The sequence below is a fragment of the Streptomyces sp. NPDC048002 genome (assembly GCF_040653275.1).
Lineage (GTDB): Bacteria > Actinomycetota > Actinomycetes > Streptomycetales > Streptomycetaceae > Streptomyces.
Genome location: NZ_JBEZNL010000017.1, coordinates 68,779 through 125,033 on the forward strand (window position 1 = coordinate 68,779; position 56,255 = coordinate 125,033).

The following is a 56,255-nucleotide window of genomic DNA, read 5'->3' on the forward strand; positions in this document are numbered from 1 at the left end:
CACCCCGGCGACACCCCACCGAACAGCGCGAGCGGACTCCACCCGGACAACGGCTCGCCCTACGGCGGGAGCCGAACCCCGCACCCCGGCGACACCCCACCGAACAGCGCGAGCGGACTCCACCCGGACAACGGCTCGCCCTACGGCGGGAGCCGAACCCCGCACCCCGGCGACACCTCGCCGAACGGCGCGAGCGGCTTCCCGCACCCCGGCGACACCTCGCCGAACGGCCCGACCGGCTTCCCGCACGGCGGCGACGGCTCGCCGACCCGGGCAAGCGGACTCGCGCACCCGGACGAGGACACCCCGTACGGCGGGAGCGGGCTCCCGAACCCGGGTGGCGGCTCGCCGCAGTCGCGCCCCGGTTCCCCCGCCGCCCGTAACGGCGCCGCCGACGCCCGCTCCCCCTACGCCTCGGACACGCGGACCCGGAGCGGATCCGGAGGACCCCGTACGAGCGCGGACGCCCCCGCGCCGACGGCCACCCCGCCCGGCCTGCCCTGGGGCGTCGCCGTCCTGGCCGCGGGCCTCGCGGTGGAGGCGTACGCGAGCACCGCCGGTACCCGGGCCGCCGCCATGCCCAGCGGGCTGCCCACCGGGCCCGCCGCCGTCCTCGTCGGCTGGGCGCTCACCGCCTTCGGGCTGGCCCTCGCCGGCCCCGGCCTGACCCACCTGTGCGGCCGGCTCCTCCAGGCCGTCCGCCCGGGCGCGATGCGGCTGCTGGCCGGGCGGATCCTGATGCAGGAGGCGACCCGCATCGGCCGTCCCCTCGGCATCGTGTGCGCCGTGGCCTCGGCCGGGTACGCCATGGCCGTGCTCAACGACCCGTCCGCCGGAGGCCGCGACCTCGGCCCCCTGACCACCCTCGGCGCCACGGTCGTCACGGGCTGCGCCGTCGCCACCCTGCTGACCGCGGCCGTGGAGGCCCGGCAGGCCCGCGCCGACACCACGGCCGCCCTGCTCCGCCTGGGCGCCCCGCCCACGGTGCTGCGCGGCGCCGCCGCCCTGCGCGCGGCCGCCCTGCTGGCCGTGTTCGGCCCGCTGACGCTGATCGTCGCCGAGCTGGCGGCGCTGCCGCTGGCCCGGTGATCGGCCCGGTGATCGGCCCGGTGATCGGCCCGGGAGATCCGCGGAGAAAAAGTCACCGAGCGCCGATGAGTTCCGCCGGAGCCCCCGGTCTACCCCAGCGAACCGACCGACCCCGATGGGAGAGACCCTGATGTACCAGCAGATGATCTTCGTGAACCTGCCCGTCTCCGACCTCGACGCCTCGAAGAAGTTCTTCACGGAGCTGGGCTACTCGCTCAACCCCCAGTTCAGTGACGAGAACGCGGCGAGTGTCGTGATCAGCGACACGATCGTGGCGATGCTCCTCACCAAGCCCTTCTACGCGACCTTCACCGACAAGGAGATCGCGGACCCCACCAAGACCAGCGAGGTCCTGATCTGCCTGAGCGCGGAGAGCCGCGAGAAGGTCGACGAGCTGGTCGAGAAGGCCGTGGCCGCCGGTGGCACCGCCTCGGAACGGGTCCAGGACATGGGCTTCATGTACGGCCGCGGCTTCGACGACATCGACGGCCACGGCTGGGAGGTCGTGTGGATGGACCCGGCGGCCGTCGAGGGCTGACCAACCGCCGCACCGGGGACGGACCTAGCATGGGCGGGTGCAGACGATGCCCGCCCATGCGGCCCACCACGACGACCGTGAGATAGAGACCCTCCAGGAGTTCGACGCCACCGTCTCCTCGCGTGGCACGCTCGCCGGATTCCGCCTCCAGGCCGTCGATCTGACGGACCGTACGCGTGAACTGCTCGGTACCGACACGGCGGGCGCCGTCTTCCTCGGTTGCCCGATGCGCGAGAACGCGGCGGCGAAGGTCCGCGCGGACGGCGCGATGGTCTTCCCGCCGGTCCCCGGACTCCCCTTCGACCCGTACCGCGGCCTGCTCTACACCCCGGACGAACTCTTCGCCGACCTGGGCAAGGGCTACGAGCGGACACCCGACGCCCTCACCTACGCCTGGTTCCAGGAGACCAAGGCGGACGGCGACATCCTCGGCTCGATGCTCCGCTCCGTCCACGACGACGCCGTCTCGGACGCGCTCGACGAACTCCTGCGCGGCGCACGCGTGGTGGGCGTGATGGGCGGACACGCCATGGCCCGCGGCACCGACGCGTTCGCGGCCGCGGCACGCCTCGGCCGGGAACTGGCCCGTTCCGGGTACACCGTCGCCACCGGCGGCGGACCCGGCGCGATGGAGGCGGCGAACCTCGGCGCGTACGCGGCCCCCCTGGCGGATTCGACGCTCGGCGAGGCGCTGCGCATCCTCGCCAAGGGACCCGGCTTCACCCCGTCGATCACCTCCTGGGCGTCGGCCTCGTTCGAGGTGCGCGACCGCTGGCCGGGCGGCGGCGACTCGGTCGGCATCCCCACCTGGTTCTACGGACACGAGCCGCCGAACGCCTTCGCCTCGCACATCGCCAAGTACTTCGCCAACGCCACCCGCGAGGACGGCCTGCTGGCCCGCTCCAACGCCGGTGTGGTCTTCCTGCCGGGCGCCGCCGGCACCGTGCAGGAGATCTTCGACAACGCGACGCCGAACTACTACGAGTCCCGGGGCGAACCCACGCCGATGGTGCTGGTGGACCGGGAGCACTGGACGGAGCGGCTGCCGGCCTGGCCGCTGCTGAAGTCACTCGCGCGCGAACGGTCGATGGAGTCCCGAATCGCCCTGGTCGACCGGATCGAGGAGGCCCCGGAGGCATTGAAACGTCTCGGGGGTTAATAAGAGGGCAAAGCCAAGGCCCAGGTCCCGCATATGCGTTGACACTACTTACGCGGCACTTATAAACCTGTGAGCCTCTTGGGAGTGGAGATGCCCCCGCGTCGCCGCTCCCTCAACCCCCCGCATACACGCACCAAGTGAAGGACCAACGTGGCAGTCCTGTCAGCTTCCCTCATATCCCGCCGTACCGTCGCCCGCTCCGTGCGCGCGCTCGGTATCGCCTCCGCAACGGCCGCGCTCGTGCTCGGTGTCGGCGGCAACGCGTTCGCGTGCGACATCAAAGACTTCTCCGCCGAGGCCAAGTGCGACGGCGACAACGGTGTCATCACGGTGACCGACGTGGACCCCTCGGGTGTCCCGGCCACCGTCACCGTCTACCTGCAGAACAACGGCGCCGACCTGAAGAAGGTCGGCGAGCAGGTCGTGGAGGGCTCGCGCGAGGGCGTCACCATCACCTTCGCCGAGGACTGGAAGCCGGACGCCGAGTACCGCATCCACGTCAAGGCCGCCAACCTGGTCGACGAGGACATCGAGCCGAACCTCACGACCCCGTCCACCGCCTGCGAGAAGGACGACACGCCGGCCCCGTCGGACAGCCCCACCCCGACCCCGACCCCGTCGGACTCCGCCTCCACCCCGGCCGAGGAGACCCCGGCCCCGTCCCCCTCCGAGGGCGACAGCACCGCTCCCGCGGACACCTCCAGCAACGCCCCGTCCCCGGCCGGTGAGTCCAACCTCGCCGAGACCGGCGCCGACTCCAACACCCCGCTGATCGCGGGCATCGCCGTCGCGCTGGTCGCGATCGGCGGCGGCGCGGTCTTCTTCGGCCTGCGCCGGCGCGGCGCGAGCAGCGACCGCTGACGTCTCACGCCCCGGGGCGGGCCGCCTTCCCTCACCCGAAGGTGGCCCGCTCCAGCCAGTACTCCAGCAGTTCCCGCTCGCCGAGCACCTCCAACCCGCCTCCGTCGAGGGGCCGTCGACGGTAGAAGGCGAGCAACACCTCGGTGAGCGGGCCGCGCAGCGCGACCGTCGCCTTCTCGTGGCCGCGCCGCCACACGACGCCGTCCCCGCCCAACTCGATGAGCCACTCGGCCTCTTCGGACGCACCCGTGGCGTGCAGGTGGATACTGCCGGTCCGGCGGTTCAGTTCCACGGCCTCGGGGTCCCCGGTGCGCTGGGCCCAGGCGACGATCTCCAGCCACTCGTCGATCGCGTCGGCCGCCACCTCCGGCGCCACCTCGTAGGGCAGCCCCGCGGCGAGTGTGGCGTCCGCCCGGTGCACGGCCAGCTCATGGGTCATGCGGCGGGCCCAGAACCCGGCGTCGCAGACCCCGGCCCACCCCCATACGGCGGCGTCCGGTCCGGCCTCCCGCAGTGCCCCGGCGAGCAGTTCACCGCTCTCGGCCAGCCAGGCGTCCAGCGCGGCGGCGTCGCCCTCGCCGTCCGGTCCCGCGACCGACGGGACCCGCTCCTCCGGGATCTCCTCGGCCGCCCGGGTCCGCACCATCAGGGCGGCCCAGCGCAGGGCGCCACCGGTGTGCCGTACGAGCTGTTCCAGGGTCCAGTCCGGGCAGGTGGGCACCGTGGCCGCGAGGTCGGCGCCGGAGGTGACCACAGCCCTCAACTGCCGTACCTGGTCGAGGATCTCCGCGCAGTACCGGTCGTGTGCGAGTGACGTCATGGACCGCACCCTAGGCACGGACCTACGCGTCGAGCACCACGATTTCCGCCGGGTCGAACTCCACGCCGACCTCGTCGCCGACCTCCGGAGCGCTGCGCAGGGCGCACGCGGCCTCCAGCCGGGGCGCGTCCTCGGGCTGGAGGTGGACGGCGACATGGGTGCCCCTGAAGGTGCGGGCGGCCACCGTGCAGCGCAGGCCCTGGTCGACGTCCGTGAGCCGGACCCCGGCCGGCCGGACCAGGAGCGTGCCGCTTCCCCCGGGCGTGCCCTCGGGCACCGGGAGCTTGCCCCACGGGGTGGCCGCGGCCTGCCCGGCGACGGTCGCCTGCACCACGTTGTCGAAGCCGAGGAAGCGGGCCACGAACGCGTCGGCGGGCCGCTGCCACACCTCCAGGGGCGAGCCGGTCTGGGCGATCCGACCGTCCCGCATCACCACGACCCGGTCGGCGAGCGCGAACGCCTCGCCCTGGTCGTGCGTCACGGCCAGCACGGTCGTGCCCAACTCGCTGAACAGCTCACGCAGTTCGATGACCAGCCGCTCCCGCAGCGAACGGTCGAGCTGCCCGAGCGGCTCGTCGAGCATCAGCAGCCGCGGCCGGGGCGCCAGCGCACGGGCCAGCGCCACTCGCTGCTGCTCCCCGCCGGAGAGCGCGGCGACGGCCCGGCGGGCGGCGCCGGGCAGTCCGACCAGTTCCAGCAACTCCGTGACACGGTCGGCCTGCTGCCGCTTCGACGCACCGTGCATGCGCAGCCCGAAGGCGACGTTGCCGCCCACGTCCCGCTGCGGGAAGAGCTGGTGGTCCTGGAACATCAGCCCGACGCCCCGCCGGTGCGCGGGGACGCCGGCCTGGTCGCGTCCGTCCAGCGACACCCGTCCGGCGTCCAGGGGCTGGAGTCCGGCGACCGCGCGCAGCAGCGTGGACTTGCCGCTGCCGCTGGGTCCGAGGACGCAGACCACCTCGTGCTCGGCCACCGACAGGTCCACGGTGTCGAGGACCGTCCGTCCGCCGAACCGCACGGTCGCGTTCTCCAGGCTCAGCAGCATCAGAACTCCCCCGTCCGGTCGGTCCGCAGCCGCTCCAGCACCAGCAGCGACACGGCGCACACCACCATCAGAATCGTCGAAAGGGCCATCGCCTGGCCGTAGTTGAGCTGTCCGGCGCGGCCGAGCAGCTTGGCCACCGCGACCGGCAGGGTCGGGTTGTCCGGCCGGGCGATGAACACGGTCGCCCCGAACTCCCCGAGCGAGACCGCGAAGGCGAACCCGGCGGCGATCAGCAGCGCCCGCCGCACCATCGGCAGGTCCACCTCCCGCCACACCCGCCAGGGCGAGGCCCCGAGCACCGCCGCCCCCTCCCGCAGCCGGTGGTCCACGGCCCGCAGCACCGGCAGCATGGTCCGTACCACGAAGGGGACGCCGACCAGTGCCTGGGCCAGCGGCACCAGGATCCAGCTGGCCCGCAGATCCAGCGGCGGCTCGTCCAGGGCGATCAGGAACCCGAAGCCGACGGTGACGGCGGACACCCCGAGCGGCAGCATCAGCAGCGCGTCGAAGCCGCGTACGAACCGGCCCGCGTCGCGCCGGGTGAGCGCGGCGGCGGCGAGCGCGCCGATCAGCACCGCGATGACGGTGGCGACGGCGGCGTAGGACAGGGAGTTGCCGATCGCGTCGATCGGCGGGACCAGGAAGACCCCGCCGTCGGGCGAGGCGAGCGCCCGGTAGTAGGCGAAGTCCGGTGCGTCCAGGGAGCGCTGCACCAGCACGCCGAGCGGCAGCAGGATCAGGACGGCGACGGTGGCGAGGACACCGGCGAGCAGCGCCCACTGCGCGGCCCCGCGCGGGCGGCGCGCGGTCAGCGAGGCGTCCACCAGGCGCAGGGCGCTCTCCCGCCGCCGTACGGTCCAGGCGTGCAGGGCGAGGATCGCGCCGACGGCCGCGAACTGCACGGCGGTGAGGACGGCGGCCGTGGACAGATCGAAGATCTCGGATGTCTGGCGGTAGATCTCCACTTCGAGGGTGGAGAAGGTGGGTCCGCCGAGGATCTGCACGACGCCGAACGAGGTGAAGGTGAACAGGAAGACCATCAGGGTGGCGGCGGCCACCGCCGGTCCCAGGGCCGGCAGCGTGATCCGCCGCCATGCGGTGAGGCGGGACGCCCCGAGCACGCGGGCCGCCTCCTCCTGCCGCGGATCGAGCTGCGCCCAGAGCCCGCCGACGGTGCGCACGACGACCGCGTAGTTGAAGAAGACGTGCGCCAGCAGGATGGCCCACACGGTGGTGTCCAGCCGTACGCCCCACAGCCCGTCGAGCAGGCCGCCGCGCCCGACCAGGGCCAGGAAGGCGGTCCCGACGACGACGGTGGGCAGCACGAACGGCACGGTCACCACGGCCCGCAGGACCTGCTTGCCGGGGAAGTCCAGGCGTGCGAAGACGTACGCGCCGGGCAGCGCGACCAGCAGGGTCAGCGCGGTGGAGGCGAGCGCCTGCCAGGTGGTGAACCACAGCACGTGCCGGATGTCCGGCTGGGCCACGACCTCCCAGAGCCGGTCGAAGTGCCAGACCCCGTCGGCGTGCAGACCGCGCGCGACGATCGCGGCGACGGGGTAGGCGAAGAAGACGCCGAAGAACCCGACGGGCAGGACCAGCAGGCCCAGCCGCGCCGCGCGCCCGGTCCGGCCGGTTACTTCAGTACGAGCGAGGTCCACGACTTGACCCACTCGTCGCGGTGTTCGGCGATCTGCTCCGGCGCCATGGTCCGCGGGTCCTTGGCCGCGGGCCCGAACTCGGTGAACTCCGCGGGCACGGACGCCGCCTCGACCACCGGGTAGACGAACATGTTCAGCGGCATGTCCTCCTGGAACCTCTTGCTGATCAGGAAGTCGATCAGGGCCTTGCCGCCCTCGCTGTTCTTCGCGTTGCTCAGCAGGCCCGCGAACTCGATCTGCCGGAAGCAGGTGCCCTCGGCGACCCCGGTGGGGGCGGTCTCCGGCTTCGGGTCGCCGTAGATCACCTCGGCGGGCGGGGAGGAGGCGTAGGAGACGACGAGCGGCCGGTCGGCCTTGGCCGCCTTGCCTCCGGCCGAGCCGGAGAACTCCTCGTTGTAGGCCTGCTCCCAGCCGTCGACGACCTTCACACCGTTGGCCTTGAGCTTCTTCCAGTAGTCCTGCCAGCCGTCGTCGCCGTACTCGGCGGCGGTGCCGAGCAGGAAGCCGAGGCCGGGCGAGGAGGTGGAGGCGTTCTCGGTGACCAGGAGGTCCTTGTAGGCGGGCTCGACCAGGTCGTCCAGGGACGACGGCGGCTCAAGACCCTTCTCCTCGAAGTACGCCTTGTCGTAGTTGACGCAGATGTCGCCGTGGTCGACGGGCGTGACCCGGTGCTTCTCCGCGTCGAGCTGGAAGGTGGCGTCGATCTGCTCCAGCCCCTTCGCCTCGTAGGACTGGAACAGCCCGTTGTCGAGGGCACGGGAGAGCAGGGTGTTGTCGACACCGAAGAAGACGTCGCCCTGCGGGTTGTCCTTGGTCAGGATCGCCTTGTTGACGGCCTGCCCGGCGTCGCCGTCCTCCAGGACCTTGACCTGGTACCCGGAGCTCTTCTCGAACGCGGCGAGGACGTCCTTGGAGACGGCCCACGAGTTGTGGCTGACGAGGGTGACGGTCTTGCCGCCGGAACCGGAACCGGACGACGCGCCGTCGTCGGAGGACCCGCACGCGGAGAGCGTGACGAGCCCGAGACCGGCGGCCATGACGGTGGCCGTGGCCTTCTTGGTGATGCTCACTGATTCCTCCTGGAGTGGACCAGGAAGAGACGCGGCCCTGCCCGGACAAGCCCCGGGCAGGGCGCAACAGCTCGAGTGACGACCGATCTCCCTACCCAGAATGACCTGGGCCAGGTTCAGAGGGTCTGCGGCCCGTGCCGCACTCTCAGCGCTGTGGCGCTCCCCTGTCGGAATATGAAGATGTCCGTACGACGATCAGACTACCGCTCGGTGGCCGCGAGCTGACCACACGCCCCGTCGATCTCCTGACCTCGGGTGTCCCGGACGGTCACCGGCACCCCGTGGGCCGCGATGGCCTCCACGAACGCCTTCTCGTCCTCGGGCCGCGAGGCGGTCCACTTGGACCCGGGGGTCGGGTTCAGCGGAATGAGATTGACGTGCACGGGCTTGCCCTTGAGGAGCCGCCCGAGGCGGTCACCGCGCCACGCCTGGTCGTTGATGTCCCGGATGAGCGCGTACTCGATGGAGAGCCGGCGCCCGGACTTCGCGGAGTACTCGAAGCCCGCGTCGAGGACCTCGCGCACCTTCCACCGCGTGTTCACGGGGACGAGGGTGTCGCGCAGCTCGTCGTCGGGGGCGTGCAGCGAGATGGCCAGCCGGCACTTGAAGCCCTCGTCGGAGAACCGGTGGATGGCCGGCACCAGACCCACCGTGGAGACGGTGATCCCGCGCTGCGACAGCCCCAGCCCGTCGGGCTCGGGGTCGGTGAGCCGCCGGATGGAGCCCACGACCCGGTTGTAGTTGGCGAGCGGCTCGCCCATCCCCATGAAGACGATGTTGGACAGCCGCGCGGGCCCGCCGGGCACCTCGCCGTCCCGCAGCGCCCGCATCCCGTCCACGATCTGGTGCACGATCTCGGCGGTCGACAGGTTCCGGTCCAGCCCCGCCTGCCCGGTCGCGCAGAACGGGCAGTTCATCCCGCACCCGGCCTGCGAACTGATGCACATGGTCACCCGGTCCGGGTAGCGCATCAGCACGGACTCGACGAGCGTGCCGTCGAACAGCCGCCACAGGGTCTTGCGGGTGGTCCCCTGGTCGGTCGCCAGATGCCGCACGACCGTCATCAGCTCGGGGAACAGCTCCTCGCGCAGCTTGGCCCGGGATCCCGCGGGGATGTCCGTCCACTGCTCGGGGTCGTGCGTGTACCGCGCGAAGTAGTGCTGCGAGAGCTGCTTGGCACGGAACGGCTTCTCCCCGGCCGCCGCGACGACGTCCTTCCGCTCGGCGGGCGAGAGATCAGCGAGATGCCGCGGCGGCTTCTTGGCTCCGCGGGGGGCTACGAATGTGAGTTCTCCGGGCTTAGGCATGGCCATACCAGTGTCGCAGATCGATACCGGTGTCCGGCCCCTCAGCACCGGCACCACCCCAACCCCCTCCGACCTGCACAGACACACCACACAGTGGGCCATGGCACCACACGAACGCCCGCGCACGCCAAAAGCGACTCCACGCGGCGCCACACGTGCGCCATCATGGCACCACTACGGCGCACCCTGGTCCCCTCGGGACAGGCGGCGCCTCGGGGAGCGGGATGCGAAGGGGTGGGGCGGGTCATGGAGACAGCGACAGTGGAGAGCCGGACGCAGGGGGCACCCGGCGCCTTCGCCGCCTTCGCGCGCTTCGTGGTCTGCGGCGGCGGCACCGGGATCGCCGCGAGCTTCGCCGTGGCGGGGCTGGCCGCCTGGCTCCCCTGGGCCCTGGCCAACGCCCTGGTCACCGTGGTGTCCACGCTTCTCGCCACCGAGCTGCACGCACGCTTCACCTTCGGCGCGGGCGGCCGGGCGACCTGGCGGCAGCACACCCAGTCGGCGGGGTCCGCGGCGGCCGCGTACGCGGTGACGTGCCTGGCGATGCTGCTGCTCCAGCAGCTGGTGGCGGCACCCGGCGCGGTGCTGGAGCAGGCGGTCTACCTGTCCGCCTCCGCGCTCGCCGGTGTCGCGCGCTTCGTGATGCTGCGGATGGTCGTCTTCGCTCGCGGCCGTGCGAAGGTGCCGGACGGCGTGCGCGCGGCGGGTTGCCTGCCGCGGACCGCCGACCGGGCGGCCCTGTGCCGCGCGGCGTGAACGCCTCCGCCCGGTGAGCCGCCCGGCGCGCCCCGGGCGGCGAAAAAGGAGGAGCCCCCGCCGAAGCGGGGGCTCCTCACAGCGCGTGGCGCGTCGGTCAGCCGGAGCCGACGAACAGGACCAGCAGCAGCCAGACGACCGGCGCGGTCGGCAGCAGCGAGTCCAGCCGGTCCATGATGCCGCCGTGCCCCGGCAGCAGCGTGCCCATGTCCTTGATGCCGAGGTCCCGCTTGATCATCGACTCGCCGAGGTCGCCCAGCGTGGCGCTCGCGGCGACCGCGAGACCCAGCAGGAGACCCTGCCACCAGGTGCCGTCGTCGATCAGGAACTGCATGCACAGCGCGCCCGCCACCATCGCGAAGCTCACCGCGCCGAGCAGGCCCTCGCGGGTCTTCCCGGGGCTGATGCGGGGAGCCAGCTTGTGCTTGCCGAAGCGCCAGCCGACGGCGTACGCGCCGGTGTCGCTGACGACGGTCAGCAGCAGGAACGTCAGCACCCGCCAGGCACCGTCGTCGGCGGTCAGCATCATCGCGACGAAGGTCGCCAGGAACGGGACGTAGAACGCCGCGAAGACGCCCGCCGTCACGTCCTTGAGGTAACCCTCGGGCGGTTCGGTCATCCGCCAGACCAGGACGGCCAGCGCGGTCAGGGCCATCGCCACCCAGGCGCCCTCGGCGCCGCGGACGTACCCGGCGACGACCATGGCCGCGCCGCCGACCGCGAGCGGCACGAGCGGCGCCCGGATGCCCTTGCGCTCCTCCAGCCGCTTGGTCAGCTCCCACAGACCGACGACGACGGCGACGGCGACGACACCGACGAACACGGCCTTGACGACGAACAGCGAGGCGACGATGACCGCCCCGAGGCCGACGCCGACCCCTATGGCCGCACCCAGGTCGCGCCCCGCGCTCTTCTTCTGCGGCGGGGGCGCCGGCTGCGGGGCGTCGTGCATGGGCTCCGGATTCTGCGGCGCGGTCCCGTAGGTGTGCGCCTGCGGCGTCTGGTCGCGGAACAAGGGACCGCCCAGTCGGGCGGCCCCCCGGTCGTCATCCTGGTCGTCGCCGTAGAAAGGTGCGGCGGGTCCGTCGGGCACGATGGGCATGGGGCGAGTGTGCTGCGCCTCAGGCGCATCGTACGTGGGACCCGCCGGGGCAGCCCCCTGGACAGGCCCCTGGTCGGTCGGCCCCCAGTACCCGGCTTGCGGCGGCGCCCCCCAGGAAGAGTCGTTCATCAGACCTCGAGCAGCTCCGCTTCCTTGTGCTTCAGGAGCTCGTCCACCTGGGCGACGTACTTCGCGGTGGTGTCGTCGAGCTCCTTCTCCGCACGGCGGCCCTCGTCCTCACCGACCTCGCCGTCCTTGATCAGCTTGTCGATGGCGTCCTTGGCCTTGCGGCGCACGGAGCGGATGGACACCTTGGCGTCCTCGGCCTTGCCCTTGGCGACCTTGATGTAGTCGCGGCGGCGCTCCTCGGTCAGCTCGGGGAACACCACACGGATGATGTTGCCGTCGTTGCTCGGGTTGACGCCCAGGTCGGAGTCGCGGATGGCCTGCTCGATGTTGCGCAGCGCGCTCTTGTCGAACGGGGTCACGACCGCCATGCGCGGCTCCGGCACGGAGAACGAAGCCAGCTGGTTGATCGGCGTCGCCGCGCCGTAGTAGTCGGCCACGATCTTGTTGAACATCGCCGGGTGCGCACGGCCGGTGCGGATCGCGGCGAAGTCCTCCTTGGCGACCACGACGGCCTTCTCCATCTTCTCCTCGGCCTCGAGGAGGGTCTCTTCGATCACCACTTGCTCCTGCGTGTCTTGAGTAGGCCCGGCTGCGGTACCTGTGCGGTGGCGGCGGCCGGCTGCGTCGCGTCTTCTTCCTGCACGGTTCCCGACCGCCAGGACATTGTCCATCCCCCGGTCAGGGTCCGTAGGTGTTGCCTGTCAGTCCCGGCTGTCCTGGTCACCCACAAGCGTGCCGATCTTCTCACCCTTGACGGCGCGGGCGATATTGCCCTCCGCCAGAAGCTCGAACACCAGGATCGGAAGCTTGTTGTCGCGGCACAGCGTGATGGCGGTGGCGTCGGCGACCTTGAGGTCCCGGGTGATCACCTCGCCGTAGCCGAGGGAGTCGAACCTGACCGCGTCCGGGTTGGCCTTCGGGTCGGAGTCGTAGACCCCGTCCACGCCGTTCTTGCCCATCAGCAGCGCCTCGGCGTCGATCTCCAGGGCGCGCTGGGCGGCGGTGGTGTCGGTGGAGAAGTACGGCATGCCCATACCGGCGCCGAAGATGACCACGCGGCCCTTCTCCAGGTGGCGCACGGCGCGCAGCGGGATGTACGGCTCCGCGACCTGGCCCATGGTGATGGCGGTCTGGACGCGGCTGTCGATGCCCTCCTTCTCCAGGAAGTCCTGGAGGGCGAGGCAGTTCATCACCGTGCCGAGCATGCCCATGTAGTCCGAGCGGGCGCGGTCCATGCCGCGCTGCTGGAGTTCCGCGCCGCGGAAGAAGTTGCCGCCGCCGATGACGACGGCGATCTGGGCTCCGTCGCGCACGACCGCGGCGATCTCACGGGCGATCTTGTGCACCACATCGGGGTCCACACCCAGGCCCCCGCCGCCGGAGAAGGCCTCTCCGGACAGCTTCAGCATGTACCGGCCGCGTACTTTGCCGTCGTCGCTCTTCTGGGGCTTGGTGGTCATGGAGATCCCGCCTCTTTCACGTGGTGCACATACGAAGAAGGCCATTGCCGGTGGGGTGTTCGCATCCCATGCGCGGCAATGGCCTCCTCGTCAGATCTGCTGTCGTCCGTCACCCGGGTGACGGCGTACGCGGACGACTGCTGTCGACCCTATCGGGGTCGCGCGTCGGTCGCGGTACGGACTCAGATGCCGACCTTGATGCGCGTGAAGCGCTTCAGGGTGACACCGGCCTCTGCCAGGACCTTCTCGACGGACTTCTTGTTGTCGAGGGCGTAGGGCTGACCGAGCAGGGTGGCGTCCTTGAAGAAGCCGTTGAGGCGACCCTCGACGATCTTCGCCAGGGCGGCCTCGGGCTTGCCCTCGGCGCGGGTGGTCTCCTCGGCGACGCGGCGCTCGGTCTCGATGACCTCGGCCGGCACGTCCTCCTTGGCCAGGTACTTCGGCGCGAAGGCGGCGATGTGCTGGGCAACGCCCTTGGCCAGGTCGGCGTCGGCCTTGTCCAGCTCGACCAGGACACCGATCTGCGGGGGCAGGTCGGGCATGGTGCGGTGCATGTAGGCGAAGACGAAGCCGTCGGCGAACTGCGCGAAGCGGTCGAGGACGATCTTCTCGCCGAGGTTGGCGTTGGCCTCGTCGACGAAGGCCTGCACGGTCTTGCCGGCCTCGATCTCGGAGGAGAGCAGCGCCTCAAGGTCGGCCGGGGCGGTGGCGGCGACGTGCTGGGCGATCTGGTGGGCGACGGCCTGGAACTTCTCGCCCTTGGCGACGAAGTCCGTCTCGCACTTCAGCTCGACCAGGACACCGGAGGTGTTGTCGTCGGCGATGAGGGAGACCACGGCGCCGTTCTCGGCGGAGCGGCCCTCGCGCTTGGCGACGCCCTTCTGGCCCTTGATACGGAGCGCCTCGACGGCCTTGTCGACGTTGCCTTCGGCCTCGTCCAGCGCCTTCTTGCAGTCCATCATGCCGGCGCCCGTGAGCTCACGGAGCTTCTTGACGTCGGCGGCGGTGTAGTTCGCCATGATTCCTGGAATCTCTCTCGAAGTCTGAAGATCTACGGGCCAAACGGCGGGGGCTGGTCGGCCCCCGCCGTCAGAAGACCCGAAGGGGTGAGGGGTCAGGCCTGCTCGGCCTCGGCGGCGGGAGCCTCGGCAGCGGGGGCCTCGGCAGCGGCGTCGGCGGCGGGCGCCTCAGCCTCGGCGGCGGCGGGCGCCTCGGCGGCCGGGGCCTCCTCGGCCTTCTTCTCGCCCTCGAGCAGGTCGCGCTCCCACGCGGCGAGCGGCTCGCCCGCGCCCTTGTCACCCTTGTCGCCGGTGGCGACGCCGGAACGGGCGATGAGGCCCTCGGCGACGGCGTCGGCGATCACACGGGTGAGCAGGGTGACGGAGCGGATCGCGTCGTCGTTGCCCGGGATCTTGTAGTCGACCTCGTCGGGGTCGCAGTTGGTGTCGAGGATGGCGACGACCGGGATGTTGAGCTTCCGGGCCTCGCCGACCGCGATGTGCTCCTTCTTGGTGTCCACGATCCAGACGGCGCTGGGCACCTTGGACATCTCGCGGATACCACCGAGGGTCTTCTCCAGCTTGGCCTTCTCACGCGAGAGGACCAGGAGCTCCTTCTTGGTCAGACCCGAAGCGGCGACGTCCTCGAAGTCGATCTGCTCAAGCTCCTTGAGGCGCTGCAGACGCTTGTAGACGGTGGAGAAGTTGGTGAGCATGCCGCCCAGCCAGCGCTGGTTGACGTAGGGCATGCCGACGCGGGTGGCCTGCTCGGCGATGGCCTCCTGCGCCTGCTTCTTCGTGCCGACGAACATGACCGTGCCGCCGTGGGCGACGGTCTCCTTGACGAACTCGTAGGCGCGGTCGATGTACGACAGCGACTGGAGCAGGTCGATGATGTAGATGCCGTTGCGCTCGGTGAAGATGAAGCGCTTCATCTTCGGGTTCCAGCGACGGGTCTGGTGACCGAAGTGGACGCCGCTCTCCAGCAGCTCCCGCATCGTGACGACGGCCATGGCCGTATCTCCTTGATTTTCTCGGTTGTGCCGCGGGTGCCGGACGGCTCCCGCGCCTGACGCCCACATGCGCCGTGCCACGAAGGACCGAGGAGCGCTGACACAGGTCGTTGAACCGACCCGATGCCGGGGCGTGCGAAGTCGACCCGGTGACCCGGATCGCCAGAAGAAGTGTACGGGACCGGGAAGGCGCCGGGTGACGCCGCTCTCCACAAGCGGACGGCCGTCCACAGTTCGCGCCATGATCGGCGGGGCGCGGGGAGCCTTGGGGGATGCGAGCGAAACGATGTGCGCGTACGGCGACGGCGGTGGCGTCGGCCTTACTGGCGCTGCTCTGCCTCACGCGGCCCGGTACTTCCCTGCCCGGTACTTCCCTGCCCGGTACTTCCCTGCCCGGTACGGCGCTGCCCGGTACGGCGCTGCCCGGCACGGGCTCCGGTCACCCGCCGCCCCGCACCGCGACGGACCCCGTCCCGGCCGACGCCGACGTGGTTCCTCCGGTGGCCGCCGACGCGGTTCGTGCGGTGGCCGCCGACGCGGTTCGTCCCGCGGCCACCGACACGGTTCGTCCCGCGGCCACCGAAATGATTCGTCCCGTGGCCACCGAAATGATTCGTCCCGCGGCCGCCGACACGGTTCGTCCCGTGGCCACCGACACGGTTCGTCCCGTGGCCGCCGAGGTGGTTCCTCCGGTGGCCGAAACCTGGCCGGTCCCCGGCCCCAGGGTCCTGCGCTCCTGGGACCCGCCACCCACGCCGTACGCCCGGGGCCACCGGGGCGTGGACCTGGCGGCCGCGCCGGGTACGCCGGTGCGCGCCGTCGCGGCGGGGCGGGTGTCCTTCGCCGGCCGGGTGGCGGGCCGAGGGGTCGTCTCGGTCGAACTGTCGGGCACCGGCAGCCCGCCCCTGCGGACGACGTACGAGCCGGTCACCCCGAGGGTGCGCGAGGGCGAGGAGGTGGTGGCGGGCCAGGTGGTCGGCGCGGTGACGGGACCGGCGTCCCACTGCCCGGCGACCTGCCTCCACTGGGGCCTGCTGAGGGGCGAGGTCTACCTGGACCCCTTGGCCCTGCTCCCACCGCACCTGCTGAACCGGGGGCCGTCGAGACTCCTGCCGGTGCTGGGGGTACCACTGCCGTGACGCCAGGCGGACGGGCCCCCGGATACCGGCCGACGGGGCTTCAGCCCCGCACCCCCCGCAGCGCCATCGACACCGCCGCGTCCGTGATCGACGCGGGGTCCTCCGCCGCGCCCAGTTCGATCCGGCGGACCGCCGCGTCCACGACCCCCTGCAACAGCATCGCGGCGAGCCGCGGCTCCGCGTGCCCCATCTCCCGCAGCGCCTCGACGATCATCGCGACGAGCCCGCCGTGCGCGGCACGGATCTTCTCCCGGGCGCCCGCGTCCAGCTCGCTCGCGGAGATGGCGACCACGGCCCGGTGCCGGCGGTCCCCCACCAGCGCCAGCTGGGCCCGCACATACGCCTCGACCTTGTCCTCGGACGACGAGGCCCGCTCCATCGCCGCGGAGACCTCCGCCGCCCAGACCGGGAAGTCGACCTCGCACAGCTCCTCGACCACGGCGGCCCGCGACCGGAAGTACTCGTACACGGACGACCGCGCGAGCCCCGTCCGCTCGGCGAGGGCCGGGAACGTCAGCGCCTCCGTCCCGCCCTCGGACAGCAGGGAACGAGCCGCGTCCAGCAGGGCGGCTCGCTGCATCGACCGGTGCTCGGCCACGGAGGCCGCTCGAATCCTTGGCACGCCGTCCACTCTACGGACGCGCCGCCCGCGACGGGAGTGGCTCCGCGGGCCGGCCCGCTCACCGGCCGAAACTCGCCAGCTTCGCGCGCAGCTGGAGCACCGACTTGGTGTGGATCTGACTGACCCGGCTCTCGGTGACGCCCAGCACGTTCCCGATCTCGGCGAGGGTGAGCCCCTCGTAGTAGTACAGCGTCACCACGGTCTTCTCCCGGTCGGGCAGCGTGTTGATCGCCCGGGCCAGGAACCTCCGCAGCTCCCGGTCCTCGGCCACCTCGACGGGGTTGTCCGCCGCGGTGTCCTCCAAGGTGTCCATGACGCTGAGGCCGTCCCCGCCCTCACCCCCGACATGCAGCAGCTCCTCCAGCGCCACCACGTTGGCCAGCGACAACTGGCTGAAGACGGAGTGGAGTTCGTCCACCCCGATACCCATCTCGGCGGCCACCTCGATCTCCGACGGTGTCCGCCTCAGCCGCGCCTCCAGCGTCGCGTAGGCCCGCTCCACGTTGCGCGCCTTCTGCCGCACCGAGCGCGGGATCCAGTCGAGCGCCCGCAGTTCGTCGATCATCGCGCCGCGGATCCGGGTGATCGCGTACGTCTCGAACTTGATCTCGCGACCGATGTCGAACTTCTCGATGGCGTCGATCAGTCCGAACACCCCCGAGGACACGAAATCGGCCTGCTCCACGTTGGGCGGCAGTCCGACGCTGACCCGCCCGGCCACGTACTTCACCAGCGGCGAGTAGTGCAGGATCAGCTGCTCGCGCAGCCGCTCGTCCCCCGTCGCCTTGTACGACCGCCACAGCTCGTCGAGCGTCGAGGGAGCGGGCGGCCGCACGCTGCCACCGTCGCGGGCGGCTGGGGGGATCGCCGCCCGGTCGGACCCGGAGGTGTGCTGGGGCATTCGTCGCCTTGTGCCGTTCTGCCGTGAAGTGCGGGTGCCTGGGTGAGCTGTCGGTCTGGTACGGGTCTGCTGGAGAGTTGCCGGTCTGCACCGGAATCCACGTGAGCGTAGCGTGACTGGAGTGTCGCGGTGCGCGAAGACGGGGGTGGGGAGCGTGCGCAGATACGTTCCGCTGGGCGCCCCCTCGAGACTTGGCGGTTGCTCTGCGTGATCGGCCCGGAGCGTCAACTGCGGGAATTTGCAAGGGCTTCACGGTTCCCCCGGACGGCCGAACACGCTCGGTCAGTATCGATCTCGATCCCGCCGGATCGAGATCACCGCTTGGCGTGTCAACTTCCAGCCGTCGCCGTGTCGTTCGACGAATCCAAGTGCTCGGAGTTCGTACAGCCGGGCGACGGCGTCGTCGGGTGTGGTCGCGGCGGAGCGGGCGATCTCGTCGGGCGGGGCCGCGCGGCCGGCGGGCAGGGCGTTCAGCACGCTGCGGGCGCCGGGTTCCAGCAGGTCCCGCGGGAGGACGGGTCCGCGTCGGTCCGGTGCCAGCTCCCCCATCTCGCCGACCAGTTCGACGACTTCCGCGGCGTCGGTGACCAGGACGGCGTCCGCGCGCAGCAGTTCGTGCACCCCCGCCGAGAGGCCGCTGGTGACGGGCCCCGGTACCCCCATCGTGTGCCGTCCGAGGCGCTGCGCCGCCCGCGCGGTGGCCAGCGAGCCGCTGCGCAGGGCGGCCTCGACGACCACGGTGCCCCGGGTGAGCGCGGCGATCACCCGGTTGCGGACGATGAACCTGCTCGGTGTCGGATGCTCACCGGGCGGCAACTCCCCGATCACGAGCCCCTGTTCCGCGATCCTGTTGATCAACTGGGTGTGTCCGCGCGGATAGGGTCGGTCCACACCGCAGGCCAGCACGGCGACCGTGGCGCCGCCGGAGGCCAGGGCCCCGCGATGGGCGGCCCCGTCGATGCCGTACGCCCCGCCGGAGACCACCACCCACCCCCGCTCGGCCAGACCGGCGGCGAGGGTGGCCGCCGTATGGGCGCCGTACTCCGTGCAGGCCCGCGCGCCCACGACGGCGACCGAGCGCAGCGCCCACATCCGCAGTCCGGCCGGCCCGCGCACCCAGAGGCCCACGGGACGCGCGTCCCCCAGGTCGTCCAGTTGCCGCGGCCATTCCGCGGAGCCCGGGCGGACGAACCGCACCCCCGCCTCCCGGGCCACGGCGAGGGCCTGTCCGGGAACGATCCGCTCAGCGCGGGCCCGCAGCCCGTCCCAGCGCCGCTCGCTCACCCCGTCGAGCCGGGCGCCGCTCCCCCGCAGGCTGCGGGCGACCTCCCGGACGCCCAGCTCCCGCAGCCACCGGCCCCCGGTCTCGTCCCCGGGCTCCAGTACCTGGGTGAGGAAGACCCGGTCGTGGAGTTCGCCGTCCGTGTCCGGCTCTCCGCTCACGTCAACGCCCCGATCGCCAGGGGCACCCCACGGGGGACCCCGGTGCGCAGTTGCAGGGCGAGGGCCACGTCCGCCGCGTCGGGCCGTTCGTGGCCCATCAGGTCGGCGACGGTCCAGGCGACCCTGAGGACCCGGTCCAGTCCGCGGACCGTCAGCACTCCCCGCTCCAGACCCCGCTCGGCCTCGTCCATCGCGCCGGCGGCGGGCCGGAAGCGGCTGCGCAGTTCGCGGCCGGGGACCTCGCTGTTCGTCCGCCAGGGTGTGCCGGCCAGCCGGGCCGCGGCCCGGTCCCTGGCCGCCAGGACCCGGGCGGCCACCGTCGCCGTGGACTCCCCCGCGACCGGCCCGCCGGTGAGTTCGGCGCGGGTGACCCGGTCGACCTCGACCCGCAGGTCGACCCGGTCGAGCAGCGGCCCGGACAGCCGGGCCTGGTAGCGGCGGATCGCGGCGGGCGGGCACTCGCACAGGGCGTCGTGCCGCGAGAAGCGGCCGCACGGGCAGGGGTTGGCCGCGAGCACCATCAGGAATCTCGCCGGGAACCGCACGACACCGGCGCTGCGCGCGATCACGACGTGCCCGGACTCCAGCGGCTGCCGCAGCGCGTCGAGGGCGTGGCTGCTGAACTCGGGGGTCTCGTCCAGGAACAGCACGCCCCGGTGGGCGAGCGAGACGGCGCCCGGCCGGGCGATGCCGGGGCCGCCGCCGACCAGTGCCTGCATCGTCGCCGAGTGGTGCGGGGCGCAGTAGGGCGCCTCGTCGATCAGGGGTTTGCCGGCGGGCAGCAGTCCGGCCACCGAGTGGACCGCGGTCACCTCCAGGGACTCCTCCCTGACCAGCCGCGGCAGGATGGCGGGCAGCCGTTCGGCGAGCATCGTCTTGCCCGCCCCGGGCGGCCCTTCGAGGAAGAGATGGTGTCCGCCGGCCGCGGCGACCTCCACGGCCGTACGGGCCGCGTGCTGGCCCACGACGTCGGCGAGATCGTGGGCGGCCTCCTGCTGCGCCGCTCCGGGACTGTGCATCCCGGTGGCCGCGCCGGCCCCGGGCACCCGCAGTCCGGCGAGCAGCGGATCGGGTCGGCCGGGATCGTCCGGTTCCTCCTCGGGCACGGGTCCGTCGGTGAGCACGGCGATCAGCTGGCGCAGACTGCGCACGCCCAGTACGGACACGCCCGGCACCAGGGACGCCTCGGCGGCGGAGCACTCGGGCACGACGACCTGCGCGTAGCCCGCCTCGGCCGCGGCGAGTACCGCGGGGAGGATGCCGCGCACGGGCCGCACCCGGCCGTCCAGGCCCAGTTCCCCGATCATCACGATGTCGGCGAGGACCCGTGGATCGATCCGCTCGGCGGCCCCCAGCACCGCGCAGGCGACCGCCAGGTCGAAACCGCTGCCGCCCTTGGGCACGGACGCCGGGCTGAGCCCCACCGTCAGCTTCTTCTGCGGCCAGCCGGCGCCGGAGTTGACCACCGCCGCGCGGACCCGGTCCCGGCTCTCGGTCAGGCTCTTGTCCGGCAGGCCGACCAGGGTGAACGCGGCGACGCCCGGTTCGAGGTCGGCCTGGACCTCGACGACCACGCCCTCCACCCCGACGAGGGCCACCGCGCACGTACGTGCGAAGGCCATCACGCCACCCCCCGCACATGGTCGACCACGGGGGCGCCCCGCCGGGGCAGGAGCACGCCGACCAGGTCGATGCGGACGCCGCCGGGCGGGGCCCCGCCATGGGCCTGGGTCCAGCGTTCGGCCAGGTCCCTCAGGCGTTGTGCCTTCTCCGGGGTGACCGCGGCCATCGGGTGTTCGAAGCGGCCGCCCCGGCGGGTCTTCACCTCGCAGACGACCAGCGCGTCCCCGTCCCGCGCCACGATGTCGATCTCACCGGTCCGGCCGCAGCGCCAGTTGCGCTCCAGGACCGTCATCCCGGCCTCGGCCAGCCGTCGTGCGGCCAGCCCTTCCCCGTACCTGCCCAGTGCGTTGCGTGCGTTCATGTCGGCACCACCTCCGGCACCGACGATCAGTCATCCGCCACCAAGAAGTGGATCTTGGTGGACGGATCACCGCTTGTGGAAAACTCCGTCACCCGCCCGGGAGCTCCAGATCGCTCTTGTTCAGCTCCTCGATGTTCACGTCCTTGAACGTGAGCACGCGTACCTGCTTCACGAAGCGGGCCGGCCGGTACATGTCCCAGACCCAGGCGTCCGCCATGGACACCTCGAAGAAGACCTCACCCTGGACCGAGTGCACCTGCATCTCGTAGTCGTTGGTCAGGTAGAAGCGTCGCTCGGTCTCGATCACGTATTTGAACAGACCGACGACATCGCGGTACTCCCGGTAGAGCTTCAGCTCCATCTCGGTCTCGTACTTCTCGAGGTCCTCGGCGCTCATGGCATGTTCCCCTTCAGCCGTGCGATCCCACCATTGTGCGCCAGCCCCGCTCGCCTCTAGACGATTTCGGTGTCAAGGGTCACGGGCCGGGCCGGGGGACCTTCGTCGAGCAGCCGGCGCAGCAGCTCGGCGAGTCTGGTCGGATACACCGTCTCATGGGCCCGGGTCAGTTCCTGGCACGTCCACCAACGCGCTCCGGCGACGCTGCGCCGCTCCAGTTCGGTGAGGCCCGCCGCGTTCGGCACCACGTCCGGCGTACCGGACGTCCGGGCCAGGTAGTACCACTCGTCCTGGTCCCAGCGGCGCCCCGCGAACGGGAACGAGCACTGCCGGCGCCACAGCACCGGCCCGAGTGCGACCTCGGTGATGCCGGTCTCCTCCGCCAGTTCCCTGAGCGCGGCCTGCTCCCGGGTCTCGTCGCCCTCGACGCCCCCGCCCGGGGTGAACCACCAGTCGTCACCGGTGTCGTCCGGCTCGTGCCCGTGCAGCAGGAGGATGCGGTCCTCGGCGTCCAGCAGCACCACCCGGGCGACCTTGCGCATCCCGCCCGTGTAGGTGTCCTCAGCGTGCACCCGCGGGCTCCGCCCCGGCCCGGGAACGCCCGCCCAGCCGCTTCGCCACGGGCCCGTAGGCAGCTCCGCCGAGCACCAGCAGCGCGCCCGCCACGATCAGGGCGCCCATCGCGCGCAGCGGGCCCGGCGAGGAGAGCGCGCCCAGCTTCTCGAAGCCCGTGGCGGGCTCCAGCATGCCGTCCATCGGCCAGACCACGGCGTCGACCCGGGCCGTCACGGCGTCCCTCGACACCGTGCCGCTCGCAGCGTCCGCGAGGTGGGCCGTGGAGTCCAGCGAGCCGTGCCGCTCGTCGCCGAGCAGGAACAGGCGCCCCTCGGGCACCGTCACGGTCGGGAAGTCCGTGATCTCGGCGAGGCTGCCCTCGGGCAGATACGGTTCGTCGATCTTCTTGCCGTCGACCGTCAGCCGGCCGTCGGTGCAGCAGGCCACGGTGTCACCGCCCACGGCCACGACCCGCTTGAGCACCGGGGCGTTCGCCCAGGTCTCGTCCTTGAAGACCACGACGTCGCCGCGGCGTATCTCGTCGCCGTCGACCCGCTCGGCCAGGACCCGGTCACCGGCGCCGATCGTCGGCGTCATCGAGGTGGTGGGCACGGTGTAGGGCCGGTAGACCACGGCCGCCCAGCCGAAACCGCCCAGGAACAGCACCATGCCCAGCGCCACGGCAAGACCGGACAGTCGCTGTCCGGTCCTGCTGCCCGCCGGGCCGTTGCCTCCACCGCTCGGCGGGGCCGTACGCGTCGTGCTCTCACCACCCATGGGTCCGCACCCTACCCGGGGGTACGCCCCCGGGTCAGCCCATGGTCGGGATCACTCGGCGCCCTGGCGGGAGCGCCGCCGGCGCCACAGGGCGATCGGCAGGACCCCGGCGAGGGCGAGCCCCTCGGGTGCCACGGCGGCCGTCCGCGCGCTGAGGTTCTGGTCGAAGGTGTCCGGGACCGGGAGCGTGTCCCAGCGGTTCACGGGCCAGGCGATCACGATGGCGCGCCCGACGACCTCGTCGACCGGGACCATGCCCTTGTTGGCGTCCGCCTGGTTGTAGCGCGAGTCCCTGGAGTTCTGCCGGTGGTCGCCCATGACCCAGATGAAGCCCTCGGGGACCTTCACCTTGAACTGGCCGCCCGCGTCGTCGACGGTGCACGGGGTGTTGCCCGGGTAGACGTACGACGTCTCGTTCAGCGCCTTGCCGTTGACCTTCAGCGGGCCGGTGCCCTTGCACTCGACCGTGTCGCCGCCGACGCCCACGACCCGCTTGATGAGGTCCTTCTCCTCCGCGGACGGCATCAGGCCGATCCAGCTGAGGAAGGTCTGAAAGGCGTTGGGGTCGGGCGTGGGCTCGCCGGCCAGCCAGTTGTCGGGGTCGTGGAAGACGACCACCTCGCCACGGTCCGGCTCGGAGCCGAACCACGGGGTGAGCTTGTCGACCAGGACCCGGTCGCCCTGCTGGAGCGTGTTCTGCATCGAGTCCGACGGGATGGAGAACGCCTGCACCAGGAACGTCTTGATCAGCAGCGCCAGCACCAGCGCGATACCGATCAGGATCGGCAGCTCCTTCCAGAAGGAGCGGGGCTTCTTCGCCGCGGGGGCCGAGTCGCCCGGCCCTCCGCCGTCCGTGCCGGTGCGCTCCCCGGCCGTCGTGCCGTCCTCGGCCGGACCGGAGTCACTCCCGGAGGTCATGGCGCCGTCCGCGGCCGGGTCGGCCGCGCCCGCGGGGCGCCCGCGGTCCTCTCCGTCGTGCCCGGATCGTGCGCCAACCGCCACATCCCCCACGCCTGCTCCTTACTCTGTGCCGCTGCCTGCCCCAGAGACGGCGCAGGCCCACCACTCCCATAACGAGCGGGAGTTCCGCAGGGGTCGGGAGTCGCAAAGTTCCGTTCGGATCGTCGGGGGCAACCCTATGCGACGGCTGGGGAGACGCGGTCGACCCGGTACCCGAGTCGGCGAGGGCGGCGTAGGTTTTCGGCTCGTCCAGGGTGCCCCAGCGGCCGAGCGGCCAGGCGATGACCATGGCCCGCCCCACCACCTCGTCCTCGGAGACGGTGCCGCCGTTCTGGTCCTGGTGGGCACGGGAGTCGGCGGAGTCGGCGCGGTGGTCCCCCATCACCCACAGCCGGCCCTGCGGGACGGTGATGTCGAACTCGGACTGCGAGGGGGCGTTGCCGGGGAAGAGGTAGTCCTCCTCCAGGGGGACGCCGTTGACGGTGACCCGGCCCTGTGCGTCGCAGCACTTGACCCGGTCGCCGCCCACCCCGACGACCCGCTTGATGAGGTCCTTCTCGTTGTCCGAGGGCAGCAGGCCGATGAAGGTGAGTCCTTCCTTCACCTGCTTGATGACGACGGGGTCGTCCTTCTTGGCGGTGGGCTGCTCGTCCTGGAGCCAGCCGCCGGGGTCCTTGAAGACGACGACGTCCCCGCGCTCGGGCTTGGAACCGAACCAGGGGGTGAGCTTGTCGACCAGGACGCGGTCGCCGATCTGGATCGTCTGTTCCATCGAGCCGGACGGGATGACGAACGCCTGGACCAGGAACGTCTTCAGGACCAGGGCGATGAGCACCGCGACGCCGACGAGGAGCGGGATCTCCTTGATCGCACTGCGCCGGCGGCGGCGCTTGACCTTGCGCTGGAGCTTGCGCCGCTCCGCGCGGGAACGTCCGTCGCCCCCCGCGAAGGCGCGCCGGGAGCCGGTGGGCAGGAGGTTCTCGGCGGCGCTGCTGGGTGCTCCGCGCGGCTTGCCGCGGTTACCCATGGCCACCGTCCGGGCCGGGCACGCGCGCGTAGGCGTCCGGCCGCTCCAGGCGGGTCCAGTGCGAGCTGGGCCACAGGATCCAGTCGGCCCGGCCGATGACCGCGTCGACGGGGATCATGCCGCCGCCCGGGGAGCCGAGGTGGTCGCGGGTGTCGCTGGAGGCACTGCGGTGGTCGCCGAGGACGAGGAGGGTGCCCTCGGGCACCACGAGGTCGAAGTCCACGCCGGAGGCTTCGTCCCCGGGGTACAGGAACGCCGACTCGTCGACCGACCGGCCGTTCACCTGGATCCTCCCCTCCGTGTCGCAGCAGACCACATGGTCCCCGCCCACACCGACAACGCGCTTGATGTAGTCGGCGTCCCCGAAATACCCGCTTCCGTCGAAGACCACGACGTCGCCCCGCTGCGGCCGGCCACCAAAACGGTACGCCAACTTATTTACGAGAACGCGGTCCCCGATCCTCAATCCCCGCTCCATGGATCCGCTGGGGATCTGGAACGGCTGGAGCACGAAGGTGCTGAGCAGGACCAGGAAGAGCAGGCAGAGCAGCAGGGTCAGGGTGATCCGCCCGCCGGGCACCCAGTCGGCGACCCACTGCCCCAACGCGAAACGCGACCGTCCCTCCGGCCCTCCCGGATCCGAGGTCTCCTCGGGTGCGGCAGGGCGGGAGGAGCGGTCGCGCTCCGTCGGCTGTGCTTCGGTGTCCATCGGGGCCAGATGCTATCCGGCCCCGCTGTGACGTTCCGAAGGCGCTCAGTTGTCGCGCTTCTCCTTGATCTTCGCGGCCTTGCCGCGGAGCTCACGGAGGTAGTACAGCTTGGCGCGACGCACGTCACCGCGGGTGACGAGCTCGATCTTCTCCACGATCGGGGTGTGCACCGGGAAGGTGCGCTCGACGCCGACGGAGAAGGAGACCTTGCGGACCGTGAAGGTCTCGCGGACACCGGCGCCCTGGCGGCGGATCACAACGCCCTTGAACTGCTGCACACGGGAGCGGTTGCCCTCGATGACGCGGACGTGGACGTTGACGGTGTCACCCGGGCGGAAGGCCGGGACGTCGCTGCGCAGCGACGAGGCGTCGACGGAGTCGAGCAGGTGAGACATTTCGTCTGCTTTCTTCGCCCATGCCACAGGTCATGAGCGGGAGCTAGGTTCTTCTGAGGATGCCGTGCCCGTCGGGGCGGGCGTCGTGTCCCCCCATGGCAGGGGCGCACGCCGGACGACACAACAGCGACCTATTCTTCCACGGGGTCCGGCCTGCGCCAAAATCGGCCGTACGGCTCCCCCTGCGGATCGGGGGCCCAGCCCAGGATGGAGAGCATCTCGCGGTCCTTCTTGTCGAAGGAGGCGGGGGCGGTGCCCTCGATCAGGTCGGGCCGGTGGGCGGTGGTGCGCCGGAGGGCCTCGTCGCGCCGCCAGCGGGCGATCTTCCCGTGGTGACCGCTGAGCAGCACGTCGGGGATGCCCCGGCCGCGCCACTCCGGCGGCTTGGTGTAGACGGGACCTTCCAGCAGGCTCGCCATGGCGCCGGGCGCGAAGGAGTCGTCGCGGTGGGACTCGGCGTTGCCGAGGACGCCGGGCAGCAGCCGGGCCACGGCCTCCGTGATCACCAGTACGGCGGCCTCCCCGCCGGCGAGGACGTAGTCGCCGATGGAGACCTCGTACACCGGCATCCGGGTCGCGTACTCGTCGACGACCCGCCGGTCGATGCCCTCGTAGCGGGCCGGGGTGAAGATCAGCCAGGGGCGCTCGGAGAGTTCCACGGCGAGTTCCTGGGTGAAGGGGCGGCCGCTGGGGGTGGGCACGATGAGCGCGGGTCCGTGGGAACCGGTCTCGTAGCCCTCCGCGAGGACGGTGTCGAGCGCGTCGCCCCAGGGGTCGGTCTTCATGACCATGCCGGGGCCGCCGCCGTAGGGCGTGTCGTCGACCGTGTTGTGCCGGTCGTAGGTCCAGCCCCGCAGGTCGTGGACCCGCACGTCGAGCCGGCCGCGGGCGCGTGCCTTGCCGACGAGGGAGACGTTCAGGGGTTCCAGGTACTCGGGGAAGATCGTGACGACGTCGAGGCGCATCAGGACTCGTCCCGGGTGGAGTCGATCTCCGCGCGGTCGTCGATCAGGCCGGGCGGCGGGTCGATGACGGCCTTCTGCTCCGCCAGGTCGATCTCGACGACGATCTGCTCGACGAACGGGACCATCACCTCGCTGCCGTCGGGCCGCTCGACGATGAACAGGTCCTGCGAGGGCAGGTGCGAGATCTCGGTGATCCGGCCGACCTCGACGCCGTCCTTGGTCACCACGTCCAGGTCCATCAGCTGGTGGTCGTAGTACTCGTCCTCCTCCTCGGGCAGTTCGTCGGGGTCGACGTCGGCGATGAGGAGGATGTTGCGCAGGGCTTCGGCGGCGGTGCGGTCGCGCACGCCCTCGAAGCGCAGCAGCAGCCGGCCGCTGTGCACCCGGCCGGTCTCGATGGTGAGGGGTCCCGCCGCTGCGGGATCGGTGGCCAGCACGGCCCCGGGGCCGAGCCTCAGTTCCGGCTCGTCGGTACGTACCTCGACGGTGACCTCACCCTTGATGCCGTGGGCGCGGCCGATCCGGGCGACTACGAGCTGCACTTTTCGAAGATCTCCTGTCGTACGTACGACTGCGGGCCGGGGACGGCACAGTGGCCCTCCCCGGCCCGAGCCGGTGCTGCGTTCGGCGTCAGCGGACGTGGTCCACGTCGACGAGGTCGACGCGTACACCACGGCCGCCGATGGCGCCCACGACGGTGCGCAGAGCGCGTGCGGTGCGGCCGTTGCGGCCGATCACCTTGCCGAGGTCGTCGGGGTGGACCCGGACCTCCAGCACGCGTCCGCGGCGCAGGTTGCGGGAAGCGACCTGCACATCGTCAGGGTTGTCGACGATGCCCTTCACGAGGTGCTCGAGAGCCTCCTCGAGCATGCTCAGGCCTCGGCCGACGCGGACTCGGCGGCGGCCTCGTCCTTCTTCTCCGCCTTCTTCTTCTGGGTGATGGCCTCACCCTTGCCCTCGTCGTCGCCGCCCAGGGCGTCGAAGGAGGGGCGCGCCTTCTTGGGCTCGGCGACGAGCAGCGGAGCCGGGGCGGGCTCGCCCTTGAACTTCTGCCAGTCGCCGGTCTTCTTCAGGATGGCGAGGACGGGCTCGGTCGGCTGCGCGCCGACACCCAGCCAGTACGCGACGCGGTCGGCGTCCACCTCGATGACCGACGGGTTGTAGGTCGGGTGGTACTTGCCGATCTCCTCGATCGCACGGCCGTCACGGCGGGTGCGGGAGTCGGCGACGACGATGCGGTAGTGAGGCGAACGGATCTTGCCCAGACGCTTCAGCTTGATCTTGACTGCCACGGGAGTGGGTTCTCCTGGTTTTGACGTGGTTGGGCACGGCGAGACTGCCGCGTGGGGATGCGGTACCCGAGTGCCCGATGGACGCGTCAGCCGGAGGAGAGAGGGGTCCTGTGCGACTGTCGAGTACAGCTAGCCATTGTGCCACACCCCGCGGACCCCGGTGGACCGGGGCCGGGTGGGGGCGGGCATGACTGAGGCGCACCCGGCGTGGAGGTGAGACACGTCGGGTGCGCTGCCCCGAATCACCGGGGTGTCCGCCTCGGCGTCACCCCGGCACGGCCCGGCCCGCCGAACGCACCGACAGCCACGAGATGCCGGTACTCGGCCGGTGGGTCACGCCGCGCCCGCGACCTCGGGGATCCGGAAGGGCTTGCCGCAGCCGCCGCAGACGATCGGGGCCTGGGCCAGGACCGAGGGGACGACACGGACGTTGCGGCCGCAGTCGCAGACCGCCTTGACCCGTACGCCGCCACCGGAGGAGCCGTGCCGGGCCGCGGGTCCGCGGAAGCTGCGGGCCGTGTCGGCGGAGGTCGCCGCCGTGTGCGCCTTCAGGGCGCGCTGGAGGCGCTCGATCGTCGGACGGTAGCGGCGCTTGGCCTCCGGATTGAGCGTGACCAGCGAGAAACCGCTGCTCGGATGGGGTTCGTCGGGGTGGTCCAGGCCCAGTTCCTCGGCGATGGCCAGGAATCTGCGGTTGTGGTACCGGCCGGCGCGGGAGGTGTCGCGGACCCCACGGGCGGCGGCGATGCCGTGCACCGCCTCATGGAGAAGGCGCTCGAAGGAGAGCTCGTGCCCGCACGCGGACGACGACTCTCCGATCAGTGATTCCGGTGCGGCGAGATCGGGCAGCTCGGGGTGGTGCCGCTGAATGTCGGCCCACGCCTGCGCCAGTTCCGCGGCGAGAACAGGTGGTGTCTGTGTCGTGCTCACGTAATGACAACGAGCCGGAGTGCCCGTGTGTTCCGATTCCGGGCCATCCCAAATAATTTGCACGTACCCGTCAGTTGCCGCTGATGCGTCGCGACGAGGGCGGGTGCGCTGATCTGCGGAGAACCCTCGCAGCTCCTACCAAGCCGGTGCGTAGCCTGACGTACGCACCGGCGCGTAGGCCGCCTCCGCGCGCCGGGGTACCAGTGTGCCGCAGAGACGCAAGAGGTGTTTCGGCCGCTCTCGCGTCGGCCGCCTGGCCTCAGAAGGCGCTCAGTAGGCGCGCGCGACGATCGCGACGTTACCGGGGGCGTCCTCGTCGTCCGGCACCGACCCGTCCTCGGCGAGCAGACACCGTACGGTCACCGAGTGCTCGGCCAGCTTCGCCTCGCCCTCCGCGCCCAGCGCCGACCAGGGGATGCGCGCCCAGCCGTGCGCGGCGGCCTCGATCGCCTCGTCCGGGGTGGAGACCTCGACCGTGCGGGACTCCCGCCGCTGCCGGGACTGCTCCAGCAGCAGCGCCTGGTCCTCCTCCAGGATCCCCGGCAGCAGCTCCGCCAGGGCGTCGACGGCCACCGGCTCCTTGCCCCCGGGAATCCGGCGGGCCAGCATCGCGGTGCCGTTCTCCAGGTCGCGCGGCCCGATCTCGATCCGTACCGGCACGCCCTTGAGCTCCCAGTCCACCGCGCGCCGCCCGAAGGGGGTGTCGGTGCGGTCGTCGACGCGGACCCGGAGGCCCGCCGCCCGCAGCCGGTCGCCGATCTCGTGGACCTTGGCCAGAACCGCCTCGTCGCCCTTGATCGCGAGGACGACGACCTGGGTCTGCGCCAGCCGCGGCGGGACCCGCAGCCCGTCGTCGTCCCCGTGCGTCATCACGAGCGCGCCGATCATGCGGGTGGTCGAGCCCCAGGAGGTCTGCCAGACCAGCTCCTGCCTGCCCTCCTTCGACAGGTACGTCGTGTTGAACGCGCGGGCGAAGTTCTGGCCCAGCTCATGGCTGGTGACCATCTGCAAGGCCTTGCCGTCGCCCATCATGCTCTCCAGCGTGAGGGTGTTGACGGCTCCGGCGAACCGCTCCTTGACCGTCTTGCGACCGGAGACGAAGTCCATCGCGAGGACGTTGCGCAGGAAGTCGCCGTAGACCTCGCGCTGGATGTGCGCGGCGAAGTCGCGGGCCTCCTCGTAGGTGGCGTGCGCGGTGTGGCCCTCCTGCCACAGGAACTCCGTCGTCCGCAGGAACAGCCGGGGCCTCAGCTCCCAACGCACCACGTTCGCCCACTGGTTGATCAGCAGGGGCAGATCGCGGTAGCTCTGCACCCACTTGGAGAAGTAGTCGTTGACGATCATCTCGGAGGTGGGCCGGACGACCGCCGGCTCCTCCAGCTCCTTGCCGCCCCCGTGCGTGACCACGGCCAGTTCGGGCGCGAAGCCCTCGACGTGGTCGGCCTCCCTGGCGAAGTACGACTGCGGGATCAGCAGCGGGAAGTACGCGTTCTGGGTGCCCGTCTCCTTGATGCGGGCGTCCATCTCCGCCTGCATCCGCTCCCACAGCCCGTACCCGTACGGTCGGATCACCATGGTGCCGCGCACCGGCCCGTTGTCGGCCAGCTCGGCCTTGTTGATCAGATCCTGGTACCAGCGCGGGAAGTCATCGGCCCGCGGGGTCAGTACGGGTGCTTTCGCCATGGCGTGATGGTACGGGCCCACGTTGCCGGGATGTGAATTCTTGCCACAGGCACGGTCCAGCCCCAAGCAGGGCCCGACGACCCCTGGACGCGGGGTCGAGGGCGGAGTTACCTGGCATACGGGGGAAGAACGAGCGCACGTCACGGGGGCACTGGAAACGGCACAAAGGCAACTCTCGGCGGATTGGGGCGCTTTCGATGACACCTACGCTCGTGCGGCAGCACCTGTTCCACACGGGACCGCCGTCCCGCGTGGACCTGTGGGCACGCGCGCGTGACTGGTCCGAGATCCAGGAGCGGATGCTGGTCCCGCTCTACGAGGCGGTCTACGAACGGCTCGAAGTAGGGCCCGGCACACGGCTCCTGGGGCTCGGATGCGGCTCCGGGCTCGCCCTGCTGATGGCGGCGGGCCGGGGAGCGTCCGTCACCGGCGTCGAGTCCTCCTCCCCCGAGCGGCTCGCCCTGGCCCGGCAGCGGCTGCTGCCCGAGCCGTGGGGCGCGGGCGCGCGTACGGACGTCCGGCTGGTGGCCGGCTCACCGGCGGACGCGGCCGACGCGGAGACGCCCGCGTTCGGCCTGGTGACCGCGTTCGAGCCGATCGGCAGCCGGACGGGCGACCCGGACGGGCTCGGTGACCTGCTGGCCGCGGCACGGCCGCTCGCCGGGCGCGGGGCGCCGGTGGTGCTGGCGGGCTGGGGTCCGCCGGAACGCTGCACCACGCTCTCCGTGCTGCGGGCGACCACCGGACCGGACGATCCACCCCGCCGCACCGCCGGCCGGGACGGTCTGGAGGAGGTCGCCGAGCGGGCCGGACTGCGCCCGGACGGCTCCGGACGCGTCGCGTGCCCCTTCGGGTACGCCGACGCGGAGAGCGCGGTCCGCGGCCTGCTGTCGACCGGCCTGTTCGACGCGGCGCTCGCGACGGCCGATCCGGCGCAGGTCGACAAGGAGCTGACGGAAGCCCTGCACCCGTACCAGCGGCCGGACGGGACCGTCTGGATGCCGAACGTCTTCCGGTACCTGATCGCCCGCGTGCCCTGAGGCCGCGCGGCCGGGTGGAAGAGTTCCTGGAAACGCACGTGTGAATGGTGTGAAGAATGCGGGACCGGGGCCGTCTCGCTTCGTTGTACTGCACAGCTTCCCCTTAGCCTGACGAACCGCTCGGGGGATCTACACACGTGCATACAGGAGCTGTTGTGCTGTACCGCAAGACCGCGCTGCGTCTGGCCGCGCCCGTCGCCGTCCTCTCCCTGGCGCTCGCCGCCTGTTCGGGAGGGGACGACGAGGCCGACGCGAAGAGCCCGGCGACCCCGGCCGCCGAGGTCTCGGAGGCCCCCTCCCGGGCGGCCTCGCGGGGCGGGGAGATGGAGACCGGCCAGAGCGCGACGGGCCGGTACGAGGAGGACCGGGGGCAGGTCACCTACGAGATCCTCGCCGAGCGGGTGGACGTCGGCACCGAGGCCGAGGCGGCGCGGGCGGTCGCGGACCCCGCGGACGCGAAGGGCCTCGCCCTGGCGGTCGCCCATGTCACCTTCACCCATGAGGGCGGCCCGGAGCTGACCGGTTCCCCGCAGGTCGGCGACGAGACCACGGTCTGGGCCGACGGCCGGCGCGGCTCGGTCCTCATCGGTGCCGCCGAGGACGCGTCCGGCTGCGAGGACCCCTACGGCGTGGAGAGCTGGAAGCAGGGCGAGAGCCACACCTTCTGCGAGACCTATCTGGTGCCCGCCGACGCGGAGAGCGTCGAGGTGCACTGGCAGGAGGCCGAAGGGGAGCCGTACGTCTGGACCTTCCCCAACGGCTGACCGGGCGCGCGGGACGGACGGTCACTCCGAGGGCGGCCGCCCCTCGTCCTCCGCGAGCCTTTTTTCGGCGGACACTTCCTCCGCGAGGCCTCCCTCGGTGAGCCCCTCCTCGGTGAGCCCCTCCTTGGCGAGCCTCGGGATCCCCGCGATCCGGTACGCGTCGGCCTCCTCCAGGGTCTCGCCCTCCAGCAGCGCCTCGGCCAGCGCGTCGAGCCGGTGCCGCTGCTCCCGCAGCTTGCGGCAGGCCTCGTCGTAGCAGTCGTCCACGATCCGCCGCATCTCCCCGTCGATCACGTCCAGGGTGCGCGGGGCCGCGGCGAGGCCGTACGCCTGCTGGGCGTCGTTCGGCAGGGCGGACAGCCGGCCCACCCGCTCGCTCATCCCCCAGCGCGCGACCATGCCGCGGGCGAGCCGGGTGACCTGCTCCAGGTCGTTCTCCGCGCCGGTGGTGACCACGCCGTAGACCACCTGTTCGGCGGCCATGCCGCCGAGGGCACCGATGATCCGGCCGCGCAGGTACTCCTCGGTGTAGGCGTACCGGTCCGACTCCGGGGTGGACAGGGTCACCCCCAGGGCCCGGCCGCGCGGCACGATGGTGATCTTGCGGACCGGGTCGGCCCCGGGCTGGAGCATGCCGAGCAGGGCGTGCCCGCTCTCGTGGTACGCCGTCCTGCGCCGCTCCTCCGGGGGCATCACCAGCGGCCGTTCGGCGCCGAGCTGCACCTTCTCCAGGGCCAGTGACAGATCGCCCTGGGTGACCCGGTCCTGCCCCCGCTTCACCGCGAGGAGTGCCGCCTCGTTGGCGAGGTTGGCCAGTTCCGCGCCGGTCATGCCCGGTGTCGTACGGGCGACCCGGCCGAGGTCGACGTCCTCGGAGAGCGGGATCTCGCGGGTGTGGATGCGCAGGATCGCCTCCCGCCCGCCCCGGTCCGGGGGCGAGACATGGACCACCCGGTCGAAGCGGCCCGGCCGGGTCAGCGCCGGGTCGAGGACGTCGGCGCGGTTGGTGGCCGCGATCACGATCACGCCCTCCGCGCCGGAGAAGCCGTCCATCTCGGTCAGGATCTGGTTCAGCGTCTGCTCGCGCTCGTCGTGGCCGCCCATGCTCGCGCCGCCGCCGCGGGCGCGGCCGATCGTGTCGATCTCGTCGATGAAGATGATCGACGGCGCCACCTTGCGCGCCTCCGTGAACAGCTCGCGCACACGTGAGGCGCCCACGCCCACGATCATCTCGATGAACCCGGACGCCGAGGCGGAGAAGAACGGCACCCCCGCCTCCCCCGCGACGGCCCGCGCCAGCAGGGTCTTGCCGGTGCCCGGCGGGCCCGCCAGCAGCACACCCCGGGGCATCCTGGCGCCCATCCGCCGATAGGCGTCGGGGTTCTTCAGGAAGTCCACGACGTCGTTGAGTTCGCCCGCGACCTCGTCGATGCCGGCCACGTCCGCGAACGTGGTGCGTTTCCGCCCCTGCTCCAGCTCCACCGGCTTCGGCGGCGTCCTGCGGCCGAGCATGCCTCCGGCGCCGCCCAGGCCCGAACTCATCCGCCGCGCGATGAAGATCCACAGCACGACCAGCAGCAGCATCGGCGCCAGCGCGATCAGCAGGTTGAACAGGAGGCTGCGCTGCTGGACCACCGGTTCCGCGGTGACGGTGACCCCCTGTTCGGTGAGGTTCTGCCAGAGGTCGTCGTCCGCGAACGTCGGCCGTTCGGTCTTGAACTTGGTGTACTTCCCGTCGCCGCCGGGCTTGTCCTGCTCCTTCTTCAGCTGGCCCTGGATCGCGTCGCCCTTGGCGTAGATCTTGCTGACGTTGCCGTTCTCGACCTGCTTGCTGAACTCGGTGTACGAGATCGTCGGCTCGTCGCCGTCGTCGAGGAAGGACAGCACCAGGCTGGCGATGAGGTAGACGACCAGCGCGGCCACGATCAGGCTCCACCAGCCGCCCTTCGGCCTGCGTCCGCCCCGGGCCGGCTTGGGCTCCTCCGGGGGAGCGCCCTCGGTGCGCCAGGGCTGGTCCGTCGACTTGCGCGGCGGCACGGGGTTGCTCATAACGGGACGCTACGACACGCCCCGGGCACCGGCACCCCGGCATGCGCCGAGGGCGCCCCCGGTGACCGGGAGCGCCCTCGATGCGTAGGGGCCGGGGTGTCAGCCCATGAACTTCTTGAACTCGTCCGGCAGCTCGAAGTCCTGGGCGCCCTGCTGGCCGGGCACCCCGAAGGCGTTGCCCTGCGCCGCGGCCGCGCGCCGGGCGGCCTCCTCCTGCTCCTGCTGCTTGCGCTTCATCGGGTTGCCCGAGCGCTGCTTGCCCTTGGCCTGCTTCGGCTGCTTCTTCGTACGGCCCGGACCGCCACCCATGCCCGGCATCCCGGGCATACCCGGCATACCGCCGCCCTGGGCCATGCGGGACATCATCTTGCGTGCCTCGAAGAACCGCTCGACCAGGTTCTTCACGGCGCTGACCTCGACACCGGAACCCTTGGCGATACGGGCGCGGCGCGAGCCGTTGATGATCGTCGGTTCCTGGCGCTCGGCCGGGGTCATCGACTTGATGATCGCGGCCGTGCGGTCGACGTCCCGCTCGTCGAGGCTGTTGATCTGGTCCTTGATCTGGCCCATGCCGGGGAGCATGCCGAGCAGCTTGCTGATGCTGCCCATCTTCCTGACCTGTTCCATCTGGGACAGGAAGTCGTCGAGGGTGAAGTCCTGGCCCTTCTTGGAGGCCAGCTTCTCCGCCATCTTCTGGGCTTCGGCCTGGTCGAAGGTCTTCTCCGCCTGCTCGATCAGGGTGAGCAGGTCACCCATGTCGAGGATGCGGGAGGCCATCCGGTCCGGGTGGAAGGCGTCGAACTCGTCGAGCTTCTCGCCGTTCGACGCGAACATGATCGGCTTGCCGGTGACCTGGCGGATCGACAGCGCGGCACCACCGCGGGCGTCACCGTCGAGCTTGGAGAGGACCACGCCGTCGAAGCCGACGCCGTCGCGGAAGGCCTCGGCGGTGTTGACCGCGTCCTGACCGATCATCGCGTCGACGACGAAGAGGATCTCGTCGGGGCTGACCGCGTCCCGGATGTCCGCGGCCTGCTGCATCATCTCCTGGTCGATGCCCAGGCGGCCGGCGGTGTCGACGATCACGATGTCGTGGACCCGGGACTTCGCGAACTCGATGGAGTCCTCGGCGACCTTGACCGGGTCACCGACGCCGTTGCCCGGCTCCGGGGCGTACACGGCCACACCGGCGCGCTCGGCGACGACGCTGAGCTGGTTCACGGCGTTCGGCCGCTGGAGGTCACAGGCGACCAGCAGCGGGGAGTGGCCCTGCTCCTTCAGCCACAGGCCGAGCTTGCCCGCGAGGGTGGTCTTACCGGCACCCTGGAGACCCGCCAGCATGATCACGGTGGGCGGCTGCTTGGCGAAGCGCAGTCGCCGCGTCTCGCCGCCGAGGATCGTGACGAGTTCCTCGTTCACGATCTTCAGAACCTGCTGCGCCGGGTTCAGCGCCTTGGAGACCTCGGCGCCGAGCGACCGCTCCTTGACGCTCTTGATGAAGCTCCGGACGACCGGCAGGGCCACGTCGGCCTCAAGGAGGGCGATGCGGATCTCGCGCGCCGTGGCGTCGATGTCCGCTTCGCTCAAGCGCCCCTTGCCGCGCAAGTTCTTGAAGGTCGCTGAAAGGCGATCGGAGAGAGTATCGAACACGGCGGCGTCGGTCCTCGGGGTCGGTGGCTGCTGGGAATCGCCCTCCAGGGTATCCCGGCCACGCGTGTCGCCGGGATCCCCGTTCAGTCACGCAGTGTCTCCTCCAGCTTCCGCGCCACGGAAGCGGCCTCCTCGCGGGGCAGCGGAGCCCCCTCGGGACCGGTGACGTAGAAGGCGTCGACGGCGTTCGCGCCCAGGGTGCTGACGTGCGCGCTGCGCACCCGTACCCGTGCGTCCTCCAGCGCCCGGCCGATCCGGAAGAGCAGGCCCGGCGCGTCCTGGGCGCGGACCTCGATCACCGTGGCCAGCCGGGAGGCGGCCGGGTGGACCGTCACCCTGGGCGGCGGTGCCAGCACGCCCCGGCGGCGCGGATAGGCGGCGTCGCGCTCGGCGAGGCGGCCCGCGATGTCGAGGGTGCCGTCCAGCGCCCGGACCAGGTCGGCGCGGAGCCGGGCGGCCTGGGGCAGGGAGCCGTACTCGGCGGCGACCCGCCAGTTCAGCAGCAGAACCGAGCCCTCCACGCCGTCGGGGAGGTCCAGGGCGCGCAGCTCGGCGGTGCGGACGGTGAGGCGGTGCATGGCGAGCACACCGGAGACGGCGGGCAGGACGCCCGGCTGGTCCGGCACGGCGATGAGCAGCTCCACGCCCAGCGGTTCCGGGTCGCCGGACGGCTCCTCGTCCGTCGGCGGCTCGGTGTGCGCGCGCAGCGCCAGCACCGGGCTGCCCGTGGCGACGGACTCGATGGCGAGCCGCTCCTGCTCGGCCGTCGGCGCGGCGGCCTCGGGCTCCTCGGGCGCGTCGCCCGCCAGCACGGCCGAGACGCGTTTGACCAGGTCGGCGACGAGCGAACCGCGCCAGGAGGACCAGGCGGCGGGCCCGGTGGCCAGCGCGTCCGCCTCGGTGAGGGCGTGCAGCAGCTCCAGGGTGGACTGGGTGCCGACCGCGTCGGCGACCGAGCGGACCGTGGCCGGGTCCTCCAGGTCGCGCCGGGTCGCGGTGTCCACCAGCAGCAGGTGGTGGCGGACCAGGGTGGCCAGGACGCCGACCTCCTCGCGGTCGAAGCCGATCCGGGCGGCGACGTCCTTGGCGATGATCTCGCCGGCCACCGAGTGGTCCCCCGGCCAGCCCTTGCCGATGTCGTGCAGCAGGGCGGCGACCAGGAGCAGGTCGGGGCGGTTCACCCGGCGGGTGAACTCGGAGGCGCGGACCGCCGTCTCGATCAGGTGCCGGTCGACGGTCCAGATGTGCACGGCGTTGCGCTGGGGGCGGCAGCGCACGCGCTCCCAGTCGGGCAGCAGCCGGGTGATCAGCCCTTCGGCCTCCAGTGCCTCCCAGACCTCGATCGTGGGACGGCCCGAGCCGAGCAGGGTCACCAGCTGCTCGCGGGCCTCGGCGGGCCAGGGCGTGGGCAGCGGACGGGTGGTGGCAGCCAGCCGCCGCACGGCGTGCAGGGAGAGCGGCAGTCCGGCCTGGGCGGCGGCGGCCGCGGCGCGCAGCGGGAGTACGGGATCGCGTTCGGGGCGCGCGGCGCGGGCGAGCACCACCTCGCCCTCCTGCTCCACGACGCCCTCGGCCAGCGGGGAGCGTTCCGCGACGGGCTTGCCGCCGCCGAGCATGGCGCGCAGCCTCGGTCGCACGGCCCGTGACCTCAGCACGCGCTCCACTTCACGCCAGGTGACGTCGCTGGCGTAGGAGATGACCCGCGCGGCCTCGTAGACCTGCCGCAGCAGGGTGTCGGCGTCGAGCAGGCCGAGTTCGGCGGCGACCTGGTCCTGCTCCTGGAGGGCGAGCCGGTCGGTGGCCCGGCCCGTGGCCAGGTGGAGCGCGTCGCGCACGTCGAGGAGGCGGCGCCGGGCGTCGTCGAGGCCCTCGCGCGGGGCGTCGGCCAGCCAGGAGGCGGCGACGGCGCGCAGGATGGTTGCGTCCCGCAGTCCGCCGCGGGCTTCCTTGAGGTCGGGTTCCAGGAGGTACTGCAGTTCGCCCTGGCGCTCGGCGCGCTCGGCGGTCAGCTCCAGGAGTTCGGGCAGGCGCTTGGGCGCCTGGTTGCGCCAGTCGGCCAGGACGGCCGTGCGCAGTCCGGCGGTCAGGCCGAGGTCGCCGGCGATGTGGCGGGCGTCCAGCAGGCCGAGCTGGACCTTGAGGTCCTCGGAGGCCGTCTTGCGGGCCTCGGCGGGGGTGCGCACCGAGTGGTCGAGGGCGAGGCCCAGGTCCCAGACGGGGTACCAGATCCGGTCGGCGAGGGCGGCGACCGCGTCGGTGTCGGTGCCGTCGTGCAACAGCAGCAGGTCGAGATCGCTGCGGGGGGACAGCTCGCCCCGGCCGTAGCCGCCGACCGCCACCAGGGAGACCCCGCGCAGTCCCTCGGCGCCCGCGGCGAACAGGCCGGTGAGCCAGTCGTCGGTCAGTTCCGCGAGGGCGGTACGGCGCGGCGGCCCGGACCGCGCCCCCTCGGTGAGGAGGCGCAGCCGGGCCGCCGCGTAGCCGCTGGGTCCCGAGTCATCTGCTTCTTTCCGCACGTCCGTACTCGTCACCCAGCGACTCCTGTCTTCACTTCTGCCGATTAGAGCGCGTCCGGCCCGCGCTCGCCGGTGCGGACCCGTACGGCCGTCTCGACCGGCAGCGACCAGACCTTGCCGTCACCGATCTTGCCCGTGCGGGCCGCCTTGACGATGACGTCGATCAGCTGCTCGGCGTCGTCGTCCTCGGCCAGCACCTCGATGCGGATCTTCGGGACCAGGTCGACGGTGTACTCGGCACCGCGGTAGACCTCGGTGTGGCCCCGCTGACGACCGTAGCCGCTCGCCTCGGTGACCGTCAGGCCGTGGACCCCGAAGGCCTGGAGGGCTTCCTTGATCTCGTCGAGCCGGTGGGGCTTGACGACTGCGGTGATGAGCTTCATGCGTCCACCTTCTTGTTGTCACCGGCCGGGGCGCTCGGCGCGGGCGTGGCGGAGGAGATGTGCGAGCCGGAGGCGCTGCTGAAGTCGTATGCAGTCTCGGCGTGGGCGGCCTGGTCGATGCCACCGACCTCGTCGTCCTCGCTGGCCCGGAACCCGATGGTCTTCTTGATCAGGAACGCCAGGATCAGGGTGACCACGAAGGTGTAACCCATGACGGAGAAGGCGCCGATGGCCTGCGAGAGGAACTGGTCTCCGCCGCCGACACCGCCGGTGGCGAGGAAGCCGACCAGCAGGGTGCCGATGACACCGCCGACCAGGTGGACACCGACGACGTCCAGGGAGTCGTCGTAGCCCAGCTTGTACTTGAGGCTGACGGCCCAGGAGCAGACCGCACCGGCGACGACACCGATGAGCATGGCGCCGAAGGCGTTGACGCTGCCGCCGGAGGGCGTGATGGCGACCAGACCGGCGACCGCGCCGGAGCAGGCGCCCAGGGTGGTGAAGGCACCGTGGCGGATGCGCTCGTAGATGAGCCAGCCGAGCACCGCGGCGGCGGTGGCGATCTGCGTGTTCATCGCCATCAGGGCGGTGGTGCCGTCGACGCCGAGCTCGGAACCGGCGTTGAAGCCGAACCAGCCGAACCAGAGCAGAGCCGTGCCGAGCAGGACCAGCGGCAGGTTGTGCGGCCGCATCGGGTCCTTCCTGAAGCCGACCCGCTTGCCCACCACGAGGACGGCGGCGAGAGCGCCGATACCGGCGTTGATGTGGACCGCGGTACCGCCGGCGAAGTCGATCACGGCGGGGTCGAGCTGGGCGAGCCAGCCACCGCCCCACACCCAGTGAGCGACCGGGAAGTAGACCACGGTGACCCAGAGGCCGATGAAGATCATCCAGGAGCTGAACTTGACGCGGTCCGCGAGGGCACCGCTCATCAGGGCCGCGGTGATCACTGCGAAGAGCATCTGGAAGAGCGAGAAGGCGAAGACGGAGATGTCGTTGCCGGTGAAGCTCTCCATCGTGCTGTCGGCGTCGATGCCCTTCAGCCCGATCATGTCGAGGTTGCCGATGAAGCCGCCGACGTCACCGCTGAAGGCGAGGGAGTGTCCGTACAGCACCCACAGGATGCTGACGATGCCCAGCGAGATGAAGGACATCATCAACATGTTGAGGACGCTCTTCGAGCGCACCATGCCGCCGTAGAACAGGGCCAGCCCAGGCGTCATCAACATGACGAGCGCTGCACTGATCAATACGAATCCGGTATCTGTGCCGTTCAATGCCGGTATCTCCTCGTCTGAGTACGGCCCCGTGCGGGCGAAGCCTGAGCGGGATTGAGGGGTGGGCCGGTTATGCGCCACGAGATTCGCGCAGCGCCGTTTCGGTGGAAGCCCCTCGTTGTTTCGCCGCCGTGACGAAGACACATCGGGTGTTACGCGTCGATGAACTGCCGGATTCCCGCCACGTCGATCGTTATCGTGGCGCAACCTTCTTCGAAGGTATGGACCGGCCGCGGTCGGCCTTCCGATGACCTGGCATGGGGGAGCCGAGTCGGGCAGTTCGGGAGGGCCGGCCGCGGCCGGGGCTCATGCGGTGGTACGCGGTCTCAGACCGCCTCCGCGGTCTCGGGCAGCTCGATCGCCAGCCGGTCGGTGAGATCGACGACCTCGTGCAGATCACCGAAATCGCGTACGGCCGTGTCGACCGTCTTGCGGATACGGGTGTTGACCCGCTCGGAGCGCACCTTCTTGGCGACCCGCATCGCCTCGGTGGCGAACCCCGCGCTCCGCTCCGGCTCGCGCCGCAGCAGGTGCACGGTGGCCATGCCGATCAGGTTGAGCGCGTAGGACCGCTGGTGCTCGGAGTCCTTGGCGAAGAGGTCCACGGCCCGCTCCATCAGCGGCTCCGCCAGCGAGGCGTAGGCGGGACTGCGGCCCGCGACATAGGCGAGGTCACGGTAGGAGTGGGAGTTCTCGCCGTGCAGCTCGGCCTCGGAGAAGAAGCGGATCCAGTCGGGATCCGGCTCGTCCCACTCGTCGGCCTCGGCGAAGGTGTCCTCGGCCATCCGCACCGCCCGCTTGCACTTGCCGGGCTGGCCCATGTTGGCGTAGGCGCGGGCCTCCATCGCATACAGCATCGACTGGGTGCGCGGGCTCGCGCAGTCACGGCTGCCGTACTGGGCGAGGTGGACCAGTTCCAGGGCGTCGTCGGGCCTGCCGAGGTGGATCATCTGGCGGCTCATGCTGGAGAGGATGTACGAGCCGAGCGGCCGGTCACCGGCTTCCTTGGCCGCGTGCAGGGCGAGTACGAAGTACTTCTGCGCGGTGGGCTGGAGGCCGACGTCGTAGGACATCCAGCCCGCCAGTTCGGCGAGTTCGGCGGCGACCTTGAACAGGACGCGGGTGGTGGAGTCGGGTTGGGGCTCCTGGAGGAGGTCGGTGACCTCGTGCAGCTGGCCGACGACCGCCTTGCGGCGCAGGCCGCCGCCGCACTGGGCGTCCCACTGCCGGAACATCACGGTGGTGGACTCCAGCAGCTCCAGCTCGGGCCGCGAGAGCCGGCCGCGCCGGGCCTGGGCGGGAGGCTCGGGTTCGGTGCGCGGGGCGGTGGGCGAGGGGACGAGCCAGCGCTGCATCGGCTCGATGAGCGACGGGCCCGCGGACAGGGCCAGCGAGGTCCCGAGAAAGCCGCGCCGCGCCAGCATCAGGTCGCTGCGCGAGAACTCGCTGAGCAGGGCCACGGTCTGCGGGCCCGTCCAGGGCAGGTCGACCCCGGAGACCGACGGCGCCTGGCGCGCGGCGCGCAGGCCGAGGTCCTCGACGGAGACGACGCAGCCGAAGCGCTCGGAGAACAGCTCGGACAGGATGCGCGGGATCGGCTCGCGCGGATTCTCGCCGTCCAGCCAGCGGCGCACGCGGGAGGTGTCGGTCGAGATGTGGTGGGCGCCCAACTGGCGGGCCCGACGGTTGACTTGGCGGGCGAGTTCGCCCTTCGACCAGCCGCTGCGCACGAACCAGGACGTGAGCAGCTCGTTCGGGCGCTTGTCAGCGTTCGTCGCGTTCGTGCCGCTTCCGCTGGTGCCGCTCACTGGAAGCCCCCATCCCTTGGACCACTTGTCACCGAGTGCGCCAAGCCCTATCAGAATGCCGGTAAATACGGCCGCCCGTCCCGGAGTTCTCACCCTTCGAACGGAAAGCCGAGTTGCCTCCGGCATACCCACAAGTGCATGTGCCCTCAGGACTCGTGTACTCAAAGTAATCCTACGATCACCCGTCCAGCCATGGCGATCCCGGAAACGCCACCATTCGCCACCCCTTCGAATGAACTCACGGTCGCCTCCGCACGATTCACTTGACAGAGAACGACCGGCAGTGGGCGGAGCGATGCACTCAGGGGCGCGCGTCGCCGGGTGCACGACCCGGAGCGCCTCCGAGCGCCGCACGGGGTGCGTGAAGCCGGGCGCGAGAAGACACAGGGTGGACACAGAGCGTCACGACCCGCATCCGCGTCGTAACCACCGGCGCGCCGGACCCGTTGGAGGGGGCATGGGCTTCACGATCGCCGGCATCCGCGAGATCCGTTCCGGCACGCGCCGACGCGGCCGGTCCTCGGACTGCACCGCTGTCGCCGAGTTCACCGGCCTGTGGGGCTGGGACGTGGTTCCGGGCGCGCGTGCGTCGGCCGGCGACTGCTCCTGCGGCCGCGCGGACTGCCGCGAACCCGGCGCCCACCCCTTGCACTTCGCCCCGCGGGTCCCGGCGGGGGCCACGCTCGACGAGGTCTCCCGCGCCTGGGCGGAGTACCCCGGCGCCGCCGTGATGCTGCCGGTCGGCGGGGCCTTCGACGTCATCGAGGTGGCCGAACCGGCCGGGCGCCGCGCGCTGGCCCGGCTGGAGCGCATGGGCCTGCCCCTCGGCCCGGTCTCCGTCACCCCCGACGGCCGCGCCCACTTCTTCGTCGCTCCCGGCGCCGCGGCCTACCTCCCCGAACTGCTCTACCGCATGGGCTGGGACGACCCGACCTCCCTGGACCTGCGCGGCCTCGGCCCCGGTACGCACATCACCGCCCCGCCGTCCGACCGCGGCGGCCTGGGCCCGGTGCGCTGGCTGCGCTCCCCCGCGCTGGACTCGGCGACGAAGCCGCCGGCGGCCCGTCTGCTCCTGGGCACACTGGCCTACGTGGCCCACCGGTCCCGTGCGTAGCCCGGACCCTCGGGCCCGGCCGGAACCCACGCGCCCGGCACGCCCCGCTCAACCGCCACACACCCCCGCACACAGCGAAGCGCCCGCCACCGGAACGTTCCGGCGCGGGCGCTTCCTCGCGACTGCGGGACCTACTCGCCGATCAGCGCGTCCACGAACGCCTCCGGCTCGAACGGCGCCAGGTCGTCCGGACCCTCGCCCAGACCGATCAGCTTGACCGGCACGCCCAGCTCGCGCTGCACGGCGATCACGATGCCGCCCTTCGCCGTACCGTCCAGCTTGGTCAGCACGATGCCGGTGATGTCGACGACCTCGGCGAACACCCGGGCCTGGACCAGACCGTTCTGCCCGGTCGTGGCGTCCAGCACGAGCAGCACCTCGTCGAGCGGCGCGTGCTTCTCCACGACCCGCTTGACCTTGCCGAGCTCGTCCATCAGACCGGTCTTGGTGTGCAGCCGGCCCGCGGTGTCGATCAGGACGACGTCGGAGCCCAGCTCCTTGCCCTCCTTCACCGCGTCGAAGGCGACGGAGGCCGGGTCGCCGGCCTCGGGACCGCGCACGGTGTGGGCGCCGACCCGCTCGCCCCAGGTCTGGAGCTGATCGGCGGCGGCGGCCCGGAAGGTGTCGGCGGCGCCGAGGACGACGGTGTTGCCGTCGGCGACCAGGACCCGGGCGAGCTTGCCGGTGGTCGTGGTCTTGCCGGTGCCGTTGACCCCGACGACCATCACGATGCCGGGCTTGCGGTCCTCCGGCTCGGTGCGCACGGTCCGGTCCAGGTCCGTGCCGACCAGCTTGAGCAGCTCCTCGCGGAGCAGTCCGCGCAGCTCCTGGGGGGTCCGGGTGCCGAGCACCTTCACGCGCTCGCGCAGGCTGTCGACCAGCTCCTGGGTGGGCATCACCCCGACGTCGGCGGTGAGCAGCGTGTCCTCGATCTCCTCCCAGGTGTCGTCGTCCAGGTGCTCGCGCGAGAGCAGCGTGAGCAGGCCCTTGCCGAGTGCGTTCTGGGAGCGGGAGAGCCGGGCCCGGAGCCGGACGAGGCGGCCCGTGGTGGGCTCCGGGACCTCGATCCCGGCCGGCGGGAGCTCCTCCACGACGGGCGGTTCCTCGACGGCGGCCGGGGCCGAGCCGTCGGGAAGGTCCACCTCCTCTATCGTCCGGCGCGGTTCGTCGCGCGGAGTCTCGGCCTCGTCGCCGACGTGCGGCTCGGCCGGAGGGGCGGTGATGTCGGGCGCTGCGGGGGGCGGCGGGGGCAGCTGCTTCTTGCGCCGGCTGCCGACGACGAGCCCGCCGAGCGCACCGAGCACGACCACGGCGATGACTACAGCAAGGATGACGATGTCCATAACGCATCCAGTATCAGTCATGGGCGATCGCCGGACGCCTCTTGCGTCCCCTGCGGGGCGCGCCGACTCCCTCCGCCCGCGCGCCGCACGCCCCGGCACCGCACCCCTGGCGATCTGACGACCCGTCAGCTACGGTCCTCCTCCACAGCCCACCGGGCGAAGGGAGCCGGCCATGCCCGTCACGGTCGTCCGTTTCAACCTCGTCGAGCCCGGCGCCACCCCCGCCTCGCTCGGCGCGCGCTACCGCACGGCCCTGGAGATGGCCGCCTACGCGGACGAGCACGGCGTGACGACCGTGCAGACCGAGGAGCACCACGGCGTCGCGAACAACTGGCTGCCGTCGCCGTTCGCCTTCGCGGGCGCGGTCTTCGGCGCGACCCGGCGGATCGCGGTGACGGTCTCCGCGGTCATCGGACCGCTGCACGACCCGTTGCGGCTGGCCGAGGACATCGCCGTACTGGACCTGATCAGCGGCGGCCGCCTGGTCACGGTCGCCGGGATCGGGTACCGGCCCGAGGAGTACGCGCGCGGCGGGGTGGACTGGAAGCGGCGCGGACGGCTCCAGGACGAGCTGTTGGAGACCCTGCTGAAGGCATGGACCGGCGAGGACTTCGCGTACCGGGGCCGCACGGTACGGGTCACCCCTCGCCCCTTCACCGAGCCGCACCCCCTGCTGCTGGTGGGCGGCTCCTCCCGGGCGGCCGCGCGCCGGGCCGCCCGCCTGGGGCTGCCGCTCTTCCCCAGCGCCCATCTGCCGGAGCTGGAGGCTTACTACAAGGAGCAGCTCACCGAGCACGGCACCGAGGGCTGGACGATGATGCCGGCCGCCGAGACACCCCTGCTGCATATAGCCGAGGATCCGGACCGGGCGTGGGCGGAGTACGGCGGGCACTTCCTGCACGAGGCCCGGACGTACGCCTCCTGGCAGTCGTCCGACATCCGCTCGGCGGTGCGGTCGGCGGCCACGACGGTGGCGGAGCTGCGCACGGAGGGCGTCTACCGCGTCCTGACGCCCGAGGAGTGCGCGGCCCGGCCGCCGGAGAGCCTGGTGCTGCATCCGCTGTGCGGGGGGATGCCGGTGGAGGAGGGGTGGCGCAGTCTGCGGCTGCTGTGCGAAGACGTACTGCCCCGGCTCGCCTGACCGAGCCGGGGCAGTACGCGTCCTACGCATACGGGGAGAGGGGCAGCGGGGACTTGGCCCTTCTCCCCGAGCTTCGGGGCTCCGCGGTGCGGGTCAGCCCATCTCCTCCAGCTTCTTGCCCTTGGTCTCGGGCACGAACTTGAGGATGAAGGGGATGGAGAGGAAGGCGAACACCGCGTACATGACGTAGGTGAGCGACAGGTTCCAGTCCGACAGGTCCGGGAAGGTGATCGTGATGACCCAGTTGGCGAGCCACTGGGCGGAGGCGGCCACGCCGAGGGCGGCGGCTCGGATCTTGTTCGGGAAGACCTCGCCGAGCATGACCCAGACCACGACACCCCAGGACAGGGCGAAGAAGAGCACGAAGGCGTTGGCGGCGATCAGCGCCACGGCACCCTGCGCGGTGGGCAGCGGGTCGCTGCCGTTCTGGTAGGAGAAGGCCCAGGCCGCCACCGCGAGGGAGACGCCCATGCCGACCGAACCGATGAGCGCGAGCGGCTTGCGGCCGATGCGGTCGACGAAGATCATCGCGATCACGGTGCCGATGATGTTGATGATCGAGGTCTCGAACGAGTAGAAGAAGGAGCTCGACGGGTCGACGCCCACGGACTGCCACAGCAGGTTCGAGTAGTAGAAGATGACGTTGATGCCGACGAGCTGCTGGAAGACGGAGAGGCCGATACCGATCCAGACGATCGGGAGCAGGCCGAAGCGGCCGCCCAGCAGGTCCCGGAAGGTCGACTTGTGGTCGCTGCGCATGGCGCGGTCGATCTCGTCGACCCGGGCGTCGAGGTCGATGTCGCCCTCGACGTCGGCGAGCACCTTCTTGGCGTCCTCGACGCGTCCGGCGCTGATCAGGTAGCGCGGGGACTCGGGGATGGCGAAGGAGAGCAGGCCGTAGACGAGCGCCGGGACGATCATCACGCCCAGCATCCACTGCCAGGACTCCAGGCCCGCGATCTTGCCGCGCTCCTCGCCGTCGGCCATGTTGAGGATGGCCCAGTTGACGAGCTGGGAGACGGCGATGCCGATGACGATGGCGGCCTGCTGGAACGAGGCGAGCCTGCCGCGGTAGGCCGGCGGGGCGACCTCGGCGATGTAGGCGGGGCCGATGACCGAGGCCATGCCGATGGCTATGCCGCCGAGGACGCGCCAGGCGGCGAGGTCCCAGGCCGCGAACGGCAGGCCGGAGCCGACGGCGGACACGGCGAACAGCACCGCGGCGATCTGCATGACGCGGATGCGGCCGATGCGGTCCGCGATGCGGCCGGCGATCGCGGCGCCGACGGCGCTGCCGAGCAGTGCGCAGGCGGCGACCGTGCCGGTGGCTCCCGAGCTCAGGTCGAACCTGTCCTGGATACCGCCGTTGGCCCCGTTGATGACGGAGCTGTCGTAGCCGAACAGGAAACCGCCCATGGCGGCCGCGGCGGTGATGAAGACGACGTGCCCGAGGTGTTCGGGGTGCGACGCCTTCGCTCCTGACTGGGGTGCCTGCGCTGTGCTGGTCACGTAGTACTACTCCTCGGGCCACCGGCAACATCGCCGGGTGGGGGGTGAGCCCTTCCAGGGGCATCGGACGAGGCGCCCGCCACCACCTGAAGGTAAAAGCAACGTTGCAGACCCTATGCCTTCAAGTTTCGAAGTCAATAGTTCGTGGTGTGTGAGATAAGAGGCAGGGCAAGGTGCCTTACGTTCAAGAACTGAATGGATAGTGAAGGAAAGGTGCCCGGCGTCAGCGAAGGCGCTGGGAGATGACCTTCGACACACCGTCGCCCTGCATGGAGACGCCGTACAGCGCGTCGGCGACCTCCATGGTCCGCTTCTGGTGGGTGATCACGATCAGCTGCGAGGCTTCCTGGAGCTCCTGCATGATGCGGATCAGCCGCTGGAGGTTGGTGTCGTCGAGGGCCGCCTCGACCTCGTCCATGACGTAGAACGGGCTCGGCCGCGCCTTGAAGATCGACACCAGCATCGCGACCGCCGTCAGCGAGCGCTCCCCGCCCGACAGCAGCGACAGCCGCTTGACCTTCTTGCCCGGCGGACGCGCCTCGACGTCCACGCCCGTGGTCAGCATGTTGTCGGGGTCGGTGAGCACCAGCCGGCCCTCGCCGCCCGGGAACAGCCGGCTGAACACACCCTCGAACTCGCGTGCCGTGTCCCAGTACGCCTCGGTGAAGACCTGCTCGACCCGCTCGTCGACCTCCTTGACGACCTGGAGCAGATCGGCCCGCGTCTTCTTCAGGTCCTCCAGCTGCTCGCTGAGGAACTTGTGGCGCTCCTCCAGCGCCGCGAACTCCTCCAGGGCGAGCGGGTTGACCTTGCCGAGCTGCTGGTACGCCCGCTCGGCCGCCTTCAGCCGCTTCTCCTGCTCGGCGCGGGCGAAGGGCCTCGGCCGGTTGCGCGGATGCTCGGGATCCTCCGGCAGCTCCTCGCCCTCGGCGGGCGGCGACGGCGGTACGAGCTGGTGGGGGCCGTACTCCTCGACGAGCCCGGCGGGCTCCACGCCCAGCTCCTCCAGCGCCTTGGTCTCCAGCTGTTCGATCCGCATCCGCTTCTCGGCGCCGAGCACCTCACCGCGGTGCACCGAGTCGGTCAGCTTGTCGAGTTCGGCCTTCAGATCGCGGCCGGCGCCCCGGGCGGCGGTCAGCTCCCGCTCGCGCAGCGCCTTGGCGGCGTCGGCGGCGGACCGCTCCTCGTCGGCGCGGCCCAGGGACACCTCCACGTGCGCCAGCAGCTGCCGCGCGCCGAGGGCGACGGCCTCGGCGACGGCGGCCTCGTGCCGGAGCCGGGCCCGACGCTGCTCGGCACGCGCGCGTGCCTCGCGTTCGGCGCGGGCGGCCCGGTCCAGCGAGTCCGCCCGCCCGGCGAGCCCCTTGACCCGTTCCTCGTGCGTACGGACCTGGAGACGGGCCTCCATCTCGGTCTGCCGCGCGTTGGCGCCGTCGGCGGCGAGCCGGTCCCGCACGGAGGTGTCGGGCTCCTCCTCGACCGGCATCTCCTCGGCGACGGCGAGCCGCTCGGCGAGCACCTCGACCTCTTCCAGGGCCCGGTCCAGCGCCTCCTGCGAGCGCGCCGCGGCGGCGACACCGCGCTCGGCCTCCCCGGCCGCGCCGCGCGCCTGCCCGGCGAGCCGGCCGAGCTGCTGGGCCACGGCCGACTTCTCCCGGTCGGCGGCCCGGCGCCGGTCGCCCAGCTCCTCGACCAGCGCGGCGCACTCCGTACGGCGTTCGGCCGCGGCGCGCTGCGCCTCGCCGAGTGCCTCGCAGCGGACGGCCAGCTCCTCCAGTTCGGCGGCGGCCTCGTCGACGGACGCCTGCACTTCGATCAGGCTCGGGGTGCCCGCGGAGCCGCCGTGCGCGAAGTGGGCGCCGAGCAGGTCGCCCTCGGCGGTGACCGCGGTGAGACGGGGGTGCGCGCGGATCAGGTCCTCGGCGTCCTCCAGGGTGGACACGACGACGACGCCGCGCAGGAGACGCCGGACGGCGGGCATCAGTTCGGCGGGGCCGCGGACCAGGTCGGCGGCGTAGGGGCGGGTGGCGTCCGCGGGCCCGTCCGGTCCGGCCGTGCCGGTGTCCGCGGGCTCGTCCGGTCCGGCCGTGCCGGTGTCCGCGGGCTCGTCCGGTCCGGCCGTGCCGGTGTCCGCCGCGTCTCCGGCCAGCAGCAGGGACGCCCGTCCGCCGTCCTCCTTGCGCAGCAGACGGATCGCGTCGGCCGCGGCCGACGGCGAGGTGACCGCGAGCGCGTCGGCCGCTGCGCCGAAGGCGGCCGCCAGCGCGACCTCCCGGCCCGGAGCGACCGTGAGCAGTTCGGCGGCGGGTCCCAGCAGGCCGGCGAGCCGGTCCCGGGCGCCCAGCAGCGCGCCCGTGCCGTCCTTGCGGCGCAGTCCCAGGGCGAGGGCCTCGTGGCGGGCCCGGGTCGCGGCGCGGCTGCGTTCGGCCGTGGTGGCGGCCTCCCGGGTCGCGGTGACCGCGCTCTCCGCCTCGGCCAGGGCCGCCTTCGCCGCGTCGTGCCGTTCGGCCAGCTCCACGTCACCGGCGTCGAGGCCGTCGACCTCGGCCTGGAGCGCCTCGTACTCCTCCTGGGCGGCGGCGGCCCGCTCCTGCGCCTCGTCGCGGGCGGCGGCGAGCCGGTCGATCTCGGCCTGGGCGGAGGCGGCGCGCGAACGGGCGGCGCCCACCTGTCCGTTGAGCCGGGCCAGGCCCTCACGGCGGTCCGCGATGGCCCGCGCCACGTCCTTCAGGCGCCGCTCCTCCAGAGCGAGTTCGCGTTCGAGGTCGGCGCGGTGGGCGACGGTGTCGTCCAGGGCGCGCTCGGCCGCCTCCAGGGCCGCCTCCAGCTCGGCCTCCTGTTCACGGATGCGGGCCGCCTCGCGCTCCATGTCCTCGGGGTCACGGCCGCGCCGTTCCTCGGGGGGCGCGGAGGTGGCGCTCTTGACCCGGGCGTCGGCGAGGGAGACGGTGCCCCGAACCCGTTCGGCCAGCTGGGACAGCTCGTACCAGGTCTGCTGGGCGCGCTGGAGGCGCGGGGAGAGGCGGCGCACCTCCTCCTCCAGGAGGGCCTCGCGCTGGAGCGCCTTCTTCAGCTCCAGTTCGGCGGCTTCCTTGCGCTCCTTCAGCGCGGCCTCGTCGGCGACCTCGGCCTTGAGCGCCTGGCGCAGCCGTACGAGGTCGTCGGCGAGCAGGCGCAGGCGGGCGTCTCGGAGGTCGGCCTGGATGACCGCGGCGCGGCGGGCGACGGCCGCCTGGCGGCCGAGGGGCTTGAGCTGCCTGCGGAGCTCGTCGGTGAGGTCCTGCACGCGCGCGAGGTTCGCCTGCATCGCGTCCAGCTTGCGCAGCGCCTTCTCCTTGCGCTTGCGGTGCTTGAGGACGCCCGCGGCCTCCTCGATGAACGCCCGGCGGCCCATGGGGTCGGCGTGCAGGACGGAGTCGAGCTGGCCCTGGCCGACGATGACGTGCATCTCGCGGCCGATGCCGGAGTCGGAGAGCAGTTCCTGGATGTCGAGGAGCCGGCAGGTGTCCCCGTTGATCTGGTACTCGCTGCCGCCGTTGCGGAACATGATCCGCGTGATGGTGACCTCGGCGTACTCGATGGGCAGCGCCCCGTCGGAGTTGTCGATGGTCAGCGACACCTCGGCACGGCCGAGCGGCGGGCGCCCGGTGGTGCCGGCGAAGATGACGTCCTCCATCTTGCCGCCGCGCAGCGACTTCGCGCCCTGCTCCCCCATGACCCAGCTGAGCGCGTCCACGACATTGGACTTGCCCGAGCCGTTCGGTCCGACGACACAGGTGATGCCCGGCTCGAACCGGAGTGTGGTCGCGGAGGCGAACGACTTGAAGCCGCGGAGGGTCAGGGCCTTGAGGTGCACGCCGCCGGACTCTACCTTCCGGCGATGTCTCACTCCATGAACCCGCGGTTTCACCCCTGAACGTGCAGGGCACATCAGACGTTAAAGAGTCTGGGAGGGCGGGGCGGGGGAAAGTGAAGAAGCGAAAGAAAGAAGGGACGCCGAAGCGTCCCTTGCAACTTCTGACAACTTAGCGGTTGAAACGGGCTGCCCAACCGGTGCGTGTGCTGTCGTGGAGCAGTGCAGCGATCAGGTGAACGCAGGCTCCGCCTGGTGTGCGTCGATGCTCTCCATGAGACTGTCGTGAGAAGCGGCAGCCGTCAGCGCGTCGTTCTCCGCCTGGATCCGTACGAGCTCGGATTCCAGGTCCTGTACGCGCTGCTGGAGCCGTCGCATCTCGGCGAGGAGTCGCGGGTCGGAGCCGCCGACGTAACCGAGAAGCGCCTTTGCCATGATGGATGGTCCTCCACACTGAGTGACCGACCGAAGCGGTGTGGGTCGTGAGGGATTCGCACCCACGGTGCTTGGCACTCTTGAGTTCTTGCTGCCGTTCTTACATGCCAAACAGCTAAGGTGCGCGGGGCTTTCAGCGTCTCACCAAAAAGTTTGACGGTCAACACGATCACGCCCCGTATTGGCGGGCGGCCCGGGGGCGCGCGGCCGGATCGGCGGCGCTGCGACTCCTGCGGGGCCCTGAGGGCGTGGCGATCATCCTTGCGTGCGGAGCGTGCCGACGCAAGCCTTTCTCGGCAACCACCTGCTCCTTTCCCTTCGGGGCAGGTGCCGGCGGCAGGATCCTCCGCTTCCGCGGGACGGGGCGGCAGCCCGTGATCACCGGATGGCGAAGCCGTCGTATCCCCCGCGCGGTGTGTCCCAGATCTCGGTGACTCCGTCCACGCGTCCGGGCGTGTCGGCTCCCCGGAGCCAGTCGAGCAGTCCCTCGCACCCCGTGCGCGGCCCCTCGGCGACCACCTGGACCCGTCCGTCGTCCAAATTGAGAGCAAAACCACTCAGGCTGCCGATCTCGAGTGCCTTGGCACGCGTGAACCAGCGAAAACCCACACCTTGGACGCGTCCACGCACCCAGGCAACCAGTCGCACATCCTCGCTCATGACTGAAACCTAACCGCCCAATGTCCCACTGGGCACTTCCTCACCCAGCGCCATGGGGTACCGTCCCCACCCAATGAATCTCATATGAAACTCACTCGATCAGGTGAGTTGGGTTGATCGCACAGGACGCGTCGACCGAACGGACGAGGAAGGCCAGGACATGGGACGCCACCGACGCTCCGCCGCCGGCCGCGCCGCCACGGGCCGCGCCACGGGGGTCAGTCAGACAGACGGTTCCGCAGGCTGGGACCAGGACCCGCTGGACTCGTACCCGGACACGCGGTCCGGCGAGACGGTGGGCATCGCCCCCTATCTCCACCAGGACGACTACGCCGGCGCCTACGCGACGACCGAGGCGTACCTCTTCGCGCCCGGCGACGGCCGCGACGACGGCTACGCCGAGGACTACGCCCGCGTGACGGAGACCGCCGTCTTCGCGCGCGACGGCCTCGCCCCCGGCGACGGCCCGTCGCGCGGCGGTTCCCGCCGACGCAAGAAGAAGAAGGCCGTCACCCCGGTCCGCACCGGTCTCCTCGGGGTCTCCGCGGCCGTCGCCATCGGCACCGTAGCGGTCGCCACGGGCGTGCTGCCCGGCGGTGACAACTACACCCTCGGCGGCGGCAGCAGCGACAAGGTGCAGTCCGCCGACTCCCCGACCAGCTCGCCGAGCGAGCAGGGCGGCACCTCCGGCAGCGCGGAGGCCCGCGAGGAGAGCGCGCCGGCCAGCCGGGACCAGGAGCGGGCCGCCTCGCCGACGCCGTCGGCCAAGGAGTCGACCGCCTCGGCGACGCCGACCAAGGAGCCGTCGAAGAAGCCGAAGGCGACCCCCACCACCCCGAGCAAGAAGCCGGAGAGCACCCCCTCGAAGACCGCGACGAAGGAGCCCGAGGCGCCGAGCGCCCCGGTCACCCTCTCGGAGGAGGCCGCCGCCGCGGCCCAGGTCCTCAAGCTGGTCAACGAGGAGCGGGCGAAGGTCGGGTGCAGCGCGGTCGCCGCCAACAGCGCGCTCGCCGATCTGGCCGCCGCCTTCAGCCAGGACATGGCCGACCGGGACTTCTTCGACCACACCGACCCCGACGGCCAGAGCCCCTGGGACCGTGCCGCCGCGGCCGGCATCACCAACCTCGGCGGCGAGAACATCGCCCGGGGCCAGGCCGACGCGGCCGCGGTGATGGACGCCTGGATGAACAGCCCCGGTCACCGCGCCAACATCCTGAACTGCGACTTCAAGACGCTGGGCGTCGGCGTCCAGTTCGGCACCGGCGGCCCTTGGTGGACGCAGAACTTCGGCTACTGAGATAACCGCAGGTCAGAGACCTAGGAACCCTTCTGGGCCGTCTCGGGGCCGTCATCCGTAGATTCGGCGTCCTGAAAGACGCGATCTACGGCGGCCCTGGTCCGGGTCTCACTCGACGGCATCAGGTGCGTGTACGTACGGAGCGTGAAGCCGGGGTCATGGTGGCCCAGGTACTCGCTCAACGCCTTGATGCTCTCCCCCGCGTCCAGGAGCACCGACGCGTAGAAGTGCCTCAGCGCGTGCATGCCGTTGTCCCGCCCTGTCTCGACGTCCGCCGCCCGTAGAGCCGGACGCCAGACGCGATCGTTGAACCGGTTGCGGTCCAGGGCCAGGCCGGCGGAACCCGTGAAGAGCAGGGACGCCGTGACCGGCGGGCCGTCGACGGTCTTCCACGGCAGGGTGATCTCCGTTGCCGGGTGGCACTTCAGGTGCGCGGCGAGCGCGAAGGCGACGGACTCAGGCAAGGGAACGTCACGCTCCTTGCCACTCTTGGGCGGAGCGAACACCGGCCGGTGGCGTTGGAGCAACTTGACCTGTCGCACGACGTGCACGACACCGCCCAGGAAGTCCACGTCTTCGACGGCCAGGCCGAAGGCTTCCCCCTGCCGCAGGCCGAGCCCGGCAGCCACACTCACGAGAGCCTGATAGGGATCCGGCAGCGCGGCGCGAACGGCCATGACGCGTTCCGCGGACCAGGGCTTGACCTTGCGAGGCTCCAGCCGAGGCGCCCGAACGGACCGCGCTCTGCACGGGTTCTCACGGATGACCCGGTCCTCAACAGCGGCCGTGAAGACGGTCGAGACATGCGCGAAGATCCCGCGTCGATACCCCGCCGAGAGCCCACGGTCTTCCAACGTCCGGAGCCACAGGCGGAGATGCGACGGTGTGAACGACGCCATGGGCCGGGTGCCCAGGTACGGAATCGCATGGAGCCGTAGCCGACTCTCGACGGACTCTCGCGTCGAGGGGTCCGTGATCTGCGTGGTCATCCACTCGGTGGCGTACTGCCCGAAGGTGACCTTGCCCGCGTCCGGACTGACGTAGTCGCCGCGCGACATGTCCGCCTCGATGTTGGCCAACCACTGTTCCGCCCTGCGCTTCTGCTTGTCCGGGAAACTCTTGGACTTCTCGGTGCCGTCGGGACCGACGTACCGGGCCCGGTAGCGCAGGCCAACGCCGAAGCGGTCGGTCTTGACCTTGCCGGTCTTGCCGTCGACTCCGCTCTCGACCTTGTACCAGCGGTCTTGGATGTGTCCGGCCATCAGGCGGCCCTTTCCATCTGGGACTCGACCCAGACGCGGACGTCTTCGGGGTCGAAGCGGAGGTGCCGGCCAACACGGAAGCCGCGCGGTCCGGTCTGCTTGCGGCGCCACTGGTAGACGGTCTCGACCGGGACTCCGAGGAGATCGGCCAGGTCGACCGGGGTCAGGTAGCGATCGGGCAGCGAGCGCCTCATGCCCACACCTCCATGTCGTCCATGTCGTGCAGGTCTGCGAGTGCTTCGCGTGCTGTCTCGCGGTTCAGGTGCAGGTCCCGGGCGATGCTGGCAGCGAGCCAGGACTCCCCCGGCGTGTGGCCCTGTCCGGCGTAGGCCCAGTGCGCGAGGACCAGCGTGGAGCCCTCCGAGTCGTCGAGGTCCTCGCAGAGCCCGCGTTCGCGGCGTTCCTGCCGTGCCCGGTAGTCGGCGCGGACCTGGCGCAGGGCGCCCAACGTCGTCGAGTAGCGGCGGGACTTGGTGGAGAAGTGCCCGCGGAAGCCGAGCATGTGAGCCCACCGGGCGAGCAGCCGGTCCGGGTAGGCGTCGTCGAGGTCCCAGCAGGCTTCGATCAGGCGCCGGGTGTGCGCGGGCAGCGGCAGCCTGTCCAGCTCGGACAGCTCACCGATCCGGTGATCCACGGTCCCCGTGGTCTCGGCCGCTTTGGTGGCGTACTTGGCGACGTAGGAGGCGACCGCCTGTTCCGTCAGTTCCTCACGGCCGAGGGCGCCGATGGGCTGCACGTCGACCTGGGAACCCCACCGCAGCGTGCGGGCCGGGAAGTCCCCGGCAGCCGGGACCGGCACGGACACCCGACCGGCAGCCGCCCGGATCGCATCGTCCAGGAGCACGGTCGTGGCCCACACGGGCGGGGAGGCGTCCGGGCCGTCCGGGCCGTCGAGGCGCACCACGGCGTGGAAGTGCACGGCGCCCCGCTTCTGGAACTCGGCGACCTTGCCGAACGAGACCCGGCACACCTCCTTCAGCTCCGCCTGCGTCAGCCCGGCGCGGGCGGCGATCTCCCGGCGCAGGTAGATCGTGAACCGGCGCCACAGGTCCCCGGCGAAGTTGTTGAACAGCACCGCACCCGCGTAGTCGTACCGGTCCGGGGCGAGCGCCGTACCGAGCGCCGGATCATCGTCGGCATGCTGGGCACCGCAGCGGCAGCGGCCGGACTCGGGCCGGTTGTGCACGGGCCCGAACGACGGCGCGGTCAGGGTGGCGAAGACGCGGGGGTGATCCCGCACATCCGAGGACACACCCTTGGCCGCATCCCCGGTGATCCCGGCCCGGATCAGGTGGTAGGTGTCCCCGGCGTAGGTCCAGGCACAGGCCGCACAACGCGAGGCCCGCCGGTTGCCGCACGCGACCCG

Annotated in this window: 52 protein-coding genes, 1 pseudogene and 1 riboswitch (1 of these 54 running past the window's edge); of the genes and pseudogenes, 11 read left to right on the forward strand and 42 right to left on the reverse strand. The window is 71.5% G+C overall.

The window, feature by feature from the left end:
* From AB0E07_RS21590 to AB0E07_RS21605, 4 genes and pseudogenes are all read left to right on the forward strand, one after another.
* Positions 1 to 1,089: pseudogene (locus AB0E07_RS21590) on the forward strand (hypothetical protein); the annotation flags it as partial.
* Between the two features lie 130 nt (positions 1,090 to 1,219).
* A complete protein-coding gene (locus AB0E07_RS21595; protein ID WP_362254573.1) occupies positions 1,220 to 1,627 on the forward strand; it encodes a VOC family protein in 408 nt (135 codons plus the stop codon).
* 37 nt (positions 1,628 to 1,664) lie between these two features.
* Positions 1,665 to 2,786 (forward strand): Rossmann fold nucleotide-binding protein, encoded by a 1,122-nt coding sequence (locus AB0E07_RS21600; RefSeq protein WP_362254351.1) that lies wholly within the window; start codon positions 1,665 to 1,667, stop codon positions 2,784 to 2,786.
* A 150-nt stretch (positions 2,787 to 2,936) separates the two neighbouring features.
* Entirely contained in the window at positions 2,937 to 3,647 is a 711-nt protein-coding gene (locus tag AB0E07_RS21605) for an LAETG motif-containing sortase-dependent surface protein (RefSeq protein WP_362254354.1), read from the forward strand.
* Between the two features lie 31 nt (positions 3,648 to 3,678).
* On the opposite strand, the gene AB0E07_RS21610 is transcribed toward AB0E07_RS21605, so the two are convergent.
* The 5 genes from AB0E07_RS21610 to rlmN form a co-directional block, all read right to left on the reverse strand.
* Positions 3,679 to 4,467, reverse strand: coding sequence for a maleylpyruvate isomerase family mycothiol-dependent enzyme (locus AB0E07_RS21610; protein ID WP_362254357.1), 789 nt, complete (start codon positions 4,465 to 4,467; stop codon positions 3,679 to 3,681).
* Between the two features lie 22 nt (positions 4,468 to 4,489).
* Positions 4,490 to 5,512 (reverse strand): ABC transporter ATP-binding protein, encoded by a 1,023-nt coding sequence (locus AB0E07_RS21615; protein ID WP_362254359.1) that lies wholly within the window; start codon positions 5,510 to 5,512, stop codon positions 4,490 to 4,492.
* Positions 5,512 to 7,173, reverse strand: a complete 1,662-nt coding sequence (locus AB0E07_RS21620; protein WP_362254363.1) for an iron ABC transporter permease — start codon at positions 7,171 to 7,173, stop codon at positions 5,512 to 5,514. The genes AB0E07_RS21615 and AB0E07_RS21620 overlap by 1 nt, the downstream gene beginning before the upstream one ends.
* Positions 7,149 to 8,243, reverse strand: a complete 1,095-nt coding sequence (locus AB0E07_RS21625) for a thiamine ABC transporter substrate-binding protein (RefSeq protein ID WP_362254366.1) — start codon at positions 8,241 to 8,243, stop codon at positions 7,149 to 7,151. Before AB0E07_RS21625 ends, AB0E07_RS21620 begins: the two co-directional genes overlap by 25 nt.
* A 70-nt stretch (positions 8,244 to 8,313) precedes the next feature.
* A riboswitch (TPP riboswitch) is annotated at positions 8,314 to 8,419 on the reverse strand.
* A 24-nt stretch (positions 8,420 to 8,443) separates the two neighbouring features.
* Entirely contained in the window at positions 8,444 to 9,550 is a 1,107-nt protein-coding gene (rlmN, locus tag AB0E07_RS21630; RefSeq protein ID WP_362254369.1) for a 23S rRNA (adenine(2503)-C(2))-methyltransferase RlmN, read from the reverse strand.
* A gap of 246 nt (positions 9,551 to 9,796) precedes the next feature.
* On the opposite strand from rlmN, the gene AB0E07_RS21635 reads away from it, so the two are divergent.
* Positions 9,797 to 10,306, forward strand: a complete 510-nt coding sequence (locus tag AB0E07_RS21635) for a GtrA family protein (RefSeq protein ID WP_362254372.1) — start codon at positions 9,797 to 9,799, stop codon at positions 10,304 to 10,306.
* A gap of 97 nt (positions 10,307 to 10,403) precedes the next feature.
* Here the strand turns inward: AB0E07_RS21635 and AB0E07_RS21640 are convergent, their stop codons facing one another.
* The 5 genes from AB0E07_RS21640 to rpsB form a co-directional block, all read right to left on the reverse strand.
* Positions 10,404 to 11,537, reverse strand: coding sequence for a phosphatidate cytidylyltransferase (locus tag AB0E07_RS21640; protein WP_362254375.1), 1,134 nt, complete (start codon positions 11,535 to 11,537; stop codon positions 10,404 to 10,406).
* Entirely contained in the window at positions 11,537 to 12,094 is a 558-nt protein-coding gene (gene frr, locus AB0E07_RS21645) for a ribosome recycling factor (protein ID WP_362254378.1), read from the reverse strand. The genes AB0E07_RS21640 and frr overlap by 1 nt, the downstream gene beginning before the upstream one ends.
* 144 nt (positions 12,095 to 12,238) lie before the next feature.
* The gene (gene pyrH / locus AB0E07_RS21650) at positions 12,239 to 12,997 is read right to left on the reverse strand and encodes a UMP kinase (protein ID WP_362254381.1); all 759 of its coding nucleotides are present in this window, start codon (positions 12,995 to 12,997) and stop codon (positions 12,239 to 12,241) included.
* A gap of 182 nt (positions 12,998 to 13,179) precedes the next feature.
* On the reverse strand, positions 13,180 to 14,016 hold the full coding sequence (gene tsf / locus AB0E07_RS21655) for a translation elongation factor Ts (protein WP_362254385.1): 837 nt from the start codon (positions 14,014 to 14,016) through the stop codon (positions 13,180 to 13,182).
* Positions 14,017 to 14,111: 95 nt separating this feature from the next.
* Complete coding sequence (gene rpsB / locus AB0E07_RS21660; protein WP_362254388.1) at positions 14,112 to 15,008, reverse strand: 30S ribosomal protein S2; 897 nt, start codon at positions 15,006 to 15,008, stop codon at positions 14,112 to 14,114.
* A gap of 608 nt (positions 15,009 to 15,616) precedes the next feature.
* On the opposite strand from rpsB, the gene AB0E07_RS21665 reads away from it, so the two are divergent.
* Positions 15,617 to 16,147 carry a M23 family metallopeptidase gene (locus AB0E07_RS21665; protein WP_362254576.1) on the forward strand — a complete coding sequence of 177 codons (531 nt, stop codon included), beginning with the start codon at positions 15,617 to 15,619 and terminating at the stop codon, positions 16,145 to 16,147.
* Between the two features lie 40 nt (positions 16,148 to 16,187).
* Here AB0E07_RS21665 and AB0E07_RS21670 read toward each other — a convergent pair whose 3' ends face one another.
* From AB0E07_RS21670 to proS, 18 genes are all read right to left on the reverse strand, one after another.
* Positions 16,188 to 16,745 carry a helix-turn-helix domain-containing protein gene (locus AB0E07_RS21670; protein WP_362254578.1) on the reverse strand — a complete coding sequence of 186 codons (558 nt, stop codon included), beginning with the start codon at positions 16,743 to 16,745 and terminating at the stop codon, positions 16,188 to 16,190.
* Positions 16,746 to 16,827: 82 nt separating this feature from the next.
* Positions 16,828 to 17,670: an RNA polymerase sigma factor WhiG gene (gene whiG / locus AB0E07_RS21675; RefSeq protein ID WP_362254391.1), complete on the reverse strand. Its 843-nt coding sequence runs from the start codon at positions 17,668 to 17,670 to the stop codon at positions 16,828 to 16,830.
* A gap of 282 nt (positions 17,671 to 17,952) precedes the next feature.
* Positions 17,953 to 19,113: a DNA-processing protein DprA gene (gene dprA / locus AB0E07_RS21680; RefSeq protein WP_362254394.1), complete on the reverse strand. Its 1,161-nt coding sequence runs from the start codon at positions 19,111 to 19,113 to the stop codon at positions 17,953 to 17,955.
* Entirely contained in the window at positions 19,110 to 20,735 is a 1,626-nt protein-coding gene (locus AB0E07_RS21685; protein WP_362254396.1) for a YifB family Mg chelatase-like AAA ATPase, read from the reverse strand. Before AB0E07_RS21685 ends, dprA begins: the two co-directional genes overlap by 4 nt.
* The gene (locus tag AB0E07_RS21690) at positions 20,735 to 21,097 is read right to left on the reverse strand and encodes a YraN family protein (protein WP_362254399.1); all 363 of its coding nucleotides are present in this window, start codon (positions 21,095 to 21,097) and stop codon (positions 20,735 to 20,737) included. Before AB0E07_RS21690 ends, AB0E07_RS21685 begins: the two co-directional genes overlap by 1 nt.
* An 88-nt stretch (positions 21,098 to 21,185) precedes the next feature.
* Positions 21,186 to 21,494, reverse strand: coding sequence for a DUF2469 domain-containing protein (locus AB0E07_RS21695; RefSeq protein ID WP_003965949.1), 309 nt, complete (start codon positions 21,492 to 21,494; stop codon positions 21,186 to 21,188).
* A 56-nt stretch (positions 21,495 to 21,550) separates the two neighbouring features.
* The gene (locus AB0E07_RS21700; protein WP_362254582.1) at positions 21,551 to 22,036 is read right to left on the reverse strand and encodes an NUDIX hydrolase; all 486 of its coding nucleotides are present in this window, start codon (positions 22,034 to 22,036) and stop codon (positions 21,551 to 21,553) included.
* Between the two features lie 19 nt (positions 22,037 to 22,055).
* Positions 22,056 to 22,826 (reverse strand): signal peptidase I, encoded by a 771-nt coding sequence (lepB, locus tag AB0E07_RS21705; RefSeq protein WP_362254401.1) that lies wholly within the window; start codon positions 22,824 to 22,826, stop codon positions 22,056 to 22,058.
* A 51-nt stretch (positions 22,827 to 22,877) separates the two neighbouring features.
* A complete protein-coding gene (lepB, locus tag AB0E07_RS21710; protein ID WP_362254404.1) occupies positions 22,878 to 23,837 on the reverse strand; it encodes a signal peptidase I in 960 nt (319 codons plus the stop codon).
* Entirely contained in the window at positions 23,728 to 24,813 is a 1,086-nt protein-coding gene (gene lepB, locus AB0E07_RS21715; RefSeq protein ID WP_362254408.1) for a signal peptidase I, read from the reverse strand. Before lepB (AB0E07_RS21715) ends, lepB (AB0E07_RS21710) begins: the two co-directional genes overlap by 110 nt.
* Positions 24,806 to 25,522 (reverse strand): signal peptidase I, encoded by a 717-nt coding sequence (gene lepB, locus AB0E07_RS21720; protein WP_362254411.1) that lies wholly within the window; start codon positions 25,520 to 25,522, stop codon positions 24,806 to 24,808. Before lepB (AB0E07_RS21720) ends, lepB (AB0E07_RS21715) begins: the two co-directional genes overlap by 8 nt.
* 45 nt (positions 25,523 to 25,567) lie before the next feature.
* Positions 25,568 to 25,918 (reverse strand): 50S ribosomal protein L19, encoded by a 351-nt coding sequence (rplS, locus tag AB0E07_RS21725; protein WP_112472274.1) that lies wholly within the window; start codon positions 25,916 to 25,918, stop codon positions 25,568 to 25,570.
* 131 nt (positions 25,919 to 26,049) lie between these two features.
* Entirely contained in the window at positions 26,050 to 26,883 is an 834-nt protein-coding gene (gene trmD, locus AB0E07_RS21730; protein WP_362254416.1) for a tRNA (guanosine(37)-N1)-methyltransferase TrmD, read from the reverse strand.
* The gene (gene rimM, locus AB0E07_RS21735; protein ID WP_362254420.1) at positions 26,883 to 27,425 is read right to left on the reverse strand and encodes a ribosome maturation factor RimM; all 543 of its coding nucleotides are present in this window, start codon (positions 27,423 to 27,425) and stop codon (positions 26,883 to 26,885) included. The genes trmD and rimM overlap by 1 nt, the downstream gene beginning before the upstream one ends.
* A gap of 88 nt (positions 27,426 to 27,513) precedes the next feature.
* Positions 27,514 to 27,753: an RNA-binding protein gene (locus tag AB0E07_RS21740; RefSeq protein ID WP_003973401.1), complete on the reverse strand. Its 240-nt coding sequence runs from the start codon at positions 27,751 to 27,753 to the stop codon at positions 27,514 to 27,516.
* Positions 27,754 to 27,755: 2 nt separating this feature from the next.
* Positions 27,756 to 28,175 carry a 30S ribosomal protein S16 gene (gene rpsP / locus AB0E07_RS21745; protein ID WP_362254423.1) on the reverse strand — a complete coding sequence of 140 codons (420 nt, stop codon included), beginning with the start codon at positions 28,173 to 28,175 and terminating at the stop codon, positions 27,756 to 27,758.
* A 333-nt stretch (positions 28,176 to 28,508) separates the two neighbouring features.
* Positions 28,509 to 29,105 (reverse strand): hypothetical protein, encoded by a 597-nt coding sequence (locus tag AB0E07_RS21750; RefSeq protein ID WP_362254425.1) that lies wholly within the window; start codon positions 29,103 to 29,105, stop codon positions 28,509 to 28,511.
* Positions 29,106 to 29,375: 270 nt separating this feature from the next.
* A complete protein-coding gene (proS, locus tag AB0E07_RS21755; RefSeq protein WP_362254428.1) occupies positions 29,376 to 30,788 on the reverse strand; it encodes a proline--tRNA ligase in 1,413 nt (470 codons plus the stop codon).
* Between the two features lie 197 nt (positions 30,789 to 30,985).
* Here proS and AB0E07_RS21760 point away from each other — a divergent pair, with 197 nt between their 5' ends.
* Positions 30,986 to 31,828, forward strand: coding sequence for an SAM-dependent methyltransferase (locus AB0E07_RS21760; RefSeq protein WP_362254431.1), 843 nt, complete (start codon positions 30,986 to 30,988; stop codon positions 31,826 to 31,828).
* Between the two features lie 155 nt (positions 31,829 to 31,983).
* The gene (locus AB0E07_RS21765; RefSeq protein ID WP_362254434.1) at positions 31,984 to 32,592 is read left to right on the forward strand and encodes a hypothetical protein; all 609 of its coding nucleotides are present in this window, start codon (positions 31,984 to 31,986) and stop codon (positions 32,590 to 32,592) included.
* Between the two features lie 21 nt (positions 32,593 to 32,613).
* Here AB0E07_RS21765 and ftsH read toward each other — a convergent pair whose 3' ends face one another.
* From ftsH to AB0E07_RS21795, 6 genes are all read right to left on the reverse strand, one after another.
* A complete protein-coding gene (ftsH, locus tag AB0E07_RS21770; RefSeq protein WP_362254436.1) occupies positions 32,614 to 34,641 on the reverse strand; it encodes an ATP-dependent zinc metalloprotease FtsH in 2,028 nt (675 codons plus the stop codon).
* 99 nt (positions 34,642 to 34,740) lie between these two features.
* Positions 34,741 to 36,291, reverse strand: a complete 1,551-nt coding sequence (gene ffh / locus AB0E07_RS21775) for a signal recognition particle protein (RefSeq protein ID WP_362254440.1) — start codon at positions 36,289 to 36,291, stop codon at positions 34,741 to 34,743.
* An 83-nt stretch (positions 36,292 to 36,374) separates the two neighbouring features.
* Entirely contained in the window at positions 36,375 to 38,822 is a 2,448-nt protein-coding gene (locus tag AB0E07_RS21780; protein ID WP_362254443.1) for a [protein-PII] uridylyltransferase, read from the reverse strand.
* Positions 38,823 to 38,851: 29 nt separating this feature from the next.
* Positions 38,852 to 39,190, reverse strand: a complete 339-nt coding sequence (locus tag AB0E07_RS21785; RefSeq protein WP_003997576.1) for a P-II family nitrogen regulator — start codon at positions 39,188 to 39,190, stop codon at positions 38,852 to 38,854.
* Positions 39,187 to 40,467, reverse strand: coding sequence for an ammonium transporter (locus tag AB0E07_RS21790; protein ID WP_362254446.1), 1,281 nt, complete (start codon positions 40,465 to 40,467; stop codon positions 39,187 to 39,189). The genes AB0E07_RS21785 and AB0E07_RS21790 overlap by 4 nt, the downstream gene beginning before the upstream one ends.
* A gap of 326 nt (positions 40,468 to 40,793) precedes the next feature.
* Positions 40,794 to 42,275 carry a hypothetical protein gene (locus AB0E07_RS21795; RefSeq protein ID WP_362254449.1) on the reverse strand — a complete coding sequence of 494 codons (1,482 nt, stop codon included), beginning with the start codon at positions 42,273 to 42,275 and terminating at the stop codon, positions 40,794 to 40,796.
* Positions 42,276 to 42,732: 457 nt separating this feature from the next.
* Between AB0E07_RS21795 and AB0E07_RS21800 the strand changes: the two genes are divergently transcribed.
* Positions 42,733 to 43,389: a bifunctional DNA primase/polymerase gene (locus tag AB0E07_RS21800; protein WP_362254452.1), complete on the forward strand. Its 657-nt coding sequence runs from the start codon at positions 42,733 to 42,735 to the stop codon at positions 43,387 to 43,389.
* 131 nt (positions 43,390 to 43,520) lie between these two features.
* Here AB0E07_RS21800 and ftsY read toward each other — a convergent pair whose 3' ends face one another.
* Positions 43,521 to 44,732 carry a signal recognition particle-docking protein FtsY gene (ftsY, locus tag AB0E07_RS21805; protein WP_362254454.1) on the reverse strand — a complete coding sequence of 404 codons (1,212 nt, stop codon included), beginning with the start codon at positions 44,730 to 44,732 and terminating at the stop codon, positions 43,521 to 43,523.
* Positions 44,733 to 44,904: 172 nt separating this feature from the next.
* Between ftsY and AB0E07_RS21810 the strand changes: the two genes are divergently transcribed.
* On the forward strand, positions 44,905 to 45,873 hold the full coding sequence (locus AB0E07_RS21810) for an LLM class flavin-dependent oxidoreductase (protein ID WP_362254456.1): 969 nt from the start codon (positions 44,905 to 44,907) through the stop codon (positions 45,871 to 45,873).
* Between the two features lie 93 nt (positions 45,874 to 45,966).
* On the opposite strand, the gene AB0E07_RS21815 is transcribed toward AB0E07_RS21810, so the two are convergent.
* From AB0E07_RS21815 to AB0E07_RS21830, 4 genes are all read right to left on the reverse strand, one after another.
* Entirely contained in the window at positions 45,967 to 47,382 is a 1,416-nt protein-coding gene (locus AB0E07_RS21815; RefSeq protein WP_362254458.1) for a sugar porter family MFS transporter, read from the reverse strand.
* Positions 47,383 to 47,605: 223 nt separating this feature from the next.
* Positions 47,606 to 51,238: a chromosome segregation protein SMC gene (smc, locus tag AB0E07_RS21820; RefSeq protein WP_362254461.1), complete on the reverse strand. Its 3,633-nt coding sequence runs from the start codon at positions 51,236 to 51,238 to the stop codon at positions 47,606 to 47,608.
* Between the two features lie 228 nt (positions 51,239 to 51,466).
* Positions 51,467 to 51,670 (reverse strand): hypothetical protein, encoded by a 204-nt coding sequence (locus AB0E07_RS21825; RefSeq protein ID WP_362254464.1) that lies wholly within the window; start codon positions 51,668 to 51,670, stop codon positions 51,467 to 51,469.
* A 378-nt stretch (positions 51,671 to 52,048) separates the two neighbouring features.
* Complete coding sequence (locus AB0E07_RS21830; RefSeq protein ID WP_362254467.1) at positions 52,049 to 52,330, reverse strand: acylphosphatase; 282 nt, start codon at positions 52,328 to 52,330, stop codon at positions 52,049 to 52,051.
* Between the two features lie 160 nt (positions 52,331 to 52,490).
* Here AB0E07_RS21830 and AB0E07_RS21835 point away from each other — a divergent pair, with 160 nt between their 5' ends.
* A complete protein-coding gene (locus AB0E07_RS21835) occupies positions 52,491 to 53,627 on the forward strand; it encodes a CAP domain-containing protein (RefSeq protein ID WP_362254470.1) in 1,137 nt (378 codons plus the stop codon).
* Positions 53,628 to 53,647: 20 nt separating this feature from the next.
* Here AB0E07_RS21835 and AB0E07_RS21840 read toward each other — a convergent pair whose 3' ends face one another.
* The 3 genes in view from AB0E07_RS21840 to repSA are tightly spaced (each overlapping or abutting the next) and all read right to left on the reverse strand, a layout consistent with a single transcriptional unit that may run on beyond the window.
* Positions 53,648 to 54,889, reverse strand: coding sequence for a site-specific integrase (locus AB0E07_RS21840; protein WP_362254473.1), 1,242 nt, complete (start codon positions 54,887 to 54,889; stop codon positions 53,648 to 53,650).
* Positions 54,889 to 55,083, reverse strand: a complete 195-nt coding sequence (locus AB0E07_RS21845; RefSeq protein WP_362254475.1) for a helix-turn-helix domain-containing protein — start codon at positions 55,081 to 55,083, stop codon at positions 54,889 to 54,891. Before AB0E07_RS21845 ends, AB0E07_RS21840 begins: the two co-directional genes overlap by 1 nt.
* Positions 55,080 to 56,255, reverse strand: partial view of a replication initiator protein RepSA gene (gene repSA / locus AB0E07_RS21850; RefSeq protein ID WP_362254587.1) — the 3' portion only. Its footprint extends 222 nt past the window's final position; the window shows 1,176 of its 1,398 coding nt (coding positions 223-1,398); its start codon lies off the right edge, out of view — the gene reads right to left on this strand; the stop codon is at positions 55,080 to 55,082. The genes AB0E07_RS21845 and repSA overlap by 4 nt, the downstream gene beginning before the upstream one ends.

Excerpts from the sequence above, each read along its gene's own strand:
- AB0E07_RS21595 (WP_362254573.1), top strand. The coding sequence starts at position 1,220 with ATGTACCAGCAGATGATCTTCGTGAACCTGCCCGTCTCCGACCTCGAC.
- AB0E07_RS21610 (WP_362254357.1), bottom strand. The coding sequence starts at position 4,467 with ATGACGTCACTCGCACACGACCGGTACTGCGCGGAGATCCTCGACCAG.
- AB0E07_RS21615 (WP_362254359.1), bottom strand. The coding sequence starts at position 5,512 with ATGCTGCTGAGCCTGGAGAACGCGACCGTGCGGTTCGGCGGACGGACG.
- rlmN (WP_362254369.1), bottom strand. The coding sequence starts at position 9,550 with ATGCCTAAGCCCGGAGAACTCACATTCGTAGCCCCCCGCGGAGCCAAG.
- AB0E07_RS21635 (WP_362254372.1), top strand. The coding sequence starts at position 9,797 with ATGGAGACAGCGACAGTGGAGAGCCGGACGCAGGGGGCACCCGGCGCC.
- AB0E07_RS21640 (WP_362254375.1), bottom strand. The coding sequence starts at position 11,537 with ATGAACGACTCTTCCTGGGGGGCGCCGCCGCAAGCCGGGTACTGGGGG.
- pyrH (WP_362254381.1), bottom strand. The coding sequence starts at position 12,997 with ATGACCACCAAGCCCCAGAAGAGCGACGACGGCAAAGTACGCGGCCGG.
- tsf (WP_362254385.1), bottom strand. The coding sequence starts at position 14,016 with ATGGCGAACTACACCGCCGCCGACGTCAAGAAGCTCCGTGAGCTCACG.
- rpsB (WP_362254388.1), bottom strand. The coding sequence starts at position 15,008 with ATGGCCGTCGTCACGATGCGGGAGCTGCTGGAGAGCGGCGTCCACTTC.
- AB0E07_RS21665 (WP_362254576.1), top strand. The coding sequence starts at position 15,617 with ATGATTCGTCCCGCGGCCGCCGACACGGTTCGTCCCGTGGCCACCGAC.
- whiG (WP_362254391.1), bottom strand. The coding sequence starts at position 17,670 with ATGCCCCAGCACACCTCCGGGTCCGACCGGGCGGCGATCCCCCCAGCC.
- AB0E07_RS21685 (WP_362254396.1), bottom strand. The coding sequence starts at position 20,735 with ATGGCCTTCGCACGTACGTGCGCGGTGGCCCTCGTCGGGGTGGAGGGC.
- AB0E07_RS21690 (WP_362254399.1), bottom strand. The coding sequence starts at position 21,097 with ATGAACGCACGCAACGCACTGGGCAGGTACGGGGAAGGGCTGGCCGCA.
- AB0E07_RS21695 (WP_003965949.1), bottom strand. The coding sequence starts at position 21,494 with ATGAGCGCCGAGGACCTCGAGAAGTACGAGACCGAGATGGAGCTGAAG.
- AB0E07_RS21700 (WP_362254582.1), bottom strand. The coding sequence starts at position 22,036 with ATGCGCAAGGTCGCCCGGGTGGTGCTGCTGGACGCCGAGGACCGCATC.
- lepB (WP_362254401.1), bottom strand. The coding sequence starts at position 22,826 with ATGGGTGGTGAGAGCACGACGCGTACGGCCCCGCCGAGCGGTGGAGGC.
- lepB (WP_362254408.1), bottom strand. The coding sequence starts at position 24,813 with ATGGGTAACCGCGGCAAGCCGCGCGGAGCACCCAGCAGCGCCGCCGAG.
- lepB (WP_362254411.1), bottom strand. The coding sequence starts at position 25,522 with ATGGACACCGAAGCACAGCCGACGGAGCGCGACCGCTCCTCCCGCCCT.
- rplS (WP_112472274.1), bottom strand. The coding sequence starts at position 25,918 with ATGTCTCACCTGCTCGACTCCGTCGACGCCTCGTCGCTGCGCAGCGAC.
- trmD (WP_362254416.1), bottom strand. The coding sequence starts at position 26,883 with ATGCGCCTCGACGTCGTCACGATCTTCCCCGAGTACCTGGAACCCCTG.
- AB0E07_RS21740 (WP_003973401.1), bottom strand. The coding sequence starts at position 27,753 with ATGCTCGAGGAGGCTCTCGAGCACCTCGTGAAGGGCATCGTCGACAAC.
- proS (WP_362254428.1), bottom strand. The coding sequence starts at position 30,788 with ATGGCGAAAGCACCCGTACTGACCCCGCGGGCCGATGACTTCCCGCGC.
- AB0E07_RS21760 (WP_362254431.1), top strand. The coding sequence starts at position 30,986 with ATGACACCTACGCTCGTGCGGCAGCACCTGTTCCACACGGGACCGCCG.
- ftsH (WP_362254436.1), bottom strand. The coding sequence starts at position 34,641 with ATGAGCAACCCCGTGCCGCCGCGCAAGTCGACGGACCAGCCCTGGCGC.
- AB0E07_RS21785 (WP_003997576.1), bottom strand. The coding sequence starts at position 39,190 with ATGAAGCTCATCACCGCAGTCGTCAAGCCCCACCGGCTCGACGAGATC.
- AB0E07_RS21800 (WP_362254452.1), top strand. The coding sequence starts at position 42,733 with ATGGGCTTCACGATCGCCGGCATCCGCGAGATCCGTTCCGGCACGCGC.
- ftsY (WP_362254454.1), bottom strand. The coding sequence starts at position 44,732 with ATGGACATCGTCATCCTTGCTGTAGTCATCGCCGTGGTCGTGCTCGGT.
- AB0E07_RS21810 (WP_362254456.1), top strand. The coding sequence starts at position 44,905 with ATGCCCGTCACGGTCGTCCGTTTCAACCTCGTCGAGCCCGGCGCCACC.
- AB0E07_RS21825 (WP_362254464.1), bottom strand. The coding sequence starts at position 51,670 with ATGGCAAAGGCGCTTCTCGGTTACGTCGGCGGCTCCGACCCGCGACTC.
- AB0E07_RS21830 (WP_362254467.1), bottom strand. The coding sequence starts at position 52,330 with ATGAGCGAGGATGTGCGACTGGTTGCCTGGGTGCGTGGACGCGTCCAA.
- AB0E07_RS21835 (WP_362254470.1), top strand. The coding sequence starts at position 52,491 with ATGGGACGCCACCGACGCTCCGCCGCCGGCCGCGCCGCCACGGGCCGC.
- AB0E07_RS21840 (WP_362254473.1), bottom strand. The coding sequence starts at position 54,889 with ATGGCCGGACACATCCAAGACCGCTGGTACAAGGTCGAGAGCGGAGTC.
- AB0E07_RS21845 (WP_362254475.1), bottom strand. The coding sequence starts at position 55,083 with ATGAGGCGCTCGCTGCCCGATCGCTACCTGACCCCGGTCGACCTGGCC.